57 protein-coding genes and 2 pseudogenes (1 of these 59 only partly in view) are annotated in these 56,386 nt (G+C 68.5%); 25 read left to right on the top strand and 34 right to left on the bottom strand.

The features are described from left to right. Positions 1-77 precede the first annotated feature (77 nt). Positions 78-230 (bottom strand): hypothetical protein, encoded by a 153-nt coding sequence (locus SK854_RS33635; protein WP_319979151.1) that lies wholly within the window; start codon positions 228-230, stop codon positions 78-80. Between the two features lie 154 nt (positions 231-384). Between SK854_RS33635 and SK854_RS33630 the strand changes: the two genes are divergently transcribed. After that, entirely contained in the window at positions 385-978 is a 594-nt protein-coding gene (locus SK854_RS33630; protein WP_319979150.1) for a TetR/AcrR family transcriptional regulator, read from the top strand. Positions 979-1,009: 31 nt separating this feature from the next. Next, positions 1,010-2,299 carry a cytochrome P450 gene (locus SK854_RS33625; RefSeq protein ID WP_319979149.1) on the top strand — a complete coding sequence of 430 codons (1,290 nt, stop codon included), beginning with the start codon at positions 1,010-1,012 and terminating at the stop codon, positions 2,297-2,299. A gap of 158 nt (positions 2,300-2,457) precedes the next feature. Here SK854_RS33625 and SK854_RS33620 read toward each other — a convergent pair whose 3' ends face one another. Then, a complete protein-coding gene (locus SK854_RS33620) occupies positions 2,458-3,933 on the bottom strand; it encodes a peptide MFS transporter (RefSeq protein WP_406601861.1) in 1,476 nt (491 codons plus the stop codon). Positions 3,934-4,076: 143 nt separating this feature from the next. Between SK854_RS33620 and SK854_RS33615 the strand changes: the two genes are divergently transcribed. Together SK854_RS33615 and SK854_RS33610 are read left to right on the top strand one after the other, a co-directional pair. Next, positions 4,077-4,640 (top strand): TIGR03086 family metal-binding protein, encoded by a 564-nt coding sequence (locus SK854_RS33615; RefSeq protein WP_319979147.1) that lies wholly within the window; start codon positions 4,077-4,079, stop codon positions 4,638-4,640. 4 nt (positions 4,641-4,644) lie between these two features. Continuing rightward, positions 4,645-5,076: a glycoside hydrolase family 75 protein gene (locus SK854_RS33610; RefSeq protein WP_319979146.1), complete on the top strand. Its 432-nt coding sequence runs from the start codon at positions 4,645-4,647 to the stop codon at positions 5,074-5,076. Between the two features lie 158 nt (positions 5,077-5,234). Here the strand turns inward: SK854_RS33610 and SK854_RS33605 are convergent, their stop codons facing one another. After that, on the bottom strand, positions 5,235-5,726 hold the full coding sequence (locus tag SK854_RS33605) for a GNAT family N-acetyltransferase (RefSeq protein ID WP_319979145.1): 492 nt from the start codon (positions 5,724-5,726) through the stop codon (positions 5,235-5,237). Further along, positions 5,723-6,223, bottom strand: a complete 501-nt coding sequence (locus tag SK854_RS33600) for a DUF4262 domain-containing protein (protein WP_319979144.1) — start codon at positions 6,221-6,223, stop codon at positions 5,723-5,725. The genes SK854_RS33605 and SK854_RS33600 overlap by 4 nt, the downstream gene beginning before the upstream one ends. A 127-nt stretch (positions 6,224-6,350) precedes the next feature. On the opposite strand from SK854_RS33600, the gene SK854_RS33595 reads away from it, so the two are divergent. Both SK854_RS33595 and SK854_RS33590 read left to right on the top strand, forming a co-directional pair. Beyond that, a complete protein-coding gene (locus SK854_RS33595; RefSeq protein ID WP_319979143.1) occupies positions 6,351-7,187 on the top strand; it encodes a helix-turn-helix domain-containing protein in 837 nt (278 codons plus the stop codon). Then, entirely contained in the window at positions 7,184-7,351 is a 168-nt protein-coding gene (locus SK854_RS33590) for a DUF397 domain-containing protein (protein ID WP_319979142.1), read from the top strand. Before SK854_RS33595 ends, SK854_RS33590 begins: the two co-directional genes overlap by 4 nt. Positions 7,352-7,781: 430 nt before the next feature. Here the strand turns inward: SK854_RS33590 and SK854_RS33585 are convergent, their stop codons facing one another. The 7 genes and pseudogenes from SK854_RS33585 to SK854_RS33560 form a co-directional block, all read right to left on the bottom strand. Further along, positions 7,782-8,531: a YebC/PmpR family DNA-binding transcriptional regulator gene (locus SK854_RS33585; protein WP_319979141.1), complete on the bottom strand. Its 750-nt coding sequence runs from the start codon at positions 8,529-8,531 to the stop codon at positions 7,782-7,784. Beyond that, positions 8,528-9,160: a pyridoxal 5'-phosphate synthase glutaminase subunit PdxT gene (gene pdxT, locus SK854_RS33580; RefSeq protein ID WP_319979140.1), complete on the bottom strand. Its 633-nt coding sequence runs from the start codon at positions 9,158-9,160 to the stop codon at positions 8,528-8,530. Before pdxT ends, SK854_RS33585 begins: the two co-directional genes overlap by 4 nt. A gap of 46 nt (positions 9,161-9,206) precedes the next feature. Then, a complete protein-coding gene (locus SK854_RS33575; RefSeq protein ID WP_319979139.1) occupies positions 9,207-9,638 on the bottom strand; it encodes an Imm1 family immunity protein in 432 nt (143 codons plus the stop codon). Between the two features lie 49 nt (positions 9,639-9,687). Continuing rightward, positions 9,688-9,918 (bottom strand): annotated as a pseudogene (locus tag SK854_RS48315) (DddA-like double-stranded DNA deaminase toxin); the annotation flags it as partial. A gap of 7 nt (positions 9,919-9,925) precedes the next feature. Beyond that, the gene (locus SK854_RS33570; protein ID WP_319979138.1) at positions 9,926-10,069 is read right to left on the bottom strand and encodes a hypothetical protein; all 144 of its coding nucleotides are present in this window, start codon (positions 10,067-10,069) and stop codon (positions 9,926-9,928) included. Between the two features lie 138 nt (positions 10,070-10,207). Next, complete coding sequence (locus SK854_RS33565; RefSeq protein WP_319979262.1) at positions 10,208-11,545, bottom strand: amino acid permease; 1,338 nt, start codon at positions 11,543-11,545, stop codon at positions 10,208-10,210. A gap of 138 nt (positions 11,546-11,683) precedes the next feature. Continuing rightward, complete coding sequence (locus SK854_RS33560; RefSeq protein ID WP_319979137.1) at positions 11,684-12,871, bottom strand: trans-sulfuration enzyme family protein; 1,188 nt, start codon at positions 12,869-12,871, stop codon at positions 11,684-11,686. 74 nt (positions 12,872-12,945) lie between these two features. On the opposite strand from SK854_RS33560, the gene SK854_RS33555 reads away from it, so the two are divergent. Further along, a complete protein-coding gene (locus SK854_RS33555) occupies positions 12,946-13,386 on the top strand; it encodes an Lrp/AsnC family transcriptional regulator (protein WP_030478062.1) in 441 nt (146 codons plus the stop codon). On the opposite strand, the gene SK854_RS33550 is transcribed toward SK854_RS33555, so the two are convergent. From SK854_RS33550 to SK854_RS33540, 3 genes are read right to left on the bottom strand one after another with little or no spacing between them, the layout of a single operon-like run. Next, positions 13,383-15,779 (bottom strand): helix-turn-helix transcriptional regulator, encoded by a 2,397-nt coding sequence (locus SK854_RS33550; protein WP_319979136.1) that lies wholly within the window; start codon positions 15,777-15,779, stop codon positions 13,383-13,385. The two genes, SK854_RS33555 and SK854_RS33550, sit on opposite strands and share 4 nt — an antisense overlap. Before the next feature lie 53 nt (positions 15,780-15,832). Next, entirely contained in the window at positions 15,833-16,141 is a 309-nt protein-coding gene (locus tag SK854_RS33545) for an AzlD domain-containing protein (RefSeq protein WP_319979135.1), read from the bottom strand. Beyond that, the gene (locus SK854_RS33540; protein WP_319979134.1) at positions 16,120-16,821 is read right to left on the bottom strand and encodes an AzlC family ABC transporter permease; all 702 of its coding nucleotides are present in this window, start codon (positions 16,819-16,821) and stop codon (positions 16,120-16,122) included. Before SK854_RS33540 ends, SK854_RS33545 begins: the two co-directional genes overlap by 22 nt. A gap of 58 nt (positions 16,822-16,879) precedes the next feature. Between SK854_RS33540 and SK854_RS33535 the strand changes: the two genes are divergently transcribed. The 4 genes from SK854_RS33535 to SK854_RS33520 all read left to right on the top strand — a co-directional run bounded on the left by SK854_RS33535 (position 16,880) and on the right by SK854_RS33520 (position 21,511). Then, positions 16,880-17,434 carry a helix-turn-helix domain-containing protein gene (locus SK854_RS33535; protein WP_245822222.1) on the top strand — a complete coding sequence of 185 codons (555 nt, stop codon included), beginning with the start codon at positions 16,880-16,882 and terminating at the stop codon, positions 17,432-17,434. A gap of 215 nt (positions 17,435-17,649) precedes the next feature. Beyond that, positions 17,650-19,827 (top strand): RNA polymerase recycling motor ATPase HelR, encoded by a 2,178-nt coding sequence (gene helR / locus SK854_RS33530; RefSeq protein ID WP_406601860.1) that lies wholly within the window; start codon positions 17,650-17,652, stop codon positions 19,825-19,827. A 42-nt stretch (positions 19,828-19,869) separates the two neighbouring features. Beyond that, complete coding sequence (locus SK854_RS33525) at positions 19,870-20,775, top strand: LppU/SCO3897 family protein (RefSeq protein WP_319979132.1); 906 nt, start codon at positions 19,870-19,872, stop codon at positions 20,773-20,775. Between the two features lie 127 nt (positions 20,776-20,902). Then, the gene (locus SK854_RS33520) at positions 20,903-21,511 is read left to right on the top strand and encodes an LppU/SCO3897 family protein (protein ID WP_319979131.1); all 609 of its coding nucleotides are present in this window, start codon (positions 20,903-20,905) and stop codon (positions 21,509-21,511) included. Positions 21,512-21,563: 52 nt separating this feature from the next. On the opposite strand, the gene pdxS is transcribed toward SK854_RS33520, so the two are convergent. Continuing rightward, positions 21,564-22,457, bottom strand: coding sequence for a pyridoxal 5'-phosphate synthase lyase subunit PdxS (gene pdxS, locus SK854_RS33515; RefSeq protein ID WP_090066984.1), 894 nt, complete (start codon positions 22,455-22,457; stop codon positions 21,564-21,566). A gap of 246 nt (positions 22,458-22,703) precedes the next feature. On the opposite strand from pdxS, the gene SK854_RS33510 reads away from it, so the two are divergent. Then, on the top strand, positions 22,704-24,761 hold the full coding sequence (locus SK854_RS33510; RefSeq protein ID WP_319979130.1) for an elongation factor G-like protein EF-G2: 2,058 nt from the start codon (positions 22,704-22,706) through the stop codon (positions 24,759-24,761). Positions 24,762-24,959: 198 nt separating this feature from the next. On the opposite strand, the gene SK854_RS33505 is transcribed toward SK854_RS33510, so the two are convergent. After that, on the bottom strand, positions 24,960-26,459 hold the full coding sequence (locus SK854_RS33505; RefSeq protein ID WP_406601859.1) for a CoA-acylating methylmalonate-semialdehyde dehydrogenase: 1,500 nt from the start codon (positions 26,457-26,459) through the stop codon (positions 24,960-24,962). Then, positions 26,456-27,739, bottom strand: a complete 1,284-nt coding sequence (locus SK854_RS33500; RefSeq protein ID WP_319979129.1) for an aspartate aminotransferase family protein — start codon at positions 27,737-27,739, stop codon at positions 26,456-26,458. Before SK854_RS33500 ends, SK854_RS33505 begins: the two co-directional genes overlap by 4 nt. A gap of 108 nt (positions 27,740-27,847) precedes the next feature. Here SK854_RS33500 and SK854_RS33495 point away from each other — a divergent pair, with 108 nt between their 5' ends. After that, entirely contained in the window at positions 27,848-29,440 is a 1,593-nt protein-coding gene (locus SK854_RS33495) for a PucR family transcriptional regulator (RefSeq protein WP_319979128.1), read from the top strand. A gap of 31 nt (positions 29,441-29,471) precedes the next feature. Here the strand turns inward: SK854_RS33495 and SK854_RS33490 are convergent, their stop codons facing one another. Then, positions 29,472-29,921, bottom strand: coding sequence for a hypothetical protein (locus tag SK854_RS33490; protein WP_319979127.1), 450 nt, complete (start codon positions 29,919-29,921; stop codon positions 29,472-29,474). A gap of 128 nt (positions 29,922-30,049) precedes the next feature. On the opposite strand from SK854_RS33490, the gene SK854_RS33485 reads away from it, so the two are divergent. From SK854_RS33485 to SK854_RS33470, 4 genes are read left to right on the top strand one after another with little or no spacing between them, the layout of a single operon-like run. Beyond that, the gene (locus SK854_RS33485; RefSeq protein WP_319979126.1) at positions 30,050-30,757 is read left to right on the top strand and encodes a MerR family transcriptional regulator; all 708 of its coding nucleotides are present in this window, start codon (positions 30,050-30,052) and stop codon (positions 30,755-30,757) included. An 18-nt stretch (positions 30,758-30,775) separates the two neighbouring features. Next, the gene (locus SK854_RS33480) at positions 30,776-31,378 is read left to right on the top strand and encodes a class I SAM-dependent methyltransferase (protein ID WP_319979125.1); all 603 of its coding nucleotides are present in this window, start codon (positions 30,776-30,778) and stop codon (positions 31,376-31,378) included. A gap of 51 nt (positions 31,379-31,429) precedes the next feature. Then, entirely contained in the window at positions 31,430-31,939 is a 510-nt protein-coding gene (locus SK854_RS33475; RefSeq protein ID WP_319979124.1) for a hypothetical protein, read from the top strand. Next, positions 31,936-33,450 carry an ATP-binding protein gene (locus tag SK854_RS33470; RefSeq protein WP_319979123.1) on the top strand — a complete coding sequence of 505 codons (1,515 nt, stop codon included), beginning with the start codon at positions 31,936-31,938 and terminating at the stop codon, positions 33,448-33,450. Before SK854_RS33475 ends, SK854_RS33470 begins: the two co-directional genes overlap by 4 nt. Here SK854_RS33470 and SK854_RS33465 read toward each other — a convergent pair. Beyond that, positions 33,431-34,132 (bottom strand): hypothetical protein, encoded by a 702-nt coding sequence (locus SK854_RS33465; protein ID WP_319979122.1) that lies wholly within the window; start codon positions 34,130-34,132, stop codon positions 33,431-33,433. The two genes, SK854_RS33470 and SK854_RS33465, sit on opposite strands and share 20 nt — an antisense overlap. A gap of 144 nt (positions 34,133-34,276) precedes the next feature. On the opposite strand from SK854_RS33465, the gene SK854_RS33460 reads away from it, so the two are divergent. The 6 genes and pseudogenes from SK854_RS33460 (at position 34,277) to SK854_RS48305 (ending at position 41,084) form a co-directional block, all read left to right on the top strand. Further along, on the top strand, positions 34,277-35,785 hold the full coding sequence (locus SK854_RS33460; protein WP_319979121.1) for an NCS1 family nucleobase:cation symporter-1: 1,509 nt from the start codon (positions 34,277-34,279) through the stop codon (positions 35,783-35,785). After that, positions 35,782-36,624 carry a nitrilase-related carbon-nitrogen hydrolase gene (locus SK854_RS33455; RefSeq protein ID WP_319979120.1) on the top strand — a complete coding sequence of 281 codons (843 nt, stop codon included), beginning with the start codon at positions 35,782-35,784 and terminating at the stop codon, positions 36,622-36,624. Before SK854_RS33460 ends, SK854_RS33455 begins: the two co-directional genes overlap by 4 nt. After that, complete coding sequence (gene hydA, locus SK854_RS33450; protein ID WP_319979119.1) at positions 36,621-38,006, top strand: dihydropyrimidinase; 1,386 nt, start codon at positions 36,621-36,623, stop codon at positions 38,004-38,006. The genes SK854_RS33455 and hydA overlap by 4 nt, the downstream gene beginning before the upstream one ends. Positions 38,007-38,021: 15 nt before the next feature. After that, a complete protein-coding gene (locus SK854_RS33445; protein WP_319979118.1) occupies positions 38,022-39,014 on the top strand; it encodes a TIGR03842 family LLM class F420-dependent oxidoreductase in 993 nt (330 codons plus the stop codon). A 16-nt stretch (positions 39,015-39,030) separates the two neighbouring features. Further along, positions 39,031-40,104: pseudogene (locus tag SK854_RS48310) on the top strand (NB-ARC domain-containing protein); the annotation flags it as partial. Positions 40,105-40,262: 158 nt separating this feature from the next. Further along, complete coding sequence (locus SK854_RS48305; protein WP_406601868.1) at positions 40,263-41,084, top strand: tetratricopeptide repeat protein; 822 nt, start codon at positions 40,263-40,265, stop codon at positions 41,082-41,084. Here SK854_RS48305 and SK854_RS33435 read toward each other — a convergent pair. From SK854_RS33435 to SK854_RS33395, 9 genes are all read right to left on the bottom strand, one after another. Next, the gene (locus SK854_RS33435; protein WP_319979116.1) at positions 41,081-42,028 is read right to left on the bottom strand and encodes an NUDIX hydrolase; all 948 of its coding nucleotides are present in this window, start codon (positions 42,026-42,028) and stop codon (positions 41,081-41,083) included. The genes SK854_RS48305 and SK854_RS33435 overlap by 4 nt on opposite strands. Then, a complete protein-coding gene (locus SK854_RS33430) occupies positions 42,025-43,137 on the bottom strand; it encodes a glycosyltransferase family 4 protein (protein WP_319979115.1) in 1,113 nt (370 codons plus the stop codon). The genes SK854_RS33435 and SK854_RS33430 overlap by 4 nt, the downstream gene beginning before the upstream one ends. Next, positions 43,134-44,036 (bottom strand): phosphatidylinositol mannoside acyltransferase, encoded by a 903-nt coding sequence (locus tag SK854_RS33425; RefSeq protein WP_319979114.1) that lies wholly within the window; start codon positions 44,034-44,036, stop codon positions 43,134-43,136. The genes SK854_RS33430 and SK854_RS33425 overlap by 4 nt, the downstream gene beginning before the upstream one ends. Continuing rightward, entirely contained in the window at positions 44,033-44,635 is a 603-nt protein-coding gene (gene pgsA, locus SK854_RS33420; RefSeq protein ID WP_319979113.1) for a phosphatidylinositol phosphate synthase, read from the bottom strand. The genes SK854_RS33425 and pgsA overlap by 4 nt, the downstream gene beginning before the upstream one ends. Before the next feature lie 264 nt (positions 44,636-44,899). Continuing rightward, complete coding sequence (locus tag SK854_RS33415; protein WP_319979112.1) at positions 44,900-45,739, bottom strand: helix-turn-helix domain-containing protein; 840 nt, start codon at positions 45,737-45,739, stop codon at positions 44,900-44,902. Positions 45,740-46,016: 277 nt separating this feature from the next. After that, positions 46,017-46,196, bottom strand: a complete 180-nt coding sequence (locus tag SK854_RS33410) for a hypothetical protein (RefSeq protein WP_319979111.1) — start codon at positions 46,194-46,196, stop codon at positions 46,017-46,019. 56 nt (positions 46,197-46,252) lie between these two features. Next, positions 46,253-46,801 (bottom strand): HIT family protein, encoded by a 549-nt coding sequence (locus SK854_RS33405; protein WP_319979110.1) that lies wholly within the window; start codon positions 46,799-46,801, stop codon positions 46,253-46,255. Next, a complete protein-coding gene (gene thrS / locus SK854_RS33400; RefSeq protein WP_319979260.1) occupies positions 46,798-48,804 on the bottom strand; it encodes a threonine--tRNA ligase in 2,007 nt (668 codons plus the stop codon). Before thrS ends, SK854_RS33405 begins: the two co-directional genes overlap by 4 nt. Positions 48,805-48,879: 75 nt before the next feature. After that, positions 48,880-49,368 carry a GNAT family N-acetyltransferase gene (locus SK854_RS33395; protein WP_319979109.1) on the bottom strand — a complete coding sequence of 163 codons (489 nt, stop codon included), beginning with the start codon at positions 49,366-49,368 and terminating at the stop codon, positions 48,880-48,882. A 140-nt stretch (positions 49,369-49,508) separates the two neighbouring features. Here SK854_RS33395 and SK854_RS33390 point away from each other — a divergent pair, with 140 nt between their 5' ends. Beyond that, the gene (locus tag SK854_RS33390) at positions 49,509-49,823 is read left to right on the top strand and encodes a hypothetical protein (protein WP_319979108.1); all 315 of its coding nucleotides are present in this window, start codon (positions 49,509-49,511) and stop codon (positions 49,821-49,823) included. After that, positions 49,820-50,398, top strand: coding sequence for a hypothetical protein (locus SK854_RS33385; RefSeq protein WP_319979107.1), 579 nt, complete (start codon positions 49,820-49,822; stop codon positions 50,396-50,398). Before SK854_RS33390 ends, SK854_RS33385 begins: the two co-directional genes overlap by 4 nt. Positions 50,399-50,533: 135 nt before the next feature. Here the strand turns inward: SK854_RS33385 and SK854_RS33380 are convergent, their stop codons facing one another. The 6 genes from SK854_RS33380 to SK854_RS33355 form a co-directional block, all read right to left on the bottom strand. Next, positions 50,534-52,177, bottom strand: a complete 1,644-nt coding sequence (locus tag SK854_RS33380; protein WP_319979106.1) for an AMP-binding protein — start codon at positions 52,175-52,177, stop codon at positions 50,534-50,536. A gap of 185 nt (positions 52,178-52,362) precedes the next feature. Further along, entirely contained in the window at positions 52,363-53,061 is a 699-nt protein-coding gene (locus tag SK854_RS33375; RefSeq protein WP_402912995.1) for a FadR/GntR family transcriptional regulator, read from the bottom strand. A 2-nt stretch (positions 53,062-53,063) separates the two neighbouring features. Beyond that, a complete protein-coding gene (locus tag SK854_RS33370; protein WP_319979105.1) occupies positions 53,064-53,831 on the bottom strand; it encodes a 3-oxoacyl-ACP reductase in 768 nt (255 codons plus the stop codon). 41 nt (positions 53,832-53,872) lie between these two features. After that, positions 53,873-55,225 carry an aldehyde dehydrogenase family protein gene (locus tag SK854_RS33365; RefSeq protein WP_319979104.1) on the bottom strand — a complete coding sequence of 451 codons (1,353 nt, stop codon included), beginning with the start codon at positions 55,223-55,225 and terminating at the stop codon, positions 53,873-53,875. After that, the gene (locus tag SK854_RS33360) at positions 55,222-55,917 is read right to left on the bottom strand and encodes a gamma-glutamyl-gamma-aminobutyrate hydrolase family protein (RefSeq protein WP_319979103.1); all 696 of its coding nucleotides are present in this window, start codon (positions 55,915-55,917) and stop codon (positions 55,222-55,224) included. The genes SK854_RS33365 and SK854_RS33360 overlap by 4 nt, the downstream gene beginning before the upstream one ends. After that, positions 55,904-56,386, bottom strand: partial view of a glutamine synthetase family protein gene (locus SK854_RS33355; protein WP_319979102.1) — the end only. Its footprint extends 858 nt past the window's final position; 483 of the gene's 1,341 nt are visible here — the last part of the coding sequence; its start codon lies off the right edge, out of view; it ends in the stop codon at positions 55,904-55,906. The genes SK854_RS33360 and SK854_RS33355 overlap by 14 nt, the downstream gene beginning before the upstream one ends.

The following is a 56,386-nucleotide window of genomic DNA, read 5'->3' as shown; positions in this document are numbered from 1 at the left end:
CGCGCAGATCACACCACCCGCGACATCCGGAGTCAACCCCCTCCGGGAACTGCGGGAAAGCGCTTACCAGAATCCCGTTACCGATCCCGGTTCTCGGCCAGCGCGGAGATGAGATCCGTGACCGAGCGGCTGAGCAGCAGATCGATCACGTGGACGCCTGTGGACTCGCGCCGCTGCCACCCGAGGCGCTCAGCGAGCGCCGACAGCTTGATGATCTCCTGCGTGTCCATGGCGCGGAAGGATATGGCCGGAAGCCCGCCCGTTCGCGCAGGCCCGCCCGATGATCCACACGAAAGGGATCCGCCGGGAAGATCACACTGATGGACCTGTCCAATCCGTACGTACGGATTGGATTTCCCGCTCTCCCCCTGCGACCATCTACCGGTGCCCAGGGTCAGTCAGGACCACCTCGACGCCCGCCGCCGTCAGATCCTCGACGGCGCGCGTTCCTGTTTCGCGCGACACGGCTACGAAGGTGCCACCGTACGCCGTCTGGAAGAGGCAACGGGACTCTCTCGCGGCGCGATCTTCCACCACTTCCGCGACAAGGAGTCGCTCTTCCTCGCACTCGCCGAGGACGACGCGCTCCGGATGGCCGACGTGGTGGCCGAACAGGGCCTCGTCCAGGTCATGCGCGACCTCCTCGACGAGCCGGAGAAGCGGACCGAGGAGCACGCCGCCGACTGGCTCGGCACGCGCCTCGAAGTCTCCCGGCGGCTCCGCACGGACCCGGACTTCCGGGCGCGCTGGGCCGAGCGCAGCGAACAGCTCACCGCCGCGACCCGTCAGCGCCTGATCCGGCAGCGAGAAGCCGGCAACCTGCGCGACGACGTCGACGTGACGGTGCTGACCAGCTTCCTGGAGCTCGTGCTCGAAGGCCTCGTCTCGCACCTCGCGATGGGCCTGCCCGCGGACGACATGGAGCCGGTACTCGATCTGGTAGAAGAAACCGTGCGGCGACACCGCCGCAACTCTTGAGAGTTCTTCGCGTACCACTCAATGTGGACGTATGCCGTCCACGCTGAAGACAGCCACTCAGTTCTTCGCGCTGCGCACGCTCGTCCGCGGCTACGCGCTGCTCGGTGACCCGTACGCCGGTGTCATGGCCTCGCCACCGGACCGCGACCCGTACCCGATGTACGAGAAGGTGCGCGCCAAGGGCGACATGGTGCGCAGCCGCATGGGCGCCTACGTCACGCCCAGCCGCGATATCTGCGACTCCGTGCTGCGGGACAACAGGTTCATCACCGCGACCTTCGACGAGGCGTCGATGGTGCCGATCACGCTGGTCAAGGACGGCGAGAAGATCGTCAACCCGGTGCAGGACTCGTTCCTGATGATGAACCCGCCGACGCACACCCGGCTGCGCAAGCTCGTCCAGCCGTTCTTCACGCCGCGTGCCCTGAAGGACCGCACCGAGTCCATCCAGAAGATCGTCACCCAGTACCTCGACCGCCTCGACGACCGGTTCGACGTGGTCTCCGAGTTCGCGTCACAGGTGCCGATCCAGGTCATCGCGGACCTGCTGGGCGTGCCGGACGACCACAAGGACGTCTTCGCGCGCTGGGGAAGCTCGCTGGCGGAGACGCTCGACGGCGTGTGGTCGCACAAGCAGCTCAAGAACCTGCACGCCACGATCATCGAGTACAACGACTTCATCGACGGCCTGATGGACGAGCGCCGCCGCAACCCGAAGGACGACATCGTCAGCCACCTCGTCACCCAGCACGAGGACCTGAGCCGCGAGGATCTCGTTGCCACGACGGGGTTGTTGCTCTTCGCCGGGTTCGAGACGACGGTGAACCTGATCAGCAACGGCGTGCTGAAGGCGTTCGAGAACCCGCACACGATCGCGCCGCTGGCCCAGAGCCCCGAGTACGCCGAGGGGTTCGTCGAGGAGGTCCTGCGCCTCGACCCGCCCGTGCAGTACACGATCCGCTGGCCGAAGGAACGGCTGGAACTGGCCGGGGTGTCCCTGCCGAAGGGCATGCCGGTGATGCTGATGCTGGCGGCCGCGAACCGCGATCCGCGCGTCTTCTCCGACCCGCTGAAGTTCGACCCGACGCGGTCCAACGCGCGCGAGCACCTCGCGTTCAGCGCGGGCATCCACTACTGCATCGGCGCGGGACTGAGCCGCATCGAGGGCTCGCTCGCGTTGCACGAGCTCTTCAAGCGCTTCCCGAACCTCGGCGCGGACGGCCCTGTCACGCGTCGGCGGTCCAAGCTCATCCGCGGCGCGTTGCGACTTCCGGTGCGTGCCAACGAAACCAAACGGTCACTGGCAGTGAAGTCGACCTGACCGCGGGCGAAATTTGTTGCGGCACGTGCTCGACTTCACCCGGCTGGAGCAATGTTCGTGCCCCAATGACACATGTGCGTAGTGCATCCTTGTAGACGAGAGGGAGACCCGCCGCACCGCCGCCGCGACGGGCCTCCCTTTCGCCTTTCAAGAACTACTTACTCGACGCCCGCCATGAGCTTGCGGATCACCGGAGCCGCCACCGCGAGCGCGACACCGAGGACCACGGCCGCGCCACCGAGCGTGAAGAAGTACGCCGAGGGGCTCGTCGTGTAGAACTTCACGAGCTGCGCGGCCACACCGGTACCGGCGGAGACCGCGAGGAACCACAGGCTCATCGTCTGCGACGCGAACGCCTTGGGCGCCAGCTTCGTCGTGACCGACAGGCCGACCGGCGACAGCATGAGCTCACCGCAGGTCATGATCAGGAACATCAGCACGAGCCAGAGCGGCGTCACCTTGCCGTCGGCAGCCGAGTTGCTGGCGAAGTACATGAGCACGAACGACAGGCCCACGAGCACCAGCGCGCCGGCGAACTTGCGCGGGGTCGAGGGCGCGCGGTCCTTGAGCTTCAGCCACAGCCACGCGAACACCGGCGCCAGCGCGATGATCATGATCGGGTTGATCGACTGGAACCAGGCGACCGGGAACTCCCAGCCGAACACGTGGTTGTCGACGTGCGAGTCGGCGAACTCCGCGATCACCGAGGCGCTCTGCTCGAAGATCAGCCAGAACATCGCCGCCGCGACGAACAGCGGGATGTACGCGAGGACGCGCGGCTTCTCCTCCGGCAGCGTCTTCTTGCTGCGGTACATCACGGTGAAGTACGTGATCGGCAGGATGATCGACATGATGCTGATCATCAGGATGACGCCCTCGACGTCACCCAGCACGTACGAGAGGACGCCGAGCGCACCGATCGCGACCGCGATGAGACCGATCAGGCCGTAGACACGGCCCTTCTCGTTCGGGTGCAACGGGTTCGGCGCCACGGCGGCCGAGCCCCGCAGGTTCTTGCGGCCGAGCCGGTACTGGATCAGGCCCGCCGCCATGCCGACCGCGGCGACGGCGAACCCGGCGTGGAAGCCGACGCCGTCCGCGAGCGCGCCGGTGATCAGCGGCGAGACGAAGCCACCGATGTTGATCGCCATGTAGAAGACCGTGAAGCCGGCGTCACGACGCGTGTCGTCGCGGCTGTAGAGGCCGCCGACGACGGTCGAGATGTTCGGCTTGAGCAGGCCGGTGCCGAAGACGATGAAGATCAGGCCGAGGTACACGCCCGTGATCCCGATGGGCAGTGCCAGTGCGATGTGACCGCACATGATCAGCACGCCGCCGTAGAACGTCGAGCGCTGGCCGCCCCACACGCGGTCGGCGAGCCAGCCGCCCGCGACACCGGACATGTAGACCGCGGTGCCGTAGATGGCCACGACAGACAGGGCGAGCGCCTTGTCGACGCCGAGACCTCCCTCGGCCACGGCTGTCCACAGGTAGAGGCCGAGGATGGCCTTCATCCCGTAGAACGAGAACCGTTCCCAGAGTTCGGTGAAGAACAGCGTGGACAGGCCTCGGGGGTGCCCGAAGAATCCCTTGTCCTGCGCGGAGATGCTGGCGCTTGGAGCGCTCACAGTCATCGTCCTCTCGTGTCAACGATGTCACGGCGGATCTGGTCGAGATTACGCCGAACGCTCGTACGGTTAGAAATCGGGGTTGCGTCCGAGTGGCCCAACTCTCACGCCAGGATGCGCGGTTGGGCAGGATTTGATGCACTGCTGGGATGGACTTGATCCAGGCGCACGGCATGGCGATGACGGAGTTCGACCGACGGGTCCGGGAGATCGCTCCTGACCAGTGGTCGCTCGGCACCCCCTGCCGGGAGTGGTCGGTCAGAGATCTCGTCGGCCACCTGGTCTACGAGCAGCTCTGGGCCCCGGAACTGCTCGCCGGCTGCACGGCGGAGCAGGTCGGCGACCGCTTCGACCACGACAACCTGGGTGATGATCCACTCGTGTCCTGGGTCGTGGCGGCCGCGGCGGCGCGCGAGGCGTGGCTCGGGCCGCACGCACTGGCGAAACCCGTGACCGTGTCGTCCGGGAAGCTGGACGCCGAGGAGTACTGCTGGCAGATGACCGCGGATCTCGCGGTCCACGCCTGGGATCTGGCGCGCTCGATCGGCGCGGACGAACGCATTGATCCCGATCTCGCGTCGGCTGTTCTGTCCTACGTCGAACGCAACGTCGAGGACTGGAGTGGTTCGTCGATGTTCGATTCGCCCGTTCCGGTGGGCGCGGACGCCGACGACCAAACACGACTGATCGGACTTCTGGGACGTAAGCCTTAGCCCCTTGACGGGCGCTGTTCGGTACAAGGCCGACCTGGACGTCGACTGCGACGGCCAGCGCACCGCGAAGTGCGGCGAGAGCACCGACCCGTGGTTCCAGCCCGGCACCGCGTTCCACGACTCGAAGGGAAAGCCGCTGGTCGCGGACAAGCTCCCGTACGTCGTCGTGCCCTCGCCGAGCGGCACCTGGGACTACCGCGAGTTCGGCATCCACGGCGGTGGCGTCGTCGCCGTCATCTACAACGGCCGGGTCGACTACGCGGTGGTCGCGTCCGCGGTGAACCTGGGCATCAACCCGAACCCGGAGAACGGCGGCACCGACGGCCCGGTGCACCACCTCTACTTCAAGAACTCGAAGGTCTCCCCGAACGAGGACCACGCGAAGGCCACCTCACTCGGTGAGTCACTCGCACAGCAGTTCCTGAGCCAGAACTAGATTGCCCGGTTCGTTTTCCGAAACGCCCCGCTCCGCATCCCCCTGTGCCTCCTGCGGGGCGGGGCGTTCCTCCCCCGGCCGCGATCCCCGGATTCCCCCCGGACCGTTGATCGCACCGCTTTTGTACAGGGTGTTCGTTGTCCGGTGTCGACGCTCTTTCAACGGACAACGACGTCCGGACAACGTTTTGGTCTCTGCTCCAGGGTGACGCACCTGATTCCCACCGCGTCCAGGTGCTCGCTGACCCTGACGAACCCGGCGCTCTCGTAGAACCTGATGTTCCCGTCGCTCTCGGCCCCGGTGAAGAGCCAGACGACCTTCACGGCCTCCGGCGCGTGCTCGCTGATCGCCTGGAGGAGCTTCCGCCCGGCTCCGGCGCCCTGGACGTCGGGTGCGACGGACAGCCGGGCCACCTCCATCCGCTCACCGTCGACGCGACTGCGCACCGACCCGACGAGCCGCTGCCCGTCGAACGCTCCGAGCGCGGGCGTGCCGTCTTCGAGGTGCTTGCGGATCTCGTCGAGCGTCTCGACGAGCGGCGGCAGGTCCCACGCGCCGTACCGTCTGGCTTCCTGGAGGTACGCGGCACGCTGGATCGTCATCACCTCACCGGCGTGCCCGGGCTTCAGTTGTCCGATGTGGACGTTCACGGCCCGGTGACCCCTGGCGTCCAGCTCTCCGGCAGACCGCTCTCCGTGAGGATGATCTGGTGGTCGTGGAACCCTTGCGGCGCATCGGGCTGCCACGGCCACTGCCCCTGCGGCGTCGGCACGATCATCTGCACGGCCGCGAACTCCGACCCGTCGTAGAGCAGGTACGCGCTCCCGAAGAACTCCGGGTAGAACCCCTTGTACACCCGCTCGAACGTGATCGGCACGCCCTCGAAGAAGTCGTCGTAGAGCTTGCCCGGCTGGAACCGCTCGCCGTCGCTGGCCCGCTTCACGTACATGTTGACCAGGTTCTCGCCCATGCCCTGCGGCAGCCCGATCACCACGGCCTCGGCCACCCCGAACCGGCGCCAGGCCCCCACCGAGAACACGTAACCCGGCCCCTCGGCGTCCGGGTTCACGACGATGTTGGTGTGGCCGAACCGGTCGGCCGCGGAGAGCAGACGGGCCCTCAGCTCGATGTCTTCGTCGGAAAGCACAACACCCAGCCTACGGCACCCCTCCGGCGCCTTATGCCTGCTTGGAGCTGTTCCAACGCTCCCACCTTCAGGCAGATTTGGCGCGAAACGATAGAGGTTTCGCGGTCTCTGCCCCTACCGTCCGTCCATGCCCAAGAGATCGTCCAGCGTGGTGGGCCGCGAGTTCGGCAACGGCGTCCGAGCCGCCATCGAGAGCACCGGACTGACCCAGCGCCAGCTAGCCGAACTGCTCGGCTGGCAGGAGGCAAAGTTGTCCGACATGCTCGCCGGCAAGGGAGGCGTCAACGAGCTGGAAGTCGCCACTTTGCTCGCCTACTGCCGCACACCACTCGTCGAACGCGAACGCCTGCTCGACCTGTTCCGCGAGGTGGGGAACTTCTACGTGGAGGTTCCCGAGGACGGCCTGCCGGATCAGGTCCGCACGCTGATCAACCAGGAGAGGGACGCAACAGAGATCACCTGTTGGTCGATGATCCTCGTCCCCGGCCTGCTCCAGATCTACGAGTACATCGCGGCCGTCACCGCCAAAGCCCAGACGGTCTCCAAGGAGGACATTCCGAAGGCCGTCGCGGCGAGGGCTGCCCGAGCAGAGATTCTCGAATACACCCGGACGTTCACCTTCTACGTGCACGAGCAGGCGTTGCTGCTTCAGGTCGGCGGTGAGGAGGTGTGGCGCGAGCAGCTCGCCCACCTGCTGCGACTGTCGGTGCGGAAGTACATCAGCATCCGGATCGTCCCGAGGTCGGCCGGCATGCACGCCGGCACGTGCGGCGACTTCCGGTTGATGAAGTTCCCGAAGTACCCGCCGGTCGTCTACATCGAGAGCGTCAAGTGCTGCTTGTTCTTCGATGACAAGGAGACCGTCGACACCTACGAGAACATCCTGAAGGACCTCGCTGCCGTCGCCCTGGATGAGGAAGAATCAAGGGCGGTGATCAACAGCATCTTGGAGGGCCTCCAATGACCAACTGGCGCAAGAGCAGTTACAGCGGCGATGGCGACAACTGTGTGGAGGTGGGCCACGGCGTCGGCATCCGTGACAGCAAGGCTCCTGCCACGCACCTCCCCTTCTCGGCAGCTGCGTGGTCGACGTTCTTGGCCACCGTCAAGGCCGCGCAGTCCCGCTGAGTCGCAGTCGGTGCGCGGCGACCAAGGCCTGCCGACCGGCCGACTTCGACCGTCCAGCGGACACCGAAGGTGCAAGCGGTCGAGTGCCCCGGGAACGGCACGACGCCGTTATAGGTGAAATCGGTCCGTGAAGGCCGTGACGCCTGCGGATAGCGACGCGTGTCATAAACCGTGATCAGCTCAAGGCCTTCGCCGATGATGCGAGGACTCGTCCAGCCCAAATGCTTCAGCAGAGTCGGCTCGAGTGACCGGCGGGCCGTGGTGAGCACCTCGGCCGTTTCCTCGAATCCTCTTCCGGCGACGCTTCCGCAGGCACTCGCAGGACAGCAGTCACCACAAGAACCAGAATGCACCCGGTCCACATTCTTGTCGTGTAATGCAAAAACGCCGGCCACGCGCATCGCGTGACCGGCGTTCTTTCGAGACTTCGTCAGCCGACCTCGGCCATGACCTCGTCCGACACGTCGAAGTTCGCGAAGACGTTCTGCACGTCGTCGCAGTCCTCCAGCGCGTCGATGAGCTTGAAGATCTTCTTCGCGCCCTCGACCTCCAGCTGCACCGACACCGAAGGCATGAAGCTCGACTCGGCGGACTCGTAGTCGATGCCCGCGTCCTGCAGCGCCTTGCGGACCGGGATCAGGTCGCCGGCCTCGGACACGACCTCGAAGGCCTCGCCCAGGTCGTTGACCTCCTCGGCACCGGCTTCCAGCACCGCCAGCATCACGTCGTCCTCGGACGTCTCCGCCTTCGGCACGATCACGACACCCTTGCGGCTGAACATGTACGACACCGAACCGGGGTCGGCCATCGAACCGCCGTTGCGCGTCATCGCCGTGCGAACCTCGGTGGCGGCACGGTTGCGGTTGTCCGTGAGGCACTCGATGAGCACCGCGACGCCGTTGGGCCCGTAGCCCTCGTACATGATGGTCTGCCAGTCGGCGCCGCCGGCTTCTTCACCACCACCGCGCCTGCGGGCGCGTTCGATGTTGTCCAGCGGCACCGAGTTCTTCCGGGCCTTCTGGATGGCGTCGAACAGCGTCGGGTTGCCGTCCGGGTCCCCACCACCGGTGCGGGCCGCGACCTCGATGTTCTTGATCAGCCGCGCGAAGAGCTTGCCGCGCTTGGCGTCAATGGCGGCCTTCTTGTGCTTGGTGGTCGCCCACTTGGAGTGGCCGCTCATTTCTCCTCCGAACCAGTCAAACCACGAACCATGTCCACGAACAGGCGATGGACGCGCTCATCCCCCGTGAGCTCCGGATGAAACGCCGTGGCCAGCACGTTGCCCTGCCTGACCGCGACGATCCTACCGGCGGCATCACCCGCTTCAGCCGTAACGGGCACCGTAGCGAGAACCTCCACCCCCTCGCTAACCGCCTCCACCCACGGCGCACGGATGAACACGGCGTGCACACTCTCACCGGCGAGATCGAGATCGGTCTCGAACGAGTCGATCTGCCGCCCGAACGCGTTCCGGCGCACCGTGACCGCCAGGCCACCGAGCTGTTCCTGGTCCTCACGGCCGTCCAGCACCGTCTCGGCCAGCAGGATCATGCCCGCGCACGACCCGTAGGCCGGGAAGCCGGCCTTGATCTTCGCCTTGAGCGGTTCGAGCAACTCGAAGTTGACCAGGAGCTTGCTGATGGTCGTCGACTCGCCGCCGGGGATGACGATCCCGTCCAGCTCGTCCAGTTCCTCGGGCCTGCGGATGGGCCGTGCGGTGACATCACACTTCGCGAGGGACACGAGGTGTTCCTGGACATCGCCCTGGAGAGCGAGCACGCCAATGACGGGAGGGGCAGCGACAACCATGCTCACCAGCATATTCGAGGTCCGCGGGCCCGCTGCGCACCCCTCGTCAGTGGACTTCGAGCAACCCGGGGAAGTCGTCCGGAATCAGCCCGCCGTGATCGAGATATGCCGCCAGCACCGCCCGAACCGCCGTCAGCGGCACTTCGTGACGTAGTGGCACATCCTCGCCGTGACCCTGGAAGTCGTAGACCCGGTCACCGACGATGTCGTCACCCAGCGTCGCACGGCGACCGGTCCGGCTGCTGACCTGCACGTAGCCTTGTTCGGCGCCAACGCCCGCGCGTACAGAGGGGAAGCGATAGGGGTCGTCCGCCACGTACACGGTGATGATCGACGGGCACGGTTGCCGTGCGGACTGCTCGCTCACCCGGTCCAGCAGCACGGCCAGTTCCTCGTGTGTGCGGATGATGATGGCGGGATCGCCGGGGTTGAAGTCATCCTCGGGTTTCTGGTCGTACCAGACCTCTAGAGCTGCCACGGTGCCCGCATCCCTCCGGTGTACGTCTTGCGGTAGTTCGGCGCGTGCACTACGAGCGTGGACCCCTCCGGCAACAGCACCGGGACCACGAGCGGTCTCGGCACGGCCGGCTGTTCAGCACCACCGTGGCATGTCGGATGCCCTTCTGGCGCATCGTCACCGCGACCTTCGTTTCCACGTGCGTCACGGTCACAGAAGCACCCGGTTCCGGAAAATCAGTCGCCTTCAACAGTTCCCACGCCTGAGCCGACGCGTCGTCCTGCCCGCTCACGATCGCCGCGACCTCGTCACCGCTGTTGGCGAACCAACGCCCATGTGTGCGCTGACCGGTTCCTGGCCGTACCGGCGACGGACAGCAGATCACGCGCCTGTTCGGCAAGATCCGCTGCCTCGTGATGCGCGGCCATCGCCTGGTCGATCTTGACCAGCACACGCCGAGCGACGCCGCTCGGTGTCCCTCGCGTGCCCATCGCCACCCGATGCCGCCACGACACAGCGGAACCAGCCCCGTGAAACACCGCGAGCCGCCCCCTTCGTGAGGGGACGGCTCGCGGCTTGAACGGGCTACGTCAGTCGATGGTGACGAGATCCCGCTGCTCCACCGGCTGACGCGACTTCACGAAGCGCCATCCGAGGAACAAGATCAGAGCGACCACCGGAATCGACCAGAACGCGATCTTCTCGGCGGTCCCGGCAAAGGCCATCTGCCCGATCACCAGCGCGAGAAACGCGAGCGTCCCGTACGAGGTGTAGGGCGCGCCGGGCATTCGGTAGGACGGCCGCTGGATCTCGCCGGCCAACGCCTTCTTGCGCAACCGCAACTGGCAGATGATCAGAGTGGCCCAAGTGGACACCACACCCAGCGAGGCCACCGCGATCGCGATGTCGAACGCCTCCTTGGGCACGATGTAGTTGAGAACGACACCGAACAGGTAAGCGACACCGGTGAACAGGATGCCGCCGTACGGCACGTGCCGGGCGTTCATCCGACCGGTGATGGCCGGCGCCTCGCCCTTCTGCGCCAGCGAACGCAAGATCCGCCCGGTCGAGTAGAGACCGGAGTTGCAAGAGGACAGTGCCGCCGTCAGCACCACGGCGTTCATGATGTCGCCGACCGCCGGGATGCCCAGGGCCGAGAACACGGTCACGAACGGGGATTCGGTGCCGGTGAAGTGGTCCCACGGCAACAACATGGTCAGCAGCAGCACGGAGCCGACGTAGAAGATCGCGATGCGGTAGACGACGCCGTTGATGGCGCGCGGCATGATCTTCTCGGGGTCCTTGGTCTCGCCCGCGGCGATGCCCACGAGTTCGATGGCCGAGTACGCGAACACGACTGCCTGCAACGTCATCAGGGCGATGCCGAAGCCTGCCGGGAACAGGCCGCCGTGGCCCAGGGTGTTCGAGACCGACGCCGTGGTGCCGCCGATGTCCGCGTTGCCGATGACCAGGCCCACGCCGACCACCAGGAAGACCACGATCGCGGTCACCTTGATGACGCTGAACCAGAACTCCAGCTCACCGAAGAGCTTGACGGACAACATGTTGATGGCGATCAGCACGGCAAGGGCCACCAGTGCGGTGATCCACTGCGGCAGGTCGGGGAACCACTTGTGCATGTAGATCGCGACGGCGGTGATCTCGGCGATGCCCGTCATCGCCCAGTTCAGCCAGTACAGCCAGCCCGACGTGAAGCCGGCCCACGGGCCGATGAACTCGCGGGCGTACTCGACGAAGCTGCCGGACACGGGGCGATGGAGGACGAGTTCGCCCAGCGCGCGCATGACGAAGAACGCCGCGAGGCCGCACACCGCGTACGCGAGGATCAGCGACGGCCCCGCTGTGGCGAGGCGCCCGCCCGCACCCAGGAAAAGGCCGACGCCGATAGCGCCACCGATTGCGATCATCTGCACCTGACGCTTGGTCAGCGCCTTGGTGTAGCCGTCCGCATCAGTTTCCACAGAACTCACGAGGAGGTTCCTTCCGAAACGGAAAAATGCTCGCGTCGGAACCTCCCGCGCCCCGACGCGCTGATTCGGGGAACCCTAGCGAGTGGCGGTCATCACCAAGTAATCACCTGGGGAAGACTTAACGTAAGCGACGTCACACAGCGCTGCGTTTAGGTCATCCCAAATGTCGTCGACGTGCTCAAGTCCGACGGAAATGCGCAGCAAATTGTCCGGAACGCCAGAAGCACGCAGTTCTTCGCCGGGTACCAGGCGATGGGTCAAAGCCGAGGGATGCTCGATAAGAGTGTCGACCGAACCCAACGACACCGCCGGCGTGATGAGCCGAAGACGACGCACGACCTCGACGGGGTCGCCGTGCACTCCGAACGCGATCATGGCGCCGGTTCCGCGCATCTGCCGTGACGTGGACGGGTAGCGCACGAACTCCACGGCGTCGTGCGAGCCGAGTCGTGACGCCAGCACCGCGGCCGAACGCGACGCCGCCTCGACGCGCAACGGCAGCGTGGCCAGCCCGCGGTGCAGCAGGTAGCCGCCCAACGGGTGCAGAACCGCGCCCGTGATGATCCTGACCTGCCGCAACGCCGCCGCGAGCGACTCAGAGCAGGCCACGACGCCGCCGAGCACGTCGCCGTGCCCGCCCAGGTACTTGGTGCCGGAGTGCAGCACGTACGAGGCTCCGTGCAGGTAGGGGTTCTGCAGGACCGGGGTCGCGAAGGTGTTGTCGACCATCACCGGCACGCCGCCCGACTGGCGCACGACGTGCTCGATGTCGACCAGGTCGAGGTTGGGGTTGGCCGGGGTCTCGACCACGATCAGCCCGGTGTCCGGCCGGATCGCGGAGGACACCAGGCCCGCTTCGACGTACGTGGTCGTGACGCCCAGGAGACCGGACGACAGCAGGTGGTCGGTGCCGCCGTACAACGGCCGCACGGCTACGACGTGCGGTTTTCCCGCCATCACGCAGGCGGCCTGGACGACGGCGGTCACCGCTGCCATGCCGCTGCCGAACGCCACGGACGTCTCGGTGTGCTCGAGAGCCGCGAGCGCCTGCTCGAAACGGGCCACCGTCGGGTTGTGCAGCCGCGCGTAGACGGGCGAGGCCGCCCGCGCGGCGCCGGTGGCCCACTCACCCAGCGCTTCCCCGCCGAGCGCCTGGTCAGGCACGGGGTAGGTGGTGGACAGGTCGATGGGAGGCGCGTGCACGCCGAGCTCCGCGAGGTCGTCGCGGCCGCCGTGCACTGCGATGGTCTCGATGCGCGTCATGGCCCGAATGGTGGAGACTGCCTCGGCGGAACGGTCAGAAGACCGCAGGCGATTCGGCGGAACGGAGAACGACCGTGCTGGATTCGATCGACGAGGCCATCGTGCGGGAGCTGCGGAAGGACGCGCGGCTGCAGAACAAGGACCTGGCCGAACGCGTCAACGTCGCGCAGTCCACGGCGGTGGTCCGGCACCGGGCTCTCAGGGAACGCGGCGTGATCACCGGCTACCACGCCGAGATCGATCCGGGCGCCGTCGGGCAGCACGTCCAGGCGATGCTCGCGGTGAAGATCCGCCCGCACACCAAGGAGATCGTCGACCCGTTCATGGCTTATGTGCTGAGCCTTCCAGAAACACTCGCGCTCTCTCACGTGACCGGTCCGGAGGATTTCCTGGTGCACGTCGCGGTATCGGACGTCGGCCATCTGCAACGACTCGTGCTCGACAAGTTCACCAGCCGGCGAGAGGTGACAGAGGTTCATACGAACCTGCTCTTCTCGCACGTCAGAAAGCATTAACCGGCGAGCCTCAATGCGGGTGCGAGCTGGTCGCGGCCGTCAATGCCGAGCTTGCGATAAACCTTCGTCAGGTGGATCTCGACGGTCCGCAGTTGCACGAACAGCACGGCCGCGATCTCGCGGTTCATCTTGCCCGCGGCAGCCAGAGCGGCCACGCGCCGCTCGGACTCGGTGAGGCCCGCGGGCCCGGCGGCGAGCTCCTGCCGGATCTCCTCGGCCAGTTCCTCGACACCGCAGTCGTCGGCCAGGTCCACGGCCACGCGCAGCTCGGCGCGGGCCGGCTTCACCCGTCCGGCCAGGTGCAACGCGCGGCCCAGTGCGAAGTGGCTCCGCGCCCGTTCCAGCAGGGCGCCGGACGAGGCCAGCAGGTCGACCGATTCCTGAAGCAGCCCAATGCCTTCCACGCCGAGAAGCACGCCCTGTGCTCGCAGCGACGCCGCCAACGGCAACACAGCGCCGATCGAGCGTGCGAGGCGTTCCTCGGCGAGAAGGTGATCTCCTCCGAGGGGCAGCCGCCACGACGTGCTGTCGCAACGGCGCACATGCAGCCGTTCGCCGCAGTCCAGCAGGTCGCGCACGCCGTCCTTGCGCCGCTCGGCCGCGATCCGCACCCGTCCCCGCGCGGCCAGCAACGCAGGCGATCCGAACAGGTCCGGCACCTCGCCGGGCACCACCTCGAACACGGCCGACGCCATCTCGACGTCGCCCATCTCCAACAGCGCCAAGGAAAGCTCGGCCAGGGCGGCGAACACCGGCGTCGACACCCGAACCGCGCCGCAGCTCTCCAGCACCGCCAACGCCTCACGGGCGTCGGACTCGGCACCCGCAAGCCGTCCCAGATCCCGCAGGCACGCAGAACGCGCCGTGAGGGCAGCCGCGACGCACGGCCGGTGCTGCCAGCGACGCGCCACGGTCAACGCACGGTCCGCGCGCGCGTAGGCGGCCGTCAGTTCGCCGCGCATCCGCACGAACCCAACAGCCCGCAGGTAGGGCTCGAACTCCGAGGGCGTCGACGGCAGGACGTCGGGATCGCCGATGACGTCCGGCTCGACCTGTGGCTCCTCCCCCAGCAACGCCAGCAGGCCCGGCAACGCGGGGTGCGCGGGATCGGCCTCTCCCAGGTGGTCCACCGCCGCCGGGACGTCCACATAGGACTCGACCTCGCCGAGTTCCGCCAGCAACCCGGCGGACTCCGGCTCGTCCATCGCGCGCCTGAGGTACCGGACGGCGTCCACGACCCGGTTGCGCGTCCGGGACCGCTGAGCGGCCGACACGAGCACCTCGGTCGCCCACTCCTCGCCCTGCGGCCGGGTCTCGACCAGGTGCTCGGCCACCGCCTCGGCCGACGCGCCCGTCTCGGTCAGCAACCGGGCTGCGGCTGCGTGCAGGTCCTGGCGTTCGGTGATGGTCAGCTCTTCGCGCAAAGTGTTGCGCACCAACGGATGCACCAACGAGCCGTCGGCCGACAGCAACCCCATCCGATGCAGCGCGGCGATCGTCCCGGCCAGTTCGCACGGTTCGATGCCGATCAACTCGGCGACTCGCGGCAAAGTCACTTCGCCGCCCAGCACGGCCAAAGCGTGCAATGCGTCGGGTGCGTGCGGCGCGAGGCGGCGCAGGCGGACGTTGACGGTCGGCAGCAACGCCGGTGCGGTGAGTCCGACGACGTGGTCGGTGTACGCGCGCACGAGGTTGAGCAGCAGCAACGGATTGCCGCCCGCCTCAGCGCGGCACAACGCGATGAAGTCGTCGTCCTGCGGCCCCAGCTCGTTCTCGACCAACGCCCGCGAGTCGGCGAACGACAGCTCGTCCAGCCTGATCTCGCTGGTCGACGCGGCGAGCAGCTCCTCGAGGGTCTGCGGCCCCGCGCACACCTCGCCCGCCCCGATCCCGGCCAGCGCGAAGATCGGCAGGTGCTCGATGCGGTGCGGCAGGGTGCTCAGCCACTGCAGCGACGGCTGGTCGGCCCACTGCGCGTCGTCCACGACGAGGGCGACGGGGCGCTCGGCGGCCATCCGGGCGAGCGCGCGATGCAGGACGTGCAGTTCGGGCAACGTCACCGGGCCTGGTTCGGCCAGCGAGTCGGACTGCCCGAGCGCGGCCGCGATGCGCGGCTGGTGCTGGACGTCGTCCCCCGGCTGCACGCACACGAAAAGGCGGCTGACCAGCCCGAACGGCAGGTCGCGCTCCAGGTAGCTGCCGCGCGCCGCCAGCACCGTGAACCCGTGCCGCGCGGCCAGCTCCCGCGCGGTCGTGAGCAGCGCCGTCTTGCCGGCCCCCAGTCCCCCGGTGGCCACCACGAGGTGCCCGTCACCGCCCGAAGCCGCGGTGAGTGCCTCCGCCAGCCGCGTCGTCTCCCGGTCCCGCCCGACCAGTCCAGGTTTCGCGCCCATGGGTCCATCTGAGGCCTGTCCGCCATTGGCCGCCTATCGCGGAAGCATTGGCGCTATGCCACCCCGATGAGCCGTAGTCCCGCCGTGGTCGCCGCCGCGAGCACGATGACCGCCACGAACGGCAGCTTGCGCCACGCCGCGAGCCCGCCGACGGCGACGCCCGCCGCGAGCGCCCAGCCGCCGAACTGCCTGCCGTTCGTCAACGCCGAGACCGCTACCAGCGCCAACAGCAGAACCGTCGCCGAAGCGGACATCAGTTCGCGGACCTTCTCCGGCAACGTGACGCGGTCGCGCAGCAACGGTCCGGCGAGGCGGATCGCGAAGGTGCCGGCGGCCAGGATCAGGACTGCGGTGACGGGCACGGCTCCTCCTTCTTCTTCGTCGTGCGGAACGCGAACAGCCCGGCCAGCGCGAGCAGCACGGGCACACCGGCGGGCAGGAACGGCGTGGTCATGAGCGCTATCGCGGCGCCGACCAGGGCCGCGTTGCGCGTCGCCGCGTCTTTGAGCGCCGGCAACGTGAGCGCCAGCAGAGCCGCCGGGAACGCCGCGTCCAGCCCGAACGTCATCGGGTCGCCGATCGCCTGCCCCACGAGCGCACCGATGAGCACGCCCGTGTTCCAGCTGAAGAACAGCGACACGCCACACGCCCAGTAGGCCGCACGCGCTCTCGCGGGATCCTTCTGCGCCATCGCGAACGCCGTCGACTCGTCGATCAGCAGGTGACTGCCGACGATCCGAGCGAGCGGGCTCTTGCCCAGCACGTCCCCGACCGCGAGGCCGAACGGCAGGTGCCGCGCGTTGAGCACGAGCCCGGCCAGCACCGCGGCGGCAGGGCTGCCACCTGCGGCGACGACACCCACGGCCATGAACTGCGAACCGCCCGCGAAGATCACCAGCGACATCAGCACCGGCATCCACCACGGAAGGCCGGAGCCGACCGAGATCGCGCCGAAGCTCGCACCGGTCACCGCGGCACCCAACGCGACTGCGGCCACGTCACGCAGAAGCACAGCATCAAGAGTTCGCCAGATCGAACGCACCACCCATTAAGATGAACACCTGGGATCGGTGTTCGTCAAGACGAACGGATGGACTTCTGTGTCGAACGCACCACTCGACCTCATCGCGGCCAACCTCCGGCGCGAGCGCGACCGCACCGGCATGTCGCTGAGCGAGGTCGCGAAGAAGGCCGGCGTCGCGAAGTCGACGCTCTCCCAGCTGGAGTCCGGCGCGGGAAACCCCAGCGTGGAGACCCTGTGGGCGCTCGGCGTCGCGCTGGGCGTCCCGTTCAGCCGCCTCGTCGAACCCGCCGTGCCGCGCGTGCAGGTGATCCGCGCGGGCGAGGGCCCGGTCATCCACTCCGAACAGGCGCACTACTCCGCGACGCTGCTGGCCGCGTGCCGTCCGGGCACCAAGCACGACATCTACTGGCTGGCCCTCGAACCCGGTGGCGCCCGCGAGTCGCTGCCGCACGTGCCGGGCAGCGTCGAGCACATGATCGTGGCGTCCGGCCGCTGCCTGGCAGGTCTCGCCGACGACCCGATCGAACTCGGGCCCGGCGACTACATCGTCTATCCCGGCGACCTGCCGCACATCTGCAAGGCGTTGGAACCGGGCACGACCGCGATGATGGTCATGGAGCACACCGTCTAGCTCAGCTGGCGGACGAGCGTGCGCAGCCACGGTTCAGGCCCGAGATCGGCGCCGCCATCGTGGAGGAGAACTGCACGGGACCTACACGCGCTCCACACGTTCGGGGTGCGATTCTTCCCACTCAACCGTATAGCAGACAGGGGGCCTTGCCACAAGGCCCCATGGATCGTTCACACTCATCGCCTCAGGCAGAACAAGGGCGCTGTGGGGAGCACGTGGGTTACGAAGAAGAACTGCAGTCCGAGCGTGAATACGTGGCCGGTCTCTACGCACGGCTCGATGGCGAACGCGCGCGAGTGAAGGCCGCCTACCTGTCAGCGCTGGGTGGCACCGGCGAGACCGCAATGGACCGTGACAACGAGGTGCGCGCCCGGCACCGCGAGATGAAGCGCCTGAACGTGGCCGACTACGGCCTGTGCTTCGGCCGGCTGGACAGCGTCGACGGCGACCGCTCCTACATCGGCAGGATCGGCCTGTTCGACGAGGAGAACGAGTTCGAACCGGCGCTGCTCGACTGGCGGGCACCGGCGGCGCGGCCGTTCTACACCGCCACCGGGGCCACCCCCGAGGGCATGCTCCGGCGCCGCCAGTTCCTCACCCGCCGCCGGGCGGTCGCCGGGTTCACCGACGAGGTGTTCGGCAAGCTCGGCGAGGAGCAGGGCGACGTGGCCCTGCTGGAGGCGTTGAACGCGCCGCGCGGCGACGGCATGCGCGACATCGTGGCGACCATCCAGTCCGAACAGGACGCGATCATCCGGCTCGACCACCCCGGCGTGCTGGTGATCGAGGGCGGCCCCGGTACCGGTAAGACGGTCGTCGCGCTGCACCGCGTCGCATACCTGATGTACACGCAACGAGAGCGCATGGAACGGCACGGCGTGCTCGTCGTCGGTCCCAACCCGGCGTTCCTCAACCACATCAGCCGTGTGCTGCCGTCACTGGGCGAGTCGGACGTCGTGTTCTCGACCACCGGCAGCCTGCTGCCCGGTCTGCTCGCGACCGCCGAGGACACTCCGGACGTCGCGCGGCTCAAGGGTTCGCGCAAGATGGTGGACGTGCTGAAGGCGGCCGTCGCGGCCCTGCAGCGCGTTCCCGCGGAGCCGATCCCGATGGGCATGAAGGACGTGGTCGTCCACATCGGCGCGGACGTCGCCGAGTGGGCCCGGCAGGAGGCGCGTGACAGCGGCCTGCCGCACAACGAGGCCCGCGCGGTGTTCCGCGAGATCGTCACGTACGTGCTGACCGAACGGGCGATCGGCCGGATCGGGAAGGGCTGGATGTCCCGGTCCGACAAGCAGGCCTGGGAGGAGATGCGGACAGGTCTGGTCAAGGACCTCGCCGACGACGACACGTTCGCCGCGCTGCTCGACTCCCTGTGGCCGATCATGACGCCGTTCGAGCTGCTGAGCGCGCTGTACTCGTCGCCGGAACTGCTGGCGGAGGCGGGCGCCGACCCGTCGCTGCACCGCGCGGACGGTTCCGCGTGGACGGTGTCGGACGTGCCGTTGCTCGACGAGCTGCACGACATGCTGGGCAAGGACGGCAGCGAGCAGGCCGACGACCAGGCCGCTTCCGCCGACCGCGCGGCCGAGGCCCGGTACGCGGCCGAAGTGCTCGACAGCATGGTCGGCCGCTTCGACCACATGGACGACGAGGACCACCTCTTCGCCTCGGACATGCTGTTCGCCGAGGACCTGGCCGAGCGCTTCGAGGACCACGACCAGCGCACGCTCGCCGAACGCGCGCTGGCGGACCGCGGCTGGACCTACCGGCACGTGGTGGTGGACGAGGCCCAGGAACTGTCCGAAATGGACTGGCGGGTGCTGATGCGCCGCTGCCCCGGCCGTTCCTTCACGGTGGTGGGCGACCTGGCGCAGCGTCGTGCGGCGGCGGGTGCCACGTCGTGGGGCCAGATGCTCGACGCGTACGTGCCGGGGCGCTGGGAGTACCGGTCGCTGACGGTCAACTACCGCACGCCGGCGGAGATCATGGCCGTCGCGGCACGGGTCCTCGCCGAGTTCGCGCCGGACGTTCGCGCGCCGGAGTCGGTGCGCGCCAACGGTGTTCAGCCGTGGTCGCGGCAGGTGACTCCGGACGAGCTGCCCGGCGTCATCGAGGAGTTCGTCAAGCAGGAGGCGGTTCTCGAGGGAACGAGCGTGGTGATCGGTCCGTCCGGCGTGCCCGGCACCGTGCCCGCCTCGGAGACCAAGGGCCTGGAGTACGACTCGGTGCTCGTCGTCGAGCCGGAACGGATCATGGCGGACGGGCCGCGCGGCGCGGCGGAGCTGTACGTGGCGCTCACCCGTGCCACGCAACGGCTCGGCGTGCTGCACCACGGGGCGTTGCCGGCCGCTTTGTCCGATCTCGCTGAGACCGTGGGCACAAGCGGGTGATTCGGTGGGTGCGGGGTTCTGACCAGTTCTACAGTCCGCCTGGTGAGCACTCCGCCCAACCAGCCCCACGACCCGGCCGACCCGTGGGCGACTCCGCCCGCGGGTCAGGCCGCACCGGGCCCGCAACCGGGCCAGGCGTACCCGGCCCAGCCGTATCCGGGTCAGCCCCACGCCGGCCAGCCCAACCCGGGCCAGCCGTATCCCGATCAGGCCTATCCCGGCCAGGCGTACCCCGGCCAGCCTTTCCCGGGTCAGGCGTACCCCGGCCAGGCGTATCCGGGTCAGCAGTATCCAGGTCAGCCCCAGGCCGGTCAGCCGCATCCGGGCCAGCCCTACCCGTCCTATCCGGCTCCGGAACCGCCGCGGAAGTCGTCGGGCAAGGCGTTCCTGATCATCGCCGGGCTGGTGGTGATCGCGCTGGGGCTCAGTGCCGCCGTGTTCCTGGTGAACCGGGACGACAAGAAACCGGCCGCGGCCTCGTCCACGCCGGTCACGACCACCACGACGACGACCACCACCACGAAGCCGAAGGCGTTCGCGGAGGTCGGTGACTGCGTGCTGCTCGCGGGCGGGTCGTTCAACCCGAAGTTCGAGAAGACCGCGTGCGCCGAGAACAAGCACAACTACACGGTGTCCAAGGTGCCGGCGACGTCCACCGAGGAGTGCGGCACGCCGCCGGACGGCTACGTCAAGTACACCAAGGGTTCCAGCGTGAACGTGTGCCTGATCCCGGTGTTCGTCGACGGCGAGTGCTACGACTTCACCCTCGCGTCGCTGAAGTCGGAGTTCCCGAAGAAGGCGTGCGGCGGCTACATGGTCGTCAAGGCCAAGGTGATCACCGGAACCGCGGACAAGGCGGCGTGCGGTCAGGACGAGCGGCTCGCGCTGGCGCTGGCCTATCCGGAGATCAAGACGACCTACTGCCTGACCCACACCTTCTCGATCTGAGGCGGGTGCCACCCGAGAGGCGGTCGGGGAAAGACCTGACCGCCTCTAGGATGGGCGGAAGTCTGGGGGGACTGCTCGCGTCGGCCAGACGATCACATCCGCGTCCGAGCCGCACTGGGGGCATTCCATGACGACTCCACCCACTCCACCTGACGGGCCCCGCGACCTGTGGGCGCCACCCGCCGCGGCACTCCCGCCGCACGGTCACCCGGCCGCGTTCGTTCCACCACGAAGGACTTTCCGCGCCAGCAGGGTGATCGCGGCCTGCCTCGGTGGCCTGGTGCTGGTGGCGCTGGTCTTGGGCGCGTCGCTGCTCCGCGGGGACGACTCTCCCGGCACGGCGGTCGGCGACTGCGTGAAGCTGACGGGCACAGAGACCGCCATGAGGTACGAGAAGGTCTCCTGCGACGGCAGGCTGCACAACTACACCGTGAGCAGGGTGCTGGGCTCCCGGAGCGGGGACTGCGGCGAAGCCCCGTACTCGTACACGACCTACGACAGCCGCAAGGACCTCAGCGAGCACCTGTGCCTGATCCCGGTGTTCTTCGACGGCGAGTGCTACGACTTCACCTCGCACCTCGCCGAGAACAAGAGGGTGGCCTGCGGCACGGCCGGGGCGACCAAGATGCGGGTGCTCACGAACGTCGCGGACGAGGCGGCGTGCGGCCCGGAGTCGTCGAAAGCGATGGCCTTCAAGGAAACGAATACCACGTACTGCTTCACGGCGGGGTCCTAGGACAGCAGAAGGGCGCGTCCCGCGGGACGCGCCCTTCTGTGGTTTCTGAGACTTACCAGCCGCGCTCGGCCAGGCGGTGCGGCTCCGGGATCTCGTCGACGTTGATGCCGACCATGGCCTCACCCAGGCCGCGCGAGACCTTGGCGATGACGTCGGGGTCGTCGTGGAAGGTGGTGGCCTTCACGATGGCCTCGGCGCGCTGGGCCGGGTTGCCGGACTTGAAGATGCCGGAACCGACGAACACGCCCTCGGCGCCGAGCTGCATCATCATCGCGGCGTCGGCCGGGGTCGCGATGCCACCCGCGGTGAACAGCACGACGGGGAGCTTGCCGTTCTGCGCGATCTCCTTGACCAGCTCGTACGGCGCCTGGAGCTCCTTGGCGGCCACGTAGAGCTCGTCCTCGGGGAGGTTCTGCAGGCGGCGGATCTCCTGACGGATCTTGCGCATGTGCGTGGTGGCGTTCGAGACGTCACCGGTGCCGGCCTCGCCCTTGGAGCGGATCATGGCCGCGCCCTCGGTGATGCGGCGCAGGGCCTCGCCCAGGTTCGTCGCACCGCAGACGAAGGGGACGGTGAACGCCCACTTGTCGATGTGGTTCGCGTAGTCGGCCGGGGTGAGCACCTCGGACTCGTCGATGTAGTCGACACCGAGCGACGCGAGGACCTGGGCCTCGACGAAGTGGCCGATGCGGGCCTTCGCCATGACCGGGATCGAGACGGCGTTGATGATCCCGTCGATCAGGTCGGGGTCGCTCATGCGCGCGACGCCGCCCTGGGAGCGGATGTCGGCCGGGACGCGCTCCAGCGCCATGACGGCGACGGCGCCCGCGTCCTCCGCGATCTTCGCCTGGGTGGCGTCGACCACGTCCATGATCACGCCGCCCTTGAGCATCTCGGCCATGCCGCGCTTGACGCGGGCGGTACCCGTGACCTGATCAGTGCTCACCTGGGCAACCTTTCACGAGGGGAAGTCTTGGTGAACTCACCCTACGTCTGACGTGGCCTCCTCGCCCAAGCCACTGGAGCCCCGAACCAGAAGGCCACTTTCCGATCAACCGCAGGTCGTGACACGTGTCACGCGGCTGGTTGTGAATTGTGTTCGCGTGCCGGTGGGCGACCAGTCGGGTCTCCGGGGTTGTAACGACCTGTGAACGGGTGTGAGATCGAACACTACGACTTGACGGAGGTCGCCATGGGAAGCAAGAACTCCGACAACGGCACATCGGCAGGCGCGGTCGCTGTAGACGACCCGGCCAAAGTCCGCAACGTCGTGCTCGTGGGCCCGTCCGGCGCCGGCAAGACGACGCTCACCGAGGCCCTGCTCGCCGCCACCGGTGTCCTGACCCGCGCGGGATCGGTCACCGAGGGCACCACGGTCTGCGACCACGACCCGGCCGCCGTCCGGCAGCAACGGTCGGTGGGCCTCGCGGTCGCCCCGATCCAGCACGGGGACATCAAGATCAATCTGATCGACACCCCCGGATACGTCGACTTCGTGGGTGAGCTCAGGGCAGGACTACGGGCCGCGGACGCGGCCCTTTTTGTTGTCAACGCCTTCGAGGGCGTCGACCCGGCCACCATCTCGTTGTGGGAGGAGTGCGCTCTCGTAGGCATGCCACGCGCCGTCGTCATCACACGCACCGACCACCACCGTGCGGACTTCGGCGCCGAGGTCATCGCGTGCCAGGCGGCGTTCGGCGCGGGCGTTGTGCCGCTGTACATGCCGGAGGGCGACGCACTGGTCGGGCTGCTGACGTCCGGGGCGAACTACCCGGACGAACGCGCGGCGTTGATCGAGGGAATCATCGCCGAGAGCGAGGACGAGACCCTCATGGAGCGCTACCTCGAAGGCGAGGAGATCGACCAGGACACGCTCATCGCCGACCTGGAGACCGCCGTCTCGCACGGCTCGTTCCACCCCGTGATGCCCGTGTGCGCCGCAACCGGCATGGGTCTCGTGGAGCTGTTGGACGGCATCGCGCGCGCGTTCCCGTCACCGCTGGAGCACGACGTTCCGGACGTGACGTCGGTGGACGGCATCCCGCAACCTCGCATGGCCGCCGACCCGGACGGGCCACTCGTCGCCGAGGTGGTCCGCACCGCAGTGGACTCCTACGTCGGCCGCGTGTCGTTGGTCCGTGTCTTCTCCGGCACCCTTCGCCCCGAACGCCCCGTGCACGTCTCCGGCCACGGCATGGCCGACCGCGGCCACGAGGACCACGACGCCGACGAACGCGTCGCCCACATCTACTCGCCGCTGGGCTCGACGCTGCGCGAGGTCCCCTACTGCGTCGCCGGCGACCTGTGCGCGCTCACGAAGCTGACCACCGCCGAAACCGGCGACACCGTCTCCGCCCCCGAACAACCCCTGCTGATGGCGCCGTGGGACATGCCAGAACCGTTGCTGCCCATCGCCGTCGTGCCCCGCACACGCAGCGACGAGGACAACCTGGCCCGCAACCTCGGCCGCCTGGTCGCGAGCGACCCGACCCTGCGCCTGGACCGCAACGCCGAGACGCACCAGATGGTCCTGTGGTGCATGGGCGAGGCCCACGCAGACGTCGTGCTGGCCCGCCTGCGCGCCGGCGGGGCGGAGATCGACACCGAACCGGTGCGCGTGCCGTTCCGCGAAACCTTTGCGGGCTCGGGGAAAGGCCACGGCCGGCACGTGAAGCAGTCGGGAGGCCACGGCCAGTACGCGGTGTGCGACATCCTCGTGGAACCACTCCCCCGCGGCGCCGGCTTCGAGTTCGTGGACAAGGTCGTCGGCGGCTCGGTCCCCCACCAGTTCATCCCGTCCGTCGAGAAGGGCGTGCGCGCACAGCTGGAACGAGGCCTGCACGACGGCACCCCTGTCGTCGACGTACGGGTGACTCTCGTTGACGGCAAAGCACATTCGGTCGACTCGTCGGACGCCGCGTTCCAGACCGCGGGCGCGCTGGCTCTGAAGGAGGCCGCGGCCGCAGCGCGCACGCAACGGCTGGAACCGATGGACGAGGTCGCGATCCGCCTGCCCGACGAACACCTGGGCACCGTGCTGGGCGACCTGTCCGGCCGGCGCGGGCGGGTGCTCGGGACCGAGTCGGACGAGGGCGGACGCACGCTGATCCGCGCCGAGGTGCCGTCGTCGGAGCTGCTGCGGTACGCGGTGGAACTGCGGTCCCTGACGTCGGGGACCGGCACGTTCACGCGCCGCTTCTCCCGTTACGACCCGCTGCCGGAGGCGTTGGCGGCACGCGCGGCCAAGTAGCCGAGCGTCTGCAAGGGCTCTGTTGGCGAATCCTGGCGGTGCATGGGCGCTTGTCGCGGGCGCCCGGTTCACCCGGCGTGGATCTTGATGAGGGGAGCTTTCATGAACCTGAGGTTTATGAAAGCTCCCCTCATCAAGATCACATCGCGCCCGCACGCGGCAATCGCTCGATTCGCCGGCAAAGTCCTGCCGGTACGGCTAGGTGTTCTGGGGGAAGCCCAGATTCACGCCACCGTGCGACGGGTCGAGCCAGCGCGAAGTGACGACCTTCGAGCGGGTGAAGAAGTGCACGCCGTGCGGGCCGTACGCGTGGGAGTCGCCGAACAGCGATTCCTTCCAGCCGCCGAACGAGTAGTAGGCGACCGGTACGGGGATCGGCACGTTCACGCCGACCATGCCCACCTCGATCTCGTTCTGGAACCGGCGGGCCGCGCCTCCGTCGTTGGTGAAGATGGCGGTGCCGTTGCCGTAGCGGTTGCTGTTCACCATCTCGACGGCTTCTTCATAGGTGTCGCAGCGGACGACCGAGAGCACCGGGCCGAAGATCTCGTCGGTGTAGATCGTCATGTCCGTGCCGACGTGGTCGAACAGCGTCGGGCCGAGCCAGAAGCCGCCTGCCTCGCCGTCGATCGGGTGGTCTCGGCCGTCGACCACCAGCGAAGCACCGGCAGTGACACCCGCCTCCAGATAGGACGTGACCTTGTCCCGGTGCACGCCGGTGACCAGCGGGCCCATCTCGCACGACGAGCCGGCGCCGACCTTCACGTCGGCGATCCGCGACTGGATCTTGGAGACCAGCGCGTCGCCGACCTCGCCCACGGCGACCACGACCGAGATCGCCATGCACCGTTCGCCCGCCGAGCCGAAGCCCGCGGACACGGCGGCGTCCGCGGCCAGGTCGAGGTCGGCGTCAGGTAGTACGACCATGTGGTTCTTGGCGCCGCCCAAGGCCTGCACGCGCTTGCCGTGCGAGGTGCCGGTTTCGTAGACGTAGCGGGCGATCGGGGTGGAGCCGACGAACGAGATCGCCTTCACGGTCGGGTGTTCGAGGAGCCGATCAACGGCCACCTTGTCGCCGTGCACGACGTTCAGCACACCGTCCGGCAGCCCGGCTTCGGCGAACAACTCGGCGATGAAATTGGAGGAAGAAGGGTCCTTTTCGGACGGTTTCAGGACCACGGTGTTGCCGCACGCGATCGCGGTCGGCACGAACCACAGCGGGACCATGGCGGGGAAGTTGAACGGCGAGATCACGCCGACCACGCCGACGGGCTGCTGGATCGAGTAGACGTCGACGCGGGTCGACGCGTTCTCGCTGAAGCCGCCCTTCAGAAGCTGCGGGATTCCGCACGCGTACTCGACCGACTCCAGCGCGCGCTGGATCTCGCCGCCCGCGTCGGACACGACCTTGCCGTGCTCGGCGGACACGATCTTCGCGAGGTCGCCCTTGCGGTCGTTGAGCAGTTCGCGGAACTTGAACATCACCGTCGAGCGCTGCGCCAAGGACGCGTTCCGCCACGACGCAAACGCTTCCGCGGCAGCCGAGACCGCCGCGTCCACTTCGGACACCGAAGCGAAGGCGACCTGGGAGGCCACCTTGCCGGTCGTCGGGTCGTAGACGTCGCCGAGCCGATCAGGAGCGTCGTCCCAGGGCTTGCCGTTGATACGGTGTTTGATCCACTTCTGGGCGTTGATCACGCGATCTCCACCGCCTGCGCCAGAATCCCGAGAGCCTCTTCCAGTTCGTCCTCGGTCAGCGTCATCGGCGGGGCCAGCCGGATCACGTTGCCGTACAGACCGCCCTTGCCGACGAGCAACCCGCGCGCCTTCGCCTCCGCCAGCACCACACCGGCGGCGGCGCCGTTCGGTTCGCCCTCGGGACCGACGAACTCGACACCGACCATCAGGCCCTTGCCGCGCACGTCCCCGATCACCGGGTGCTTCTCCGCCAGCTCACGAAGTCCGCTCAGCAGCCGCGAGCCGAGCTTGGCCGCGTTGGCCTGCAGGTCGTGGTCCAACAGATAGTTGAGGGTGGCCAAAGCACCGGCCGTGGAGACCGGGTTGCCACCGAACGTCGAGATCGAGTTCGCGTTGATGGTGTCCATCAGGTCGCCGCGCGCGACGACGCCGCCGATCGCGAGGCCGTTGCCCAGGCCCTTGGCGAACGTCATCGCGTCCGGCACCACGTCGTGCGCCTGGATGCCCCAGAAGTGCTCGCCGGTGCGACCCCAGCCGGTCTGCACCTCGTCGGAGATGAACAGGATCCCGTACTCGTCCAGCACGTCCTTGAACGCGCGGAACAGGCCGTCGGGCGGGGACGTGAAGCCGCCGACGCCCTGGATCGGCTCGGCGATCATGCACGCGACGTCGCCGGACGTCGTGGTCTCGATGATCTCGCGCAGGTCGTCGACGCACGCCTTGACGTAGTCGGCGTCGGAGAAGGACTTGAACGGCGAACGGTAGCGGTAGCCGCCGTGCACCCAGCTGACCTTGATCGGCGACAGCGCGGACGCGGACCAGCCGCGGTTGCCCGTGATGGCGATCGTGGCGAACGCACGGCCGTGGTAGCTGTTGCGCAGCGCCAGCACCTGCTCGCTGCGACGCGCCTGGGTGGCGAGCATCAGCGCGGTCTCGTTGGCCTCGGTGCCGGAGTTCGTGAAGAACACCTTGGCGTCCGGGATGCCGGAGAGCTCGGCGATCTTCTCCGCGAGCTCGACCTGCGAGCGGATCAGGTACAGCGTCGAGCTGTGCAGCACGCCCGTGTCGAGCTGGGAGCGGATCGCGTCGCTGATCTCGGCGACGTCGTAGCCGATGGCGTTGGTCAGGATGCCCGCGAAGAAGTCCAGGTAGGTGGTGCCCTCGCGGTCGGTCACCCGGCGCCCGGAGGCGCTCGCGATCTCGATGGGCTCGTCGTAGTAGAGGGCCAGCCACTTCGGCATCACCGCGCGGTGTCGTGCCAGCAGCTCCTTGTGAGCCATCTCGTCCTCCAAGGGGTCCGACGCCTGCCTCGGAGTCTGCTGGCGCGCCGGGTGCGCCGCCATGCACAACATGTACCCGGATCGACTGGTTGGCATTACGTTGTGTCCATGTACCCGACGGTCTCCGAAGTCGTCGCTCTGCCGGTGATCCGGCAGGGAAAGCCCCGTTTGGTGGCCGGATCGGCCGGACTCGGCAGACGTGTCCGATGGGTCCATGTGGCGGAGATCGCAGACATCGCGCCGCTGCTGCGAGGCGGCGAACTGGTGCTCACGACCGGCGTGATGCTGCCCGAGTCCGGCCTGGCCCGCTACATCGAGGAACTGGCCGCCGTCGGCTGCGCGGGCCTGATCGTCGAGCTGGGCAGGCGGTGGCGCGACGACGTGCCCGGCGCGCTGGTCACGGCGGCCGAACGGCACGGGCTACCGCTGGTCACGCTCACCGAGGAGACCAAGTACGTGGCCGTGACCGAGGCCGTCGTCGGGTTGATCGTGGACGCCCAGCTGGCCGAACTGCGGGCCGCGGAACAGGTGCACGAGACGTTCACGGCGCTGACGGTCGCGGGCGCCGAACCCTCCGAGGTGCTGCGCGAGGTGGCCAGGACGTCCGGACTGGCGGTCGTGCTGGAGACGCTCGGCCACGACGTGCTCGCCTACGACGCGGCCGGGCACGATCCCGTGACGCTGCTGGACGACTGGGCGGCGCGTTCGCGGGCCGTCACGGTCACCGAACGGACCGCCTACGACACCGCGTCCGGCTGGTTGATCACCATCGTCGGGGCACGCGGCGCCGACTGGGGCCGGCTCGTGATGGTCTCGCCGGAGCCACCACCGCACCGGCACGTCGTGGTAGCTGAACGCGCCGCGTCGGCGTTGGCCGTGCATCGGCTCGTGGCGCGCGATCGGGAGTCGCTGGAACGGCAGACGCACCGGACGCTGCTCGCCCAGCTGCTCGGTCAGTCACCGCAGTCGCCGGATCTGGGCGCGCGGGCGGCGGCGCTGGGCGTGCCGCTGGAACGACGCCAGCTGATCGGCGTGGCGGTCCGGCCGGTGTCCGTTCTGCAGGGGCAAACGCTTGCCACGCAGGAGGTCCTGCGTGATCTCGCCGAGGCGACGGCGCTGGCGGCCAGGCGCGTGACGGTCGCGGCACTGGTCGGCGTCGTGGACGACACGTCGGTGCGCGCGCTGCTGTCGGTGCCGGTGACCGTTGGTGTGGAAGGTGTTCTGCGCAAGGTCGCGCGCGAGATCCACCGGACGGCGGCGTCGGCCGTCGTGATCGCGGTGGGCACGACGGTGACGTCCACAACGGACGTTCGCAGGTCGCTCGGCGAGGCCGTGCACGTGGCAGGGGCGGCGCTGCGGGCGCCGGGATCCCAGCTGTACCACCGGCTTGACGACGTCCGGCTGCGCGGGTTGCTGCACCTGCTGCGCGAGGACGAACGGGTGCGGGCGTTCGCGGACCGCGAGCTCGGGCCGTTGCTGGCGCGGGACTCGGCGCAGGGCTCCCGGCTGGTCGAGCTGCTGCGGTGCCTGTGCGAGAACGGCGGCAACAAGTCGGCGGCGGCCGCGGCGGCGCACCTGTCCCGCACGGCCTACTACCAGCAGCTGGGGCGGATCGAGCAGGTTCTCGGCGTCTCGCTGGAGGACCCGGAGTCCGTGCTCTCGCTCTACGTCGCCCTGTTGGTACACGAAATGGGCCCGTGAGCGCGCACGGGCCCATTTTCGACGTGTGAACTCAGCCGTTGATCGTCGGGAAGGTGCCCGAGAGAACGGTCGGGTTCGGCACGACGTTGTTGGTCGGCAGGTCCGACAGCGCCGGCGCCTTCAGGTCACCGACGTGCGCGTTGCCCGCGAGGGCCTCGGCGTTCGGCAGCGACGGCAGGGTGCCCAGCTCGGCGGCGACCGGGTTCGGCACGGTGCGCTCCTGCGCGGCCGGGACGGCGGGCAGCGCGGGCACCGGCAGGTCGCTGGCGACAGGCGCGCCGACGTGCGGGAGCTGGACAGCGGAGGCCGACTCGAGCGGGTTCGCGTGCTGCTGGGCGTCGGAGATCAGCTTGTCCGCGCCGACCTCGGGGACACCGGCGCCCAGCTGGGGCAGCTCGGCGGCGCTGGCCGAACCCGCGAGGAGCGGGGCGGCGCTGGCGGCGAGCAGGGCGGCGGCACGGAACAGTCCGGAACGAGACACAGTTTTCCTCAATCTGGTTTGGGGACCGATCTTCGATTTCATCGGCGCATTTGGTTCGAGAATTAACCCGCTCGATCGGGTGGTGAGGGTTTGAACCTCACGCGGCGGGAGGTCCTACGGTCCTTCGTGTGACCCGTTGGAGCGTCGGTGACCTGGCCAGAGCGAGCGGACTGACAGTCCGCTCGCTGCACCACTACGACGAGATCGGACTGGTCGTCGCTTCCGAGCGCACGGCATCCGGTCACCGTCGGTACACACCGGACGACGTCCGCCGCCTCTATCAGGTGAGATCGCTGCGCCAGCTCGGTCTTTCGCTGGAGGAAGTCCGATCGGCACTGTCCCGTTCGGACTCGCTGCGACCTCTCTTCGAGGCCCAGCTCGCCGCGCTGAACGCTCAGGCGCGGCAGGTGGAGGCACTGCGGTCGCGGCTCACCGCGCTGCTCGACGGGCACACCACCGAGTCCCTTCTGTCCACTTTGGAGATGATGTCCGTGTACGAGAGCTACTTCACCGCCGACCAGCTGGGCGACATGAGGTCGCGCGCGGCGGCGATGGGCCCGGAGGCCGTGGAGGCGCTGAAGGCGTCCTGGCTGGAGCTGGTGCGGCAGCTGCGTCAGCACATGGCCGACGGCACGCCACCGTCCGACCCGCGCGTCGTCGAGCTGGCGCGGCAGTGGGACGAGCTCGGCGCCCGGTTCACCGGCGGCGACCCGGCGGTCCAGGCCGCGGCGCAGAAGTCGTGGACCGAGAACAAGGCGTCGATCAGCACGCAGATCGGCTGGCCCGCCGACGACGGTCTGGTGGAGTACGTAACTCAGGCGCGCGCCGCACGGTGAGTTCGGTAGAAGTTGGTCATGCTTCCCGATGACCGACGTCTGCAGGCCGCCAACCCGACCGGGTGGTTCGAAGATCTCTACGCGGAGGCCGAAGCCGGCACGGCCTCCGTCCCGTGGGACGTCCCCCACCCGCAACCGCACCTCGTCAAGTGGGCCGACGGCGTCGACGGCACGGGCCGGCGCGCGCTGGTCGTGGGCTGTGGCTACGGCCGCGACTCGGAGTTCCTGGCCTCGCTGGGGTTCGAGGTGACCGCCTTCGACATCTCCCCCACCGCCGTGGCGGCCGTGCAGGCGCGCCATCCGGAGTCCACCGTCTCGTACGTGGTCGCCGACCTGCTGAACCCGCCCGCAGAGTGGCACCACGCGTTCGATCTCGTCGTGGAGAACATGACGGTGCAGGCGCTGCCCGTCGACGCGCACGCCCAGGCCATCGAACGGGTCGCGTGGCTCACCGGCTCGAAACTGCTGGTCCTGGCCGTGGCCCGCGAGGAAGGATCGGTCGCGGACGGTCCGCCGTGGCCGTTGACGCCGTCCGAGATCATGGCGTTCCAGACGGACGGTCTCACCGCGCTGGACGTGGGTCGCGACGAGGCCCGCTGGACCGCGGAGTTCGTGCGCTAAGTGGCCATGAACTGACCACTTATGACGGACTTCTGCCGCTTAGCGTGAATCATGCTCGTTCGTCGGCTGATCGCCCGTCTGCTCGACTGGCTCCTGGTGCTGGTCGTGGTGTGGCCGTTGGTCCACGAGCCCGTGCTGGTGGTGCTCTGCGCGGCGCTGTACGACGCTCTGCTGCTCCGCCTGAACACCCTCGGCAAAGTCCTCACGGGGCTGCGGGTCGTGGGCCCCGCGTCCGGCCTGAACCTGCGACGTGCACTGACGCGCACGCTCATCACGACCGCGCTGCCCGGCGCGGGCGCGGTGCTCGTGCTGACCGGTCTGGGCTGGCGGGAGCCGGCGCTGATGGCGGGCCTCGGCTGGCAGCAGCCGTGGGTCGTCATCGGCGAGCACGTCGCTGTGAGGTCGCCGGGCTGGCTCGCGTCGTTGCTGCTGGTCGGCGGGTTCGTGCTGCTCGTGCTGTCCGCCGTGGAGGCGCTTGATCTCCGTGGCACGCGGACCTGGCACGACCGCAAAGCGGGCACGGCCGTGGTGCGCCTCAAAGTGGCACAATCCCAGCGGTGACCAACGAGGTCGGGCAGAACCACGGGAACGTGGTGCAGGCGAACACCGTGGGTACCGTGAACGTCTCGTCTCCTGAGCCACCGCTCCCAGCACTCGACGGTCTGCGGCACGCCAGCAGGTCCTTCGTCGGCCGCGAGCGGGAACTCGCCGAGCTGGACGTGGCCGGCCTGACCGTGGTGTCGGGCCTCGCGGGTGTCGGCAAGACCGAACTCGTGCTGCGCTACGCCGAGAAGTTCCCCGGTGGCAAGCTCTTCGTCGACCTCCAGGACTACGACGACGAACGCCGGGTGGCGCCGGCGCAGGCGTTGGAGGAGTTCCTGACCTCGCTGGGGGTGCGGGAGATCCCTCGGACGGAGGTGGCGCGGGCCGCGTTGTTCCGCACGCTCGTCGCCGACCGCGACCCCATGCTGATCGTGATCGACAACGCCAGGTCCGCGCATCACGTGCGGCCGTTGCTGCCCAACCGCCACCGCACGATCGTGACCAGCAGGCACCGGCTCGTCGGCCTGGACGACGCCCACCACCTCGAACTGGGCCTGCTGTCCGAGCAGGAGGCGACCGCGCTCGTGGGGGACGCCGAGCTCGCCGAACTGTGCGGACGGCTGCCGCTCGCACTCAGGATCATGGCCGCTCTCAGACACACCGACCCCGGCCACGACTGGGTCGCGGAACTGCGCGAGGTCGAACTCGACCTGCTCGACGACGGCGACGAACGGTCCGTGCGCGCCGCTTTCGCGTTGTCCTACCGCGCGCTCACCGAGGAGCAGCGCCGGGTGTTCCGGCTGTCCGCGCTGCACCCGTCCCACGAGGTGACGACGGAGGGCGCCGCGCAACTGGCCGGGTGCGCGGAAGCCAAGGCGCGCAAGGTGTTGCGGGAGCTGAGGACCGCACACCTGCTCGAACCCGGCGACCGCTTCCACGACCTGGTGCGCCAGTTCGCGGCCGACTGCGTGAGCCAAGACGAGGAGAAGGCCACGCGCGAGCGGGCGGTGACGCGGTTCTTCACGCACTTCGCCGAACGGGCGACGCGGATGAACGAGGCCCTGCGCACGCCCAAGCGGGCCGAGGCGCTGCACTGGTTCGACCGGCACCGGCCGACGCTCGTCGCCTCCGTGCTGTCCGCGATGCTGCTGCGTCACCTCCCCCGCGGCGGCGCGATCGCCGAGGCGCTGCACGACTACCTCTTCCAGCGCGGCCACCTGGACGACCTGCTGCTGACCGACCAGCTGGCCGTGGACGCGGCGCTCAACCTCGGCCAGTCCGGGTCCGCCGCGATCCTGAAGGTGCGGCTCGGACACTCCTGCCTGCTGGCCGGGGACGACGAACGGGCGTTGCGGAACCTCTACGACGCCTGGGCGGTCGTGCGGTTCAGCAACGACGTGCCGTTGATGTACTACGCGCTGGGGGGCCTCGTGCCCGCGTTCATCCGCAACGGCAGGCATGAGGACGCACGGAAAGCCGCGCTCGAATTGGACGTGCTCGCGCGCATGCTCACAGCCGATCCCCGATGAACCGCAACGCCTCCGGCAGCACCCGGCGCCAGTAGCCCACGTCGTGCTCGCCGTGTTCGAACGATCCCTGCGCACCGACCGCCTCGGCGAGCTCCAGCGCGGGATCGTGGAACGGATCTTCCCGCCCGCACCACACGCCGACCGGTGACTTGATCCTCTCCCTGTGCCGCAACGGTTCGTGCGCCTCCCACACCTCGCGCGACGCGAACCCGTCGATCCGCTGGGCGTCCTCCCACGACGGGAAGAGGGCCGGACTGACGGCCGCCACGGCCTTCAGCGGCTGCCGGGACGCGATGTCGAGCACCCCGAACCCGCCCATCGACACGCCCAGCGCGGCGTCGAACGGCACCGGCGGCGTGAGGTTCACCCAGTAGTCCTCGCCGCCGTTGACCACCGCGCACCGGAACGCGCACCCGTTGAGGAACTTCGGCAGTCCCAGGTCCTGCCACCACCCGACGCTGCCGCCGCGGCCGTGCAGCACGAGCACCACCGGGCCGGTCGCTCCCATCCACGCGCCCCACGGCGTGGGCTGAACGGGTACAGGGGCTACGTCGGGGACCACGCCGGCGGGGCCTGTCCAGCCGAGCAGACGGCGGCCGCGCGGGGTCAGCGCTCCGCACGTCCCGGCCGCTCCGACCAGGCCAGCACCACCGAGAAGGACAGCTCGCCGCGACATCCCCATGCGCTCCAGTGGAACACAATGTGCGCCGATCATGACAAGCGTGGACACTCTGACACTGCCACACCTGCGGCGCCGGACCCAGGATTCCGGGATGGAATCCGCCAGGATTGAGGTTGTTTCAGCAGCGTAACAGGGGGTTGAACGATGGCAGTCGAGTCCTCACCGCCCCAGGTCACACCTGACGGCCGCGTCGAACTGAGCGACACAGGTCCCATCAAGGACAGCAGGTTCTTCAACCCCGAACTCGCACCCGTGCCCGTCGAGCAGCGGACATGGACGACGTACAACTTCTTCGCGCTGTGGATGGGCATGGCGCACAACATCCCCAGCTACACGCTCGCGGCGTCGTTGATCGCGATCGGCATGGACTGGGTGCAGGCGTTCCTCACGATCACCCTGGGCAACCTGATCGTGCTCGTTCCCATGCTGCTCAACAGCCACGCCGGCACGAAGTACGGCATCCCGTTCCCCGTGTTCGCCCGCGCCTTCTACGGCATCCGCGGCGCGAACCTGGTGGCGTTGCTGCGCGCGTTCATCGCCTGCGCCTGGTTCGGCATCCAGACCTGGGTCGGCGGCAAGGCGCTGCACGTGATCATCGGGCGGCTGACCGGTGACGGGTGGACCAAGGCCTCGTCGATCGGCGGCCAGCCGTGGACGTTGTGGCTGTGCTTCTTCGGATTCTGGGTCGTGCAGATGCTGGTGATCTGGCGCGGCATGGACGCGATCCGGCGGTTCGAGAACTGGACGGCGCCGCTGGTCAGCGTCGGATTCCTGATCCTGCTGGGCTACGTGCTGGTGAAGGCGGGCGGCTTCGGGCCGATCCTCGACGCGCCCAGCAAGCTCGGCTGGGGACCGGACTTCTGGAAGCTCTTCTTCCCCGCGTTGATGGGCATGATCGCGTTCTGGTCGACGCTGTCGCTGAACATGCCGGACTTCACGCGGTTCGGTGGCAGCCAGAAGAAACAGGCGATCGGGCAGATCCTCGGCCTGCCGACCACGATGTCGTTCATCGCGATCGTCGCCATCCTGACGACGTCCGGCGCGCAGGCGTTGTACGGCGAGGCGATCTGGGACCCGGCGGATCTCGCGTCCCGCTTCGACAACACGTTCCTGGTGGTCATCGCGCTGATCTCGCTGGTGCTGGCCACGATCTCGGCGAACCTCGCGGCGAACGTCGTCAGTCCGTCCTACGACTTCTCGAACGCCTTCCCTCGGAAGATCACGTTCGCCGTGGGCGGCCTGATCACCGGTGTCATCGGCATCGTGATCCAGCCGTGGCGGCTGATCTCCGACCCGAGCATCTACATCTTCGCGTGGCTCGGGTTCTACGGCGGCCTGCTGGCGTCGGTGGCGGGCGTGTTCGTCGCCGGGTACTGGGTGATCAAGAAGACGCACCTGGAACTCACCGACCTCTACCTCGACGGCAGGGGTGCGTACTGGTTCAACGGCGGCTGGAACTGGCGGGCCGTGCTGGCGACGCTCGTGGGCTCCGTGCTCGCGGTCGGCGGCGCCCACGGCGGGCCGTTCCCGGTGGACGGGCTGATCCCGTTCCTCAAGCCGCTCTACGACTACAACTGGGTCGTCGGCTTCGCGGCCGGCTTCCTGGTCTTCCTCGCTCTGAAGGACAACACGGCAAAGGAGACGACCAGGTGAGCAACATCATCCGGGCGGCGCTCGTCCAGCAGAAGTGGACGGGCGACAAGGAGTCGATGATCGCGAACGCGGTCGAGCACATCCGCGCTGCCGCATCCCAAGGCGCGCAGGTGTTGTGTCTCCAGGAGCTCTTCTACGGCCCGTACTTCTGCCAGGTGCAGGACGCGGACTTCTACTCCTACACCGAGTCCATTCCGGACGGACCGACGACCCAGCTGATGCAGGAAGTCGCCGCGCAGAACAACATCGTGCTGATCGTGCCGATGTACGAGGTCGAGCAGCCGGGCGTCTACTACAACACCGCGGCCGTGATCGACGCGGACGGCACGTACCTCGGCAAGTACCGCAAGAACCACATCCCGCAGGTGAAGGGCTTCTGGGAGAAGTTCTACTTCAAGCCGGGCAACCTCGGGTACCCGGTGTTCGACACCGCGGTCGGCCGGATCGGCGTCTACATCTGCTACGAACGCCACTTCCCCGAGGGCTGGCGCGCACTGGGGCTCGCGGGCGCCAAGATCGTGTTCAACCCGTCGGCGACCTCGCGTTCGCTGAGCGAGTACCTGTGGAAGCTGGAGCAGCCCGCCGCGGCCGTCGCGAACGAGTACTTCGTCGGCGCCATCAACCGCGTGGGCGTGGAACCGTTGGGTGACAACGAGTTCTACGGCCAGACGTACTTCGTGTCACCGCGCGGCCAGCTCATCGGCGAGGCGGCGTCCGACACCGAGGAAGAGCTCGTCGTGCGCGACCTCGACCTGGACCTGCTGACCGAGGTCCGCGACACGTGGGCGTTCTACCGCGACCGCCGCCCCGACACCTACGAGGGCCTGGTGAACCCGTGAGCACTCTCATCCGCAACGGCCTGGTCATCAACGCGACCGGTTCGCACGCCGCCGACGTGCTGATCAGCGGCGAGCACATCGCCGCCCTGGTCACGCCGGGGTTCGAGGTGCAGGCCGACGAGGTGATCGACGCGGCCGGGAAGTACGTCATCCCCGGTGGCATCGACGCGCACACGCACATGGAGATGCCGTTCGGCGGCACCCAGTCGGCGGACACCTTCGAGACCGGCACGACCGCGGCGGCGTGGGGCGGCACCACGACGATCGTCGACTTCGCCGTGCAACCCAAGGGTTCGTCGCTGCTGTCCACTCTGGACAAGTGGCACAGCAAGGCGGACGGCAACTGCGCCGTCGACTACGGCTTCCACATGATCATCTCCGACGTGAACGACGAGTCGCTCAAGGAGATGGACTCGTGCATCGCGGCCGGCGTGAACAGCTTCAAGATGTTCATGGCCTACCCCGGCGTCTTCTACGCCACGGATGGCGAGATCCTGCGCGCCATGCAGAAGGCGCGCGAGACCGGTGCCACGATCATGATGCACGCCGAGAACGGCATCGCGATCGACCAGCTCGTCGCGCAGGCGCTGGCCTCAGGGTTGGGCGACCCGGTTCAGCACGGCCTGACCCGGCCGCCGGAGCTGGAGGGCGAGGCCACGTCGCGCGCGATCCAGCTCGCGAAGGTGACCGGTTCGCCGCTGTACATCGTGCACTTGTCGGCGTCGCAAGCGCTTGACGCCGTGACGGCTGCTCGTGACACGGGTCAGAACGTGTTCGCCGAGACGTGCCCGCAGTACCTGTACCTGTCGCTGGAGGACCTGGCGCGGCCGGGCTTCGAAGGCGCGAAGTTCGTGGCCTCTCCTCCGTTGCGGCCCAAGGAACACCAGTCGTCGTTGTGGCGCGGCCTGCGGACCAACGACCTCTCGGTGGTGAGCACCGACCACTGCCCGTTCTGCTTCAAGGACCAGAAGCAACTCGGTGTCGGCGACTTCTCCAAGATCCCCAACGGCATGCCCGGCGTCGAGCACCGCGTCGACCTGCTGCACCAGGGCGTCGTGAGGGGCGAGATCACCCGCGAACGCTGGGTCGAGATCGTCTCGACGACTCCCGCCCGCATGTTCGGCATGTACCCGCGCAAGGGCGTGATCGCACCGGGAGCCGACGCGGACGTCGTGATCTACGACCCTTCCTCGACCCAGACGATCTCCGCCGAAACGCACCACATGGCCGTGGACTACTCGGCCTACGAGGGCTTCGAGGTCACCGGTCGAGTGGAGACGGTGTTCTCCCGCGGCCGCAAGGTGATCGCGGACGGCGCGTACCACGGCTCGACGGGCCACGGCCGTTTCGTGTCCCGCGACCTCAACCAGTACCTCGTCTGAGAAAGGCGGTCACCCGTGGACTTCGGTGTAGTGCTGCAGACCGACCCGCCGGCGCGGGACGTGGTGGAAGGCCTCCGCGCGGCCGAGGACTGCGGCTTCCGCTACGGCTGGACGTTCGACTCCTGCGTGCTGTGGCAGGAACCGTTCGTCATCTACTCGCAGGTCCTGTCGGCCACCCGCGATCTGATCATCGGCCCGATGGTCACCAATCCGTCCACTCGGGACTGGTCGGTGACGGCGTCGCTGTTCGCGACGCTGAACGACATGTTCGGCAACCGCACGGTCTGCGGCATCGGCCGAGGCGACTCGGCCCGCCGCGTGATCGGCCAGAAGCCCGCGTCCCTGGCCACGCTGGGCGACGCGATGCACGTGATCAAGGAGCTGGCGGAGGGTCGAGAGGTCGAGCACCACGGCACAGCGGTGCAGATCCCGTGGGTGCGCAACGGAAAGCTCGAAATGTGGATGGCCGCCTACGGCCCGCGCGCGCTGAAGATGGTCGGCGAGCAGGCCGACGGCTTCATCCTGCAGACCGCCGACCCGGACATCGCCCGCTGGACCATCGGCTCGGTGCGCGAAGCAGCGGCGGCCGCCGGACGTGACCCGTCGGCCATCACGATGTGCGTGGCGGCACCGGCCTACGTGGGCACGGACCTGCCGCACCAGCGCGACCAGCTCCGCTGGTTCGGCGGCATGGTCGGCAACCACGTCGCGGACCTCGTCGCGCGGTACGGGGACTCGGGCGTGGTGCCCAAGGCCCTGACCGACTACATCAAGGACCGCGAGGGTTACGACTACGCCCACCACGGCAAGGCGGGCAACCGTTCCACCGACTTCGTGCCGGACACGATCGTGGACCGCTTCTGCCTCGTCGGCCCGGAATCCGCGCACATCGAGCGGCTGCAGGAACTGAAGGAGATCGGCGTCGACAACTTCGCGCTCTACCTGATGCACGACGAGCAGGACAAGACGCGCGACGCCTACGGTTCGGCGATCATCTCCGCCGTATAGCGGCATACTGAATCGCGTGTCTGATGATCTGCCCAAGGGGTCCGTGCACAACTCCGTGACCGGAGACGTGTACGGACCTCTTGTACAGGCCGGATATGTCACCGGCGACATCAACCTGCACACCCACACAACTCGCCGCCCTCCCGCGGAACTGCCTCTGCGAATCGGTGTGGTGCCCCAGCGAGCAGCGTCCTTCCAACGCCGAGAGCTGTCCTGGAACTCCATCACCGTGCTTTCCGGAATGGGCGGTGTGGGCAAGACGCAACTCGCCGCCGACCACGCCGCGACGGAATGGGCGGCGGGCAACGTCAGTCTGCTGGTGTGGGTCACCACGGGTTCCAGGAACGCGATCGTGTCCACCTACGCCGAGGCCGCGGCGGAACTCACCGGACGCGACGACCCCGACCAGGAACGGGGTGCGCGCAAGTTCCTGGAATGGCTGGCGGCTGCTGACGAACCTTGGCTCGTCGTGCTCGACGACCTCCAGGATCCCGACGACCTCGCGGACCTCTGGCCACCGGACAACGGCCGGACGCTCGTCACGACACGGCGACGGGACGCGGTTCTGCGCGGACACGAGCGGCAGGTCCTCGACGTCGAGACGTTCAGCGAGAGCGAGGCTCTGAGCTACCTGCGGTCGGTGCTCGCCGATCAACCGGCGTTGCTCGACGGCGCCGCCGAACTGGTCGGCGAACTGGGCTGCCTGCCGCTGGCACTGGCCCAGGCCGGCGCGTACGTGCTGGACAGGCACGTGTCCTGCGCGGAGTACCTGATCCGTTTGGCGAAGGTGCGGTTCAAGAGCGTCGCCGCCACCTGGTCGTTGTCGATCAGGCAAGCCGACAGCCTGCATCCCAGGCGGGTCGCGGGGCACCTGCTCGACATCGTCAGCGTGCTCGACCCCAACGGCATCCCGCTCGACGCGTTGCTGGGACCCTCGACGCGGAACTACGTCGTCGGGCGTACGGGGGCCAAGCTCGACGCCGACGGGTTGCGGGACGTGTTCACGAACCTGCACCGGCTCAGCCTGATCACTCTCGACACCGGCTCGCCGTCACGCGAGGTCCGCGTGCACGCGCTGGTGCAGCGGGCCAACCGCGACGGATGGTCCACGCGCAAGGAACGCCGGGTCGTCTGGGCCGCCGCCGACGCGTTGAGCGACGTGTGGGAACGCACCCGTCGCAACGACGAGACGGCACAGGCTCTGCGCGCCAACGAAGAGGTGCTCACCGCGGTCGGTGGTGAGCACCTGTGGGGAACGGCATCGGAGTACCACCAGCTGCCGATCTCCGCGGGAGCCAGTCTCGGCGCGAGCGGCCGGAAGGCCGAAGCCAGAGACCACTTCACCCGGCTCTACGACGCAGCCGCGCGACACCGTGGCCCGCACGACCTCTTCGCTCTGCTCGCGCGGAGCAGCACGGCCTACTGGCGCGCCAGGTCCGGCGACGTGGATGGTGCCCTGGCCGAGTACGAGCAGATCCTCGCCGAGGAACCCCGAGTGCCCTGGCGCGACCGTGCCGTCCTGCGCGACCTCAGGTGGAGCGACCGGCAGGAACAGGCGAACCTGCGTGCCGCCGCCGGCGACCTGGCCGGCGCGATCTCGCGCTCGAGCAGCTCCTCGCCGACCGGATCCGGCAACGCGGGCCGGACGACCGCGAGGCGCTGTCCGCCCGACGGGATCTCGCGAGACTGCACGCGACGGCCGCGACCGGCGATCCTGCCGCGGAGTTCGAGCAGCTCCTGCCCGACCTGCTCAGGGTGCTGGGCCCCGATCACTCCGAAACGCTGGCAGCTCGGCACAACCTGGCCAGATGGCGAGCCGACTCCGGCGACCTGGCCCGTGCCATCGCCGAACACGAACAATTCGTCCCGGACGTCCTGCGGGTGTTCGGCCCTGGTCACCCGAGGACGCTGGCCCTCCGCGTCAGCCTCGTCAACTGCCATTCACTGGCGGGAGACGAAGAGAGCGCGAAGGCGGCAGCCACAGAAATCCTCGCCGACCACTACCGGATGCTCGGTCCCGACCACCCGGAGACGCGGAAATGGCGGCGCGAGCTCGGCGTCGACGGCTAGCGGACCGTGCGGGTCTCGCCGTCCCACTCCGCGCCGAGCGTCGGCATGAGCTCGGCCAGCTGCACCGGGTAGACGGTGTCCTCGGCGGCTTCCAGCTCCTGCGCGCTCCACCACCGGTACCCGGTGATGGAGGTTTCCTCGACGTCGTTGAAACCCGAGGTGTCGACGTCGAGGCCGTCGACGGAGGCGTAGAAGAACCACTCCTCCGCGTCGAACGTCTCGCCGTCGAACGAGAAAACCGTGCGCCGACGCCAGACCGGACCCACCAGCGACTCCGGCGCGAGCTTGAGGCCCGTTTCCTCGAAGGCCTCGCGGACGGCCGCGGAGCGCAGGTCCTCGCCGTTCTCCACGCCGCCGCCGACCGTGAACCAGAAGGACTCCTGGGGGCGTGCGGGGTCGAAGCCCTGGAAGAGCAGCACCCGGCCGGCCGGGTCGGTGAGGACCACGCGGGCGGACGGGCGGGGTTTGAGCATCGCGGCGTCGGACGGACTCACGGGTTCGGCGATCTCGAAGTACGACGGTTGCGGGGCGGTGCCTGCCAGGCGGAGCCAGCGGACCACTCGGCGGCGGCGCAGCAACAGGGTGTCGCGGACGGCGTCGTTGTGGACGCGGCGGGCCAGCATCACTCGTTCTTCGGCGTCGGCGAGTTCGAAGGCCAGTGCCGGGGCCAGGGTCGAGCGGTCCAGGGCGCCCAGGAGGCCGGAGAGTTCGTTCTCGGCCTGTTCGCGGTCGGCGCGCGACGCGGACTCGGCGCGGGAGGCCGCGGCGGAGAGTTCCGGTATCAGCAGCGTGCGCACCAGGACGGCGCGGCGGCCCAGAGCGGCGTCCACGGCTGCCCAGGCGGCGTCGGTGCGGACGTGCAGGCGGTCCAGGCGGTTCGCGATCTTCAGGATCCAGGCGGCGAGCAGCAGAGCGACGAAAACTACGACAAGGGCTGTGGTCATGCCTCGCTCACCCTGCGGGGGTCGGCGGCGATGGCGGTCTCGTATACGCGCAGCACCTGTGACGCGACCACGGACCAGTCGAAGGCCTGCACGCGCGCCGACGCCAGGTCGACGTACTCGGCGCGCAACGCGGAATCTCGCAGCACCGAACGCAACGCGTCGGCCAGCGCGTGCGCGTCTCCGACCGGGAACAGCGCGCCCGCCTTGCCGTCGTCCAGCACGCGGCGGAACGCGTCCAGGTCCGAAGCCACCACCGCGGTGCCGGCGGACATGGCCTCGGTGAGGATGATGCCGAACGACTCGCCGCCGGTGTTCGGGGCGACGTAGGCGTCCACGGACCGCAGCATCCTGGCCTTGTCCTCGTCGCTGACCTGGCCCAGCAGGTCGACGCGGTCGGCGAAGCGGCCCTCGAACGGGTCCTCGCCGCGGCCCACGACGAGCAGGCGCAGGTCAGGGAACTCGTCGGCGATCAGGCCGAACGCCTCCCAGAGGATCGGCATGCCCTTGCGCGGTTCGTCGTAGCGGCCGACGAAGCCGATCGTGCCGCCCGCGCGCGGGTAGCCGTCCAAAGTGGACGCCGAAGCGAAGAAGTCGACGTCGACGCCGTTCGGGATCTCCACCGCGTCGCCGCCGAGGTGCTCGACCTGCACGCGCCTGGCCAGTGCGGAGACGGCGATGCGGGCGGTGACCTTCTCCAGGAACGGCTGCAGCACGGGCTGGAACGCCGACAGCATCTTGGAGCGCGGCGTCGAGGTGTGGAAGGTGGCGACGATCGGGCCGTCGGCGACCACCAAGGCCAAGAACGACAAGGAAGGCGCGGTGGGCTCGTGCAGGTGCAGGACGTCGAACGAGTGCTCGTCGATCCAGCGGCGAACCCGCGCGTACGAGACAGGACCGAACGACAGCCGCGCCACGGACCCGTTGTACGGGATGGCGACCGCGCGGCCCGCGGACGTGACGAACGAGGGCAGTTCCTGCTCGTCGTCGGCGGGCGCGAAGACGTTCACGTCGTGCCCGAGGCCGATCAGGGCGCGGGCGAGATCGACGACGTGGGCCTGCACTCCTCCTGGCACGTCGAGGGAATACGGGCAGACGATCCCCACCTTCACCGCGCGAGCCTCCTGGCCAGTGCGGCGCGGCGCTTCTCCGGCAGGTCGGCGAGCCAGAGCTTCTGCAGCATGTGCCAGTCGGCCGGGTGCGCGGCGATGTCGGCGGCGAACACGTCCGCGACGGCCTGCGTGGCGGCCTGGACGGTGCTGACCTTGATCGGCGGGTGGATGCGGAAGTGCCAGCCGTCCGCGGTGAACCAGCAGCCGACCGGCAGCAGCGCGGCGCCCGTCGTCGCGGCCAGGTGCGCCGGGCCCGCGGGCATCAGGGTCTGCTCGCCGAAGAACGTCACGGGCACGCCGGACGACGTCAGGTCGCGGTCGCTGAGCAGGCAGACGACCTTGTTGGCGCGCAGGCGTTCGGCGAGGACCGTCGCGGGTGGACGGTCGCCGCCGTTGAGCGGCAGCACCTCGAACCCGAGGGTCTCGCGGAACTCCACGAACTTGCGGTACAGCGACTCGGGCTTGAGCCGTTCGGCCACCGTCGTGAACGTGCCGGAGTGGCCGACGAGCCAGACGCCCGCCATGTCCCAGTTGCCGCTGTGCGGCAGGGCGACGACGGCACCGGTACCGGCCTGGAGCGCGGCGTCGAGGTTCTCCACGCCGGACACCTGCGAGTCGCACTTCTCGTAGGCGGCGCGCAGGTCCATCGACGGCAGCCGGAACGCCTCGCACCAGTACCGCGCGTACGACCGCAGCGAGTCCTGCACGAGTTCGTCGAGCTCTTCCTCACCGGCGCGCGGCACGACCCGGCGCAGGTTCGTGCGCAGCTGGTCGACGCTCTCGCCACCGCGTTTGGCCGCGTAGTCGGCACCGGCCTGGAACAGCCCGCGCGCCCACGACTCCGGCAGCAGGCGGATCAGCCGCCACCCGGCGCTGTACCCGAGGGTCGCGAGGTTCACGCGGCCTCCCGCGCCGACTTCGCGACGGCGAAGATCCGCTGCAGCACCGTCACGACCGTCATGGCCGCGAGCAGCCACAGCGAGATGGCCATCAGGTACGGCACTCCCAGCCCCTGCACCCCGGCGCCGATGAGCGCGACGATGAACCGCTCGGCCCGTTCGGCCAGGCCGCCGTCAGCGCTCAGCCCGGACGCGTCGGCGCGCGCCTTGACGTACGAGATGACCTGCGAGGCGACCAGGCAGATGAACCCGGCCGCGGCCGTCCACCGGTCGCCGGTGTCGAACGCGTACCAGGTGAGCGCCGCGAACAGCGCCCCGTCCGCGATGCGGTCGCAGGTGGCGTCGAGCACGGCGCCGAACCTCGTGGGCCCCTGTGCGCGGGCCATGGCGCCGTCGATCAGGTCGAGCAACACGAAGAAGGTCACCAGCGCGCAGCCCAGGAACAGCTGCCCGCGGGGAATGAACCACAGCGCGCTCGCCACGGCACCGATCGTGCCGACCACGGTCACGGCGTTGGGCGTGAGGCCACGCGCCAGCAGCCACGCCCCGATCGGATCGGTGACGCGCGAGACGGACGCGCGAGCGAAGATGTTCAGCATGGCAGGTCGCAGCCTAGCTGGGCTGCCGAAACAGGTGTTCCGCGGGTAAGCGCGGAACGCGGGACACCCTGCGGCGGGAACGCGCCGAGCGGCTTGCAGGTGGGAGCGGACAGAAGCGCCTCCGGCGGACCGGGACGTCCGGGGATCGCGGGCGCACAGGCCCGAGGGCGGGCGAGGGCGGGCCGTGCGAGCGCCGTCCCACACCGGCGACAGCACTCACGTGCAGCCCGTCCAAACCCCCTCGCTGAAACCCCCTGATCCCGGCTAACCCAGCCGGCGGTGGTCCTCCGCGATGCGCTTCAGCAGCGCCTGCAACTCCTCCCCTCGCACCGCCAGCCGCTCCAGCCGGCCGAACAGCGCGAGGTACTCGCGCACGTCCAGCGGGTCGGTGATGGTGGCGTTGCCGGTCAGCACGCTGACCGTGACGACGCGCTCGTCGTAGATGTGGAAACCGTGCAGCGCGACGACGTTCGCGTCCGCCGACCACGGGACCACGCCGAGACGGACGTTCGGGCGGCGCTGGATCGCGGCCAGGTGCTCGACCTGTTCCGCCATCAACTCGGCCGGGCCCATCCGCCAGCGCAGCGCGCTTTCGGAGAGCACGAACACGAACTGCTTCGCCAGGTCGTCCATCCGGGCACGCCGGGTCCGCAGGGCAGCCACCGCGGCCTCCTGCTCCGAATGCGGCATCGTCCCCAGCACGGTCCGCAGGTAGGGCTCGGACTGCAACAACGCGGGTACCAGGTTGACCTGGAAGAACCTCGAAGTCGCCGCCCGCGCCTCCACGCGGCTGATCGTCTGCTGGTGGCGGTGCGCTCCTCGGTGCAGCACGACGCGGCGGGTTTCCGCCTCCGCGTGCAGCGACCTGGCGAGTTCGACCAGTTCGATGCGCGTCTCTCTCGCGGCGGCCAGTTCCGCCACGAGACGCTCCACGTCCGTGACGGACGGAAGCAGCATGCCGTTCTCGATCTTCGACAGCTTTGACTGGCTCATCCCGGTGGCACGGGCGGTGGCCGTGCCGGTCATCTTCGCCTCGGTGCGCAACCGGCGTAGTTCACGCGAAAGCCGCTCTCTCGCTAATCGCGAACGCTCAGGTGCGGTCATGTTCGCACCGTAACCATTCGCACACGGTGAGACGATCGGCCATAGGCGGGGACTTGACTCGCAGTTGACACCTCCAGGTGGGTGATCTCACCTACCTGGAATCGCTTTGTGCTGGTGTTACGTCTCGATCGACTGGAGAAATGTACCCGAAAGATGTAACCGAAAGTCATTCCGCTCGACGTGGAAACAGCCTTGATTGTCGAGTGCGGACAAGCTGAGTGGTTTTTGTCACTCTTTTGTCCAACAATTGGTACGGCTTTCAATCACAACACCGCCGCTAAACGTCGCGTTTAGCCCGCAATACCGCCCGAACACCCAGCGCGATGGCGCCGAAAATGAGCACAAAGCCGATGAGCCCCAGACCGGGGGCGTCGTCGTGGTCGGCGTACATGATCGCTCCGACTCCGAGCGCGACGAGGAGCACACAGCCCACCAAGGGCAGCAACAGTCTAGGCATAGATCGACTATCACTCGTGATCTATCGAAAGTCAACCGATAGGTGCCGCGAAACGATCAGTCGATGGCCTTCCAGCCGTCCGCCAGCAGCTGCCGGGTCTCCCCCAGCAGCTGCGGCAGCACCTTGGTGTGCCCGATGACCGGCATGAAGTTCGCGTCCCCGCCCCACCTCGGCACCACGTGCTGGTGCAGGTGGGCGGCGATCCCGGCGCCGGCGACGACGCCCTGGTTCATGCCGATGTTGAACCCGTGCGGCGCCGCCACGTGCCGTGCGACCTTCATGGCCCTCTGCGTGAACACGGCGAGCTCCGCGGTCTCGGAGACGGTGAGCTCGGTGTAGTCCGCCACGTGCCGGTACGGCAGCACCATCAGGTGGCCCGGGTTGTACGGGTACAGGTTCAGCAACGCGAAGACCTCGGCCCCGCGCGCGATGATCAGTCCCGCCTCGTCGTCCAGGGACACGACCCGGCAGAACGGGCAGCCCTCCGGCTCGTCGCCGTGGGCCTTTCCCGCGCCCTGGACGTACGACAGGCGGTGCGGGGTCCACAGACGCTGCAACGCGTCGTGGACCCCCACACCGTCCTGCTCGGAGAACTCAGGCGTCACGAGAGCAGTTCCGCCGTGGGCGAGGCGTTCTCGCGGCGGCCGACCCAGTCGACGATCTGTTCGACGGCCCGCTCCACCGGCACGCCGTTGATCTGCGTGCCGTCGCGGAACCGGAACGACACCGCGTTCGCCTCCACGTCCTTGGCACCGGCCAGGAGCATGAACGGCACCTTCTGCATGGTGTGGTTGCGGATCTTCTTCTGCATGCGGTCGTCGGACGCGTCGACGTCGACCCGGATGCCGGCCTTGCGCAGCACGTCGCGCACCGCGAACAGGTGGTCGGCGTTCTCGGACGTCACCGGGATGCCCATGACCTGCACCGGCGCGAGCCACGCCGGGAACGCGCCCGCGTAGTGCTCGGTCAGCACGCCGAAGAAGCGTTCCACCGAGCCGAACAGCGCGCGGTGGATCATGACCGGGCGCTGGCGGGAGCCGTCCGGTCCGGTGTACTCCAGCTCGAACTTCTCGGGCAGCATGAAGTCGAGCTGGATGGTCGACATCTGCCAGGTGCGGCCGAGCGCGTCCCGCGCCTGCACGGAGATCTTCGGGCCGTAGAACGCGGCGCCACCGGGGTCGGGCACGAGCTCGAGACCGGACTCCTCGGCGACCGAGGCGAGCGTCGCGGTCGCCTCCTCCCAGATGTCGTCCGGGCCGACGAACTTCTCCGGGTTCTTGGTGGAGAGCTCCAGGTAGAAGTCGTCGAGACCGTAGTCGCGCAGCAGGTCCAGCACGAAGTTCAGCAGCGACTTCAGCTCGTCGCGGACCTGGTCGCGCGAGCAGAAGATGTGCGCGTCGTCCTGCGTCATGCCGCGCACCCTGGTCAGGCCGTGCACCACACCGGACTTCTCGTAGCGGTAGACCGAACCGAACTCGAACATGCGCAGCGGCAGCTCGCGGTAGGACCGGCCACGCGCCTTGAAGATCAGGTCGTGGAACGGGCAGTTCATCGGCTTGAGGTAGTAGTCCTGGCCGGGCTTGCGGACCGTGCCGTCCTCGTTGAACTCGGCGTCGAGGTGCATCGCCGGGTACATGCCGTCCTTGTACCAGTCCAGGTGGCCGGAGACCTCGAACAGCTTGCCCTTGGTGATGTGCGGCGAGTAGACGAACTCGTAGCCCGCCTCGGTGTGCCGCTGCCGGGAGTAGTCCTCCATGGCCTTGCGGATGATGCCGCCCTTGGGGTGGAACACCACCAGGCCGGAGCCGATCTCGTCCGGGAACGAGAACAGGTCGAGCTCGACACCGAGCTTGCGGTGGTCGCGGCGCTCGGCCTCGGCCAGGCGCTCCAGGTACAGGTCCTGAGCCTCCTGCGACTCCCACGCGGTGCCGTAGATGCGCTGCAGCTGCGGGTTGTTCTCGTTGCCGCGCCAGTACGCCGCCGCCACGCGGGTCAGCTTGAACGCCGGGATGTGCTTGGTGGTCGGCACGTGCGGACCGCGGCACAGGTCGCCCCAGACCTGCTCACCGGAGCGCGGGTCGAGGTTGTCGTAGATCGTCAGCTCGCCGCCGCCGACCTCCATGATCTCGCTGGTGTCGACGTCGCTCTTGATGTCGACGAGCTCCAGCTTGAACGGCTCGGACGCCAGCTCGGCCTTCGCGGAGTCGATCGACTCGACCACACGGCGCGAGAACCGCTGCGAGGACTTGATGATCTGCTTCATGCGCTTCTCGAGCGCCTGCAGGTCCTCTGGCGTGAAGGGCTTCTCGACCTGGAAGTCGTAGTAGAAGCCGTCCTTCACGGGCGGGCCGATGCCGAGCTTGGCGTCGGGGAACTGCTGCTGCACGGCCTGAGCCAGCACGTGCGCGGCGGAGTGGCGCAGGACGCTGCGGCCGTCCTCGGTGTCGGCCGCGACGGCCTCGACCTCGACGTCGACCTGCGGGGTCCACGACAGGTCGCGCAGGTGGCCCTCGGCGTCCTTCACGACGACGATCGCGTCGGAACCCTTGCCCGGCAGACCGGCTTCGCGCACGGCCGTGCCCGCCGTCGTCCCAGCCGGAACCACCACGCGCGGCGGATTCTGGGCGACTGCTGGGCGCGACTCGGACACGGTGACTCCTAGATCGAAGATGTGGATTGCAGATCAGATGTTATCGGTGCTCAAGATGGACATGACGATCGCGTCGTGGAAGACGCCCTCCCAGAGCAGGGCGTCCCTCAGCCGGCCCTCCTCGCGGAAGCCGAGCTTCTTGTAGACGTGGATGGCCCGGTCGTTGAAGTCGTACACCTCCAGGTCCACCCGGTGGAGGTCGCGCTCGTTGAACGCGTGGTCGAGCACGTGCCTGATCGCGATCGATCCGTAGCCCTTGCCGAAACCGCTCCACAACGCGATCCGCATGCCCGCCGACCTGTTGTGCGGATTGATGGTGAGCACGACCTCGCCGAGGAACTTCCCGTCCTCCGTCATCGCACGGGTGTAGCGGTTCGGATCGTTCAGGGTCCGCTCGATGTAAGCCTGGTAATCCTCCAGCGTGAACGTCCCGTGAGTACCGGTGAGCCGATTGACCTCGTCGTTCGCCCCGCAGGCGGCCATCTCGGCCGCGAACTCCTCGCGCAGTGGTACGAGTTCCATGCTCCGATTGAAGCCGGTGGGCGCAAGTGGATTCCGCCCGCGACAGCTACGTACACGCTTCTGAGTGGTTTTTCGGATGCGTCCAAGCGGCCTGAGCGAGCACGCTGTTGTCTCCCGGCCCGCCGAATGGAGCATCGATCATGTCCGACCTGGTCGTCGAATGCCCGGTCCGCCTCACCGAGTCCAACCGGGACGAACTGCGCCTGCTCTACGCCGACCTGCGCGACCACTACGCACGGCGAGACGCCCGCGACGGCACGCGCACGACGTTGCACTTCCTGTGGACGGGCGTCCTGGACGACGAGCTCTTCGGCGCGACCTACGCTGACCAGCGACACGTTTTCGCTGGTTCCAGGCCTGTCATGAACTCGCTGAGGCAACCTGAAGGACTTCAGGAAACGAACAGGTGGCTGTCAGCCCCAGCTCAGCAGGACGGCGCATCGTTGAGGACATGAGCGAGCAGGGACAGACGCCTCCGAGAGAACCGTCGGGCAACGAACCGCAGGCCGCCCAGCCTGCACCGGACCAGGCGACGACCCCGCTGCCGGCCGACGCGGCCCGGCCTGGCCAGCACCCGACCACCGAACTGCCGGCCACCCCGGCGGCGCAGCAGCAGGCAGCGGACCAGCAGGCGACGACAGCGGCGGAAGCACCGCAGCAGACGGCGACGGCCGCGCAGGCCCCTGCCCCTCCGACTGCGGCACAGGCCCCGGCGGGCCCACCGCCCCCTCCGACCGTGACTCCGACCCCTGCGGCCGCGGTACCGGCACCCCGTGGCCGGGCGAGGCGTTTCGCGGGCCACCGCGCCACCCAGCTGGTCGCCGTGGGCCTGCTGGGTCTCGTCCTCGGCGGCGGCATCGTGGGAGCCGTCGCGGCCAACCGCTTCGACGACCGCGGCGGCCCCGGCCACGTGCGGATGTACGAGCGCGGCGAGCGCGGACCCGACCGCGGCCCTGCTCGCGGTGGCAACCGCGGGGACCAGCGCGGTCCCTTCGGCGAGGGCCGTCCTGGCGACCGCTTCGAGCGGTGATCCGACCGAGCGCGTGACTCACGACCCGATCCCCGACGACGTGAGTCACGCGCTCCCCAAAACCCGGAACGCACGCCCCGCCGGAATTAGTCCCCCTCGTTCTGCGGCGGCGTGCGTTCCGCCCATGCCACGCCACTAGTGCGGCTGCGGTCCCAGCCGGATCGCCAGCAGCTGACGCCGCAGGACTTTCCCGGTCGCGTTGCGCGGCAGCTGTGGCACGACCACGACCTCGCGCGGAACCTTGTGCCGTGCCAGCCGGGTGCGCACGAACTCGCGCAGCTCCCGCACGTCGATCCGTGCGCCCGCGACGGGCACGACGAACGCGCGCAATCGTTGCCCGTACTCGGGATCCGGTACGCCGAGCACGGCCGCGTCGCGCACGCGGTAGTGCGTCATGAGCAGGTTCTCGACCTCGACCGGGTACACGTTCTCGCCGCCGGACACGATCATGTCGTCCTCGCGGCCGTCGAAGTACAGCCGGCCGCTGGGGTCGAAGTGGCCCAGGTCTCCGGTCGCGACGAGTCCGTCGATGGACTCCTTCTGCGTGCCGTCGGTGTAGAGGTCGACGGTCAGCGAGCCGCGCACGTAGATCTTGCCCGTCACGAACGACCGCGTGATGCGGTTGCCCTCGGCGTCGTAGATGCGCACGACGCAGTTGTGCGGTGGCAGGCCGACGCTGGACGGCGCGGCCGCGAGGTCTTCCGGCGTGGCTACGGTGGCGACGGCTACTTCCGTTGAGCCGTAGAGGTTGTAGAGCACCGGGCCGAGCAGGGCCTGGGTGCGTTCGACGAGGTCCGGCGAGATCGGCGCGCCGGAGGAGAACACGACGGCCAGGTGCGACAGGTCGAACGAGTCGATCACGTGGCGTTCGAGTTCCATGATCCGTTGCAGCATCGTCGGCACCAGGACGAGCGTCGTGCAGCGCTGGCCCTGCACCGACCACAGCGTCTTGCGCGGGTCGAAGCGGCGGTGCAGCACCGCGCGCGAGCCCAGCGACATCGCGAGCGTCAGGTGCGAGTAGCCGACGGAGTGGAAGATCGGCGCGGCGATGAACGTCGACTCGCCGGAGCGCATCGGGATGCGGTCGAGGAAGTCGGACGCGGTCAGCACCGACTTGATCTCGCGGGCGGTGCCCTTGGGGGTGCCGGTGGTGCCGGACGTCAGCTGGATCACGACGCCCGGTTCGCGTGGCGGTTCGAGCTCTCCGCGCGGCGCCTTGGCGACCAGCTGGTCCAGCGTCGGCGTGCGCCGGTCCAGTCCGTCGCGCGACCACGCGAGCCAGCGCGGGATCGACGGCGGCAGCTGGTGGAACAGCGGCGTGAACTCCTCGTCGTGAATGACGAGCGACGCGCGTTCACGTTGCAGGAGATCCATGACGACCGGTGCGCCGAACCCCGTGTTCACCAGCAGCACTCGCACACCGAGTTTCGCGCACGCCAGCAGCGACTCGACCGTGCCGCGGTGGTTGCGGCACATCAACGCGACGACGTGCGTGTGCTGCACCCCCAGCGCGCGCAATCCCTGTGCGATCGCGTTGGAACGCCGGTCGAGTTGTCTGTACGTCACCGAACCACGTTCGTCGACGATGGCGACGCCGTCGGGATTCAGCCGGACGGAACGGCGCAGCGCCGCCACGTTCGGCCCCCAGATCTTGACCTCCCGCAAAGCAAGCATGGACATCTTGACGTTCGTGAGACTCACCATGCCCGCTTCGGACAAGACACGGAGTGAGTGCACCTTGCCCATGGCGTCGCGAAACACCTTGCGCAACCCTGGCATCAACAGCTCCTTGCGCTGCAAGTCCCCGAGGTTTCGGACGGTAACCGTCCGAAAGCCCTACGCCAAGTGTTGTTCGATGCGGAATGTGCATGACAACGGGACATTTGGACTTGTAAACGTTTTCATGTCGTCTGGCTCGTGTTCAGGACCTTTCCACACTGCTGCGTTCGCGCGAGTCTGACCGGTCAGACCAAGAAACCGCGCAACAACGACGCCGTTCCGTCGAGGTGTTCGGCCATGGCCTGGCGGGCCGTGGCGGGGTCTCCGTCCAAAATGGAGGCGATGATGCGCTCGTGCTGGGCGTTGGAGTGCGCGAGGTTCGGTTCGAGCAGCGGGATGTGGTCCAGCAGCTCGTTGGCGCGCATCCGCGACTCGGCGACGGCGGCGGTGAGTGCCGCGGACCCGGTGGCCTCGGCGATCGCGAGGTGCAGCCGCGAGTCCTTGCGCCGATATTCCACGAGCGATGAGGTGGAAGCCTCTTCCAGCCGGGCCCGCAGCCCTCTTCGTTCGGCGGGCCCCAGCGACCGTCCGGCCGCCGTCTCCGCGGCGCCCGTCTCCAGCACCTTCCGCAACGTCAGCACGTCGTGGAGGTCGCCGAACTCCTTGCCGGGAGCGGACTTCGGCAGCACCTCGTTGACGAACGTGCCGCCGTAGCGGCCCCTTCGGGACTCGACGTAATGGTTCTCCTGCAACGACCTGATGGCCTCGCGCACGGTCACCCGGCTCACGCCGAGCCGGGTGGCCAGTTCCCGTTCGGACGGCAGCCGCTCACCCGGCGCGACGACGCCGAGCCGGATGGACTGCATGAGCCGTTCGACGGTCTCCTCGAAGGCGTTGCCCGCCCGCACCGGGCGGAACAACGCCTCCTGCGCGTGCTCCATCATCGCTAGAGCGGTGTCACGTACGCGCCGGCGATGCCGCCGTCCACGAGGAAGTTCGACGCCGTCATGAACGACGAGTCGTCGGACGCCAGAAACGCGACCGCCGCGGCGATTTCCTCAGGTTCGGCGAACCGACCGAGCGGTACGTGAATCAGGCGCCGTGCGGCCCGCTCCGGGTCCTTCGCGAACAGTTCCCGCAACAGCGGCGTGTTGACCGGGCCGGGCGACAGGGCGTTGACGCGGATGCCCTCGCGGGCGAACTGCACACCGAGCTCACGCGACATCGCGAGCACGCCGCCCTTCGACGCCGTGTAGGAGATCTGCGACGTCGCCGCACCCATCGTCGCGACGAACGACGCGGTGTTGATGATGGAGCCCTTGCCGTTGGCCTGCATGTGCGGAAGCGCGTACTTGCAACACAAATAAACCGACGTGAGATTCACCTTCTGGACGCGCTCCCACGCCTCGATGCCCGTAGTGAGGATCGAGTCGTCGTCGGGCGGCGAGATGCCGGCGTTGTTGAACGCGATGTCCAGCTTGCCGTAAGTGTCCACAGTGGTCTGGAAAAGCGCTTTGACCTGTTCCTCGTCGGTCACGTCGACCTGGACGAACAGCCCGCTCACCTCGTCCGCGGCGGCTTTGCCGGACGCGGGGTCGAGGTCGGCGACGACGACCTTCGCGCCCTCGCTCGCGAACCTGCGCACGGTCGCGAGTCCGATCCCGCTGCCGCCACCCGTCACGACGGCCACGCGGCCCTCGAGTCGCTGCACCATCTCTTGTTCTCCTCAGGTTGCCAGAATCAGTCGGACCGGAATCAGGTAGCGATGAAGACGTTCTTGACTTCGGTGAACGAGTCGAGCGCGTCCGGGCCCAGTTCGCGCCCGAGCCCCGACTGCTTCACGCCACCGAACGGCGTCCAGTAGCGGACGGACGAATGCGAGTTCACCGACAGGTTTCCGGCCTCGACCGCGCGCGAGACGCGGATCGCGCGGCCGACGTCGTTCGTCCAGATCGATCCGGACAGCCCGTACTCGGAGTCGTTCGCGATCCTGACGGCGTCGGCCTCGTCGGTGAACGGGAGCACGACGACGACCGGTCCGAAGATCTCCTCCGTGACCGTCACGTGGCCGGCGGGTGGCGTCAGAACCGTGGGCGGGAACCAGAAACCAGGTCCGTCCGGCGACGATCCGCGGAACGCGACGTGGGTGTCGTCTGGGACGTAAGACGCGACCTTGTCCAGGTGCGCCGCGGTGATGAGCGGCCCCATCTCGGTCGCCTCGTCGCCGGGCTCGCCGACCTTCACGCCCTTGACCGCGGGTTCCAGCAGTTCCATGAACCGGTCGTAGACACTGGCCTGAACGAGGATCCGCGACCGGGCGCAGCAGTCCTGCCCCGCGTTGTCGAACACCCCGTACGGCGCCGTGGCGGCGGCCTTCTCCAGGTCGGAGTCCGCGAAGACGATGTTCGCCGACTTGCCGCCCAGCTCCAGGGTCACCCGCTTCACCTGGTTCGCGCAGCCCGCCATGATCTGCTTGCCGACCTCGGTCGAGCCGGTGAAGACGACCTTGCGCACCAACGGATGCGTGACGAACCGGTTGCCGACGACGCTGCCCTTGCCGGGCAGGACCTGGAACACGCCCTCCGGGATGCCCGCCTCCAGCGCCAGCTCGCCGAGCCGGATCGCGGTCAGCGGAGTGACCTCCGCGGGCTTCAGCACCACCGTGTTGCCGGCCGCGAGTGCGGGCGCGAAGCCCCAGCCCGCGATCGGCATCGGGAAGTTCCACGGCACGATCACGCCGACGACGCCGAGCGGCTCGTGGAACGTGACGTCGAGCCCGCCCGCGACCGGGATCTGCTTGCCGAACAGGCGTTCCGGGGCGGCCGAGTAGTACTGGAGCACGTCGCGGACGTTGCCCGCCTCCCAGCGGGCGTTGCCGATGGTGTGCCCGGAGTTCTCGACCTCCAGCCGCGCCAGTTCCTCGACGTGCGCGTCGACGATCTCCGCGAACTTCCGCAGCAGCCGGGCGCGATCGCCGGGAGCGACGTTCCGCCAGCTCTCGAACGCCTTCTGCGCCCGGCCGATCGCCGCGTCCGTGTCGCCGAGAGTGGTGTGCGGCACGGACCGCACCACCTTCTCGGTGGCGGGGTTGATGACGTCAAAGGTCACGACGCTTTACTCCTTGCGGCGGCTACGAGAGCTTCGAAAAGCCTCAGGTCTTCGATGTCCTGTTCCGGGTGCGACTGCACGCCGACGACGAACCGCGCCCCGTCCAGCTCAACGGCTTCCACGGTCCCGTCGGGTGCCTGCGCGGTGACGCGCAGCCCGTCCGCCACGCGGTCCAGCGACTGGTGGTGATGGCACTGAACGGTCGTTCGATCGCCCAGGATCGCGTGCAGCTGGGTATCGGCGGCGACCGTGATGTCGGTGCTCCCGAACACGCCCGGCGCCTCGTTGTGGCCCTCGATGTGCTGGTGCAGCGTGCCTCCAAGAGCCACGTTGAGCACCTGCATGCCGCGGCACACGCCGAGCACCGGCAGGTCGAGCTTCAGCGCGGCCTCGGCGAGCGCGAACTCGGCATCGTCGCGGGCGCGGCTCGGTTCGCCGGTCCTCTCGTGCTTCTCGGCACCATAGGCGGCGGGGTCGATGTCCGCGCCGCCCGCGATCACCAGGCCGTCGAGGAACCCGATGGTCTCGGCGCTCCACGTGCCGACCGGCGGCAGCATGACGGGGTTGCCACCGGCCTCGACGACGCAGTCGAGGTAGCCGCGGTAGAGCACCGCCGCTTCCACGTCCCAGAGCCCGAAGCGCGTGCGCTCCAGGTACGTGCTGATGCCGATGAGCGGCTTAGAGGCGCTCAAACCCGCGCACCTTCTCCCAGTCCGTGACCGCCGCCTCGAACGCGGTCAGCTCGACCCTGGCCGCGTTCAGGTAGTGGTCGACGACGTCCTTGCCGAACGCGTCGCGCGCGATCGTGCTGCCCGCCAGCAGTTCCGCCGACTCCTTGAGCGTCGTGGGCACCGTCGGCCGGTCGGACGCGTAGGCGTTGCCGACGAACTCGTCCTCCAGTTCCAGCTTCTGCTCGACGCCGTGCAGACCGGCCGCGATCAGGGCCGCCACCGCGAGGTACGGGTTCACGTCACCGCCGGGGACCCGGTTCTCGAACCGCAGCCCGTGGCCGTGGCCGACGACCCGCAGTGCGCACGTGCGGTTGTCGCGACCCCACGCCACCGCGGTCGGCGCGAACGAGCCCTTCACGAAACGCTTGTAGGAGTTGATGTTCGGGGCGAGGAAGTACGTGAGCTCCCGCAGCCCGGCCAGCTGTCCCGC

This window comes from Lentzea sokolovensis (genome assembly GCF_033949975.1).
In the GTDB taxonomy this organism is placed as follows: Bacteria; Actinomycetota; Actinomycetes; order Mycobacteriales; family Pseudonocardiaceae; genus Lentzea; species Lentzea sokolovensis.
This window is presented reverse-complemented; position numbering and strand designations above follow the sequence as displayed.

What these genes read in the sequence shown, in the direction of transcription:
- SK854_RS33635 (WP_319979151.1), bottom strand. Translation starts at nt 230, where the DNA reads ATGGACACGCAGGAGATCATCAAGCTGTCGGCGCTCGCTGAGCGCCTC.
- SK854_RS33625 (WP_319979149.1), top strand. Translation starts at nt 1,010, where the DNA reads ATGCCGTCCACGCTGAAGACAGCCACTCAGTTCTTCGCGCTGCGCACG.
- SK854_RS33620 (WP_406601861.1), bottom strand. Translation starts at nt 3,933, where the DNA reads ATGACTGTGAGCGCTCCAAGCGCCAGCATCTCCGCGCAGGACAAGGGA.
- SK854_RS33615 (WP_319979147.1), top strand. Translation starts at nt 4,077, where the DNA reads ATGGACTTGATCCAGGCGCACGGCATGGCGATGACGGAGTTCGACCGA.
- SK854_RS33595 (WP_319979143.1), top strand. Translation starts at nt 6,351, where the DNA reads ATGCCCAAGAGATCGTCCAGCGTGGTGGGCCGCGAGTTCGGCAACGGC.
- SK854_RS33590 (WP_319979142.1), top strand. Translation starts at nt 7,184, where the DNA reads ATGACCAACTGGCGCAAGAGCAGTTACAGCGGCGATGGCGACAACTGT.
- SK854_RS33585 (WP_319979141.1), bottom strand. Translation starts at nt 8,531, where the DNA reads ATGAGCGGCCACTCCAAGTGGGCGACCACCAAGCACAAGAAGGCCGCC.
- pdxT (WP_319979140.1), bottom strand. Translation starts at nt 9,160, where the DNA reads ATGGTTGTCGCTGCCCCTCCCGTCATTGGCGTGCTCGCTCTCCAGGGC.
- SK854_RS33565 (WP_319979262.1), bottom strand. Translation starts at nt 11,545, where the DNA reads ATGATCGCAATCGGTGGCGCTATCGGCGTCGGCCTTTTCCTGGGTGCG.
- SK854_RS33560 (WP_319979137.1), bottom strand. Translation starts at nt 12,871, where the DNA reads ATGACGCGCATCGAGACCATCGCAGTGCACGGCGGCCGCGACGACCTC.
- SK854_RS33550 (WP_319979136.1), bottom strand. Translation starts at nt 15,779, where the DNA reads ATGGGCGCGAAACCTGGACTGGTCGGGCGGGACCGGGAGACGACGCGG.
- SK854_RS33520 (WP_319979131.1), top strand. Translation starts at nt 20,903, where the DNA reads ATGACGACTCCACCCACTCCACCTGACGGGCCCCGCGACCTGTGGGCG.
- SK854_RS33510 (WP_319979130.1), top strand. Translation starts at nt 22,704, where the DNA reads ATGGGAAGCAAGAACTCCGACAACGGCACATCGGCAGGCGCGGTCGCT.
- SK854_RS33500 (WP_319979129.1), bottom strand. Translation starts at nt 27,739, where the DNA reads ATGGCTCACAAGGAGCTGCTGGCACGACACCGCGCGGTGATGCCGAAG.
- SK854_RS33495 (WP_319979128.1), top strand. Translation starts at nt 27,848, where the DNA reads ATGTACCCGACGGTCTCCGAAGTCGTCGCTCTGCCGGTGATCCGGCAG.
- SK854_RS33480 (WP_319979125.1), top strand. Translation starts at nt 30,776, where the DNA reads ATGCTTCCCGATGACCGACGTCTGCAGGCCGCCAACCCGACCGGGTGG.
- SK854_RS33475 (WP_319979124.1), top strand. Translation starts at nt 31,430, where the DNA reads ATGCTCGTTCGTCGGCTGATCGCCCGTCTGCTCGACTGGCTCCTGGTG.
- SK854_RS33465 (WP_319979122.1), bottom strand. Translation starts at nt 34,132, where the DNA reads ATGGGGATGTCGCGGCGAGCTGTCCTTCTCGGTGGTGCTGGCCTGGTC.
- SK854_RS33460 (WP_319979121.1), top strand. Translation starts at nt 34,277, where the DNA reads ATGGCAGTCGAGTCCTCACCGCCCCAGGTCACACCTGACGGCCGCGTC.
- SK854_RS33435 (WP_319979116.1), bottom strand. Translation starts at nt 42,028, where the DNA reads ATGACCACAGCCCTTGTCGTAGTTTTCGTCGCTCTGCTGCTCGCCGCC.
- pgsA (WP_319979113.1), bottom strand. Translation starts at nt 44,635, where the DNA reads ATGCTGAACATCTTCGCTCGCGCGTCCGTCTCGCGCGTCACCGATCCG.
- SK854_RS33415 (WP_319979112.1), bottom strand. Translation starts at nt 45,739, where the DNA reads ATGACCGCACCTGAGCGTTCGCGATTAGCGAGAGAGCGGCTTTCGCGT.
- SK854_RS33410 (WP_319979111.1), bottom strand. Translation starts at nt 46,196, where the DNA reads ATGCCTAGACTGTTGCTGCCCTTGGTGGGCTGTGTGCTCCTCGTCGCG.
- SK854_RS33395 (WP_319979109.1), bottom strand. Translation starts at nt 49,368, where the DNA reads ATGGAACTCGTACCACTGCGCGAGGAGTTCGCGGCCGAGATGGCCGCC.
- SK854_RS33390 (WP_319979108.1), top strand. Translation starts at nt 49,509, where the DNA reads ATGTCCGACCTGGTCGTCGAATGCCCGGTCCGCCTCACCGAGTCCAAC.
- SK854_RS33385 (WP_319979107.1), top strand. Translation starts at nt 49,820, where the DNA reads ATGAGCGAGCAGGGACAGACGCCTCCGAGAGAACCGTCGGGCAACGAA.
- SK854_RS33380 (WP_319979106.1), bottom strand. Translation starts at nt 52,177, where the DNA reads ATGCCAGGGTTGCGCAAGGTGTTTCGCGACGCCATGGGCAAGGTGCAC.
- SK854_RS33375 (WP_402912995.1), bottom strand. Translation starts at nt 53,061, where the DNA reads ATGATGGAGCACGCGCAGGAGGCGTTGTTCCGCCCGGTGCGGGCGGGC.
- SK854_RS33370 (WP_319979105.1), bottom strand. Translation starts at nt 53,831, where the DNA reads ATGGTGCAGCGACTCGAGGGCCGCGTGGCCGTCGTGACGGGTGGCGGC.